The following is a 57,671-nucleotide window of genomic DNA, read 5'->3' as shown; positions in this document are numbered from 1 at the left end:
TAACCCGGCAGCGTAGTAGGCATTGGGGTAGTTAGAATTAGCCTCTGCTGCCTTGCGAAAGGCAGCGAGAGCTTCGTCTAGTTTTCCCTGATTCATCAAGATGGAACCGAGGTTATAGTGGGCTTCTGGATATTTAGGGCTGATTTGAATGGCTTGTTGAAATGCCTTTTTCGCTTCATCCAGGTTGTTTTGTTGTAGATAAGCGAGTCCCAAATGATAAGCAGGTTCTGGGGCTTTGGGACTCAGCTGCATCGCTTGTTTAAAAGACGCGATCGCTCGCTCCTCATCTCCCTGCTGTTCCCTTACCAAACCTAGATTGTAATGAGCAACCCCCAACTTTGGGTCGAGTTCCAGCGCCCGTGACAAATAATCACCTGCCTGCTCAAGATTATTACCCTCTAGTAGCGCTGCACCCAAATTGGCATAGGCGAGAGCAAAGTTAGGATCGGCTTGGACTGCTTGGTAAAAGGCATCCGCTGCTGGCTGCAATTGCCCCACCTGGCGCAATGCTAGCCCCAGATTGTAATGCGCGGGTGCAAGTTTGGGGTCGAGTTGGGCTGCTTGTCGAAAAGAGGCGATCGCTTCTTGTGTTTTTGCTTGACCGATCAGCTGAAGTCCCTGATTCATCAAGTCCACCGCCGATTGAGCTTGAGCAATTTGTACTGGCGTCGCGGCTGTCCCAGCCACCGCTGGCGTCATCCTCCCACCCAGTAACAGTATTAACCCTCCAGCTATCCATCTCATCTGCTGGTACGTTCTCATTCTCCGTGTCACCTCTTTACAATTGTTACGTTTGTCGCCCACCCATTTAGATTTTCTTCTAACAAATTTGTGGTTATTTGTTGCATATATTCATAAAATTTATAGCTAATTAATACTGATTCATTCAACTTAAGTTTTTGCTGGGTTTGCTTTAAAAGAAATTGCAATTTCTCAGTCATTGCCCCTAGAACGCGCTAACCTCACATTCAGGGATAGAAAATTCCATCTAACTGTTACATCTAACTGTTAACAGTAATCGCCATCGGCACGGGAGGGCAAAAATCCTCCAGGAGTTGCTAATGGCATCGGTACCGCATACCCATGCGATAGCTCACATCTCTACATCTTTTTTATTTTGTTGGGGGTGAATTATGAACGAAAAAGTCATGTCTGGGGTACGCAATGTTGCAATTGTTGGCCCCTACTTAAGTGGCAAAACTACGTTACTAGAAAGTTTACTCTTCGTCACGGGTGCGATTTCCCGCAAAGGTCGCACTTCAGACGGTAACACGGTGGGAGATAGTTCCCAAGAGGCACGCGACCGCCACATGAGCGTGGAAGTATCAACGGCTAGCACCGAGTACGACAGTGTCCGCTTCACCTTTGTCGATTGTCCCGGATCGGTTGAATTTGCTCAAGAAACCTACAATGCTCTAATTGGCGTCGATGCGGCAATTGTCGTGTGTGAACCCGTGAGCGATCGCGTCCTCACTCTCGCACCTCTATTTAAATTCCTTGACGACTGGGAAATCCCGCACCTAGTCTTCATCAACAAAATGGATCGGGCGAACAACAACTTCATGGACGTGCTGCACTCCCTGAAAACCGTCTCCAGTCGCCCCGTCATCCCACACCAGTATCCCATCGGTCAAGGCGAACAACTGAGCGGCTTTATCGACTTAGTGAGCGAACAAGCTTATCACTACCATCCCGGTGCCGCCGCCGACCCGGTGCCGATGCCAGATGGTCTCAAAGAGCAGGAACAAGCCGCCCGTGCAGAAATGCTGGAGGAATTGGCAAATTTTGACGACCACCTGTTAGAAGAACTGCTAGAGGAAATTAACCCACCCCAAGAAGAAATTCTCCAAGACTTGAAGATGGAATTAGGGGCAGATTTAATCGTGCCTGTATTCCTGGGCGTTGCCGAGCAAGATTATGGAGTGCGACCGCTGTTGGAAGCATTGTTGCGAGAAGCACCCGACCCATCCACCACTGCCGAACGACGGGGAATTGTTCTCCATGCCGATGCCCCCCTGGCGCAAGTCATTAAAACTTATTACACCCCTCAAGGTGGGAAAATCTCCCTCGTGCGGGTGTGGCAAGGTACGTTAACCGATGGAATTGTCCTTAATGGCGTTCGGACGGGTGGCTTGTACCGTCTGATGGGTCAGCAACAACAGCCGATGACTTTAGCCGAAGCCGGTGAGATTGTTGTCTTGGGACGCTTAGAGGGAATTAAAACTGGCGATACCTTGACCGCTTCCGGCGACCCACTGGCGACCGAACTCCCCAAAGCCGAGCAAATGGCACCCGTTTTTGCATTAGCGATTACGCCCGAAAAACGCAACGATGAAGTTAAACTCAGCAGCGCCATCACCAAGCTGCTAGAAGAAGACCCCTCCCTGGCTTGGGAACAACACGGCGATACTCACGAAGTCATCCTTTGGGGTCAAGGTGAAATTCATCTGCAAGTTGCCCTCGACCGACTGCGGCGCAAGTACAACCTGCCTATGACCACTCACCTGCCGCGAGTTCCTTACAAAGAAACCATTCGCAAACCCGCATCCTCGATTCACGGGCGCTACAAGCACCAAAGTGGCGGTCACGGTCAGTTTGGCGATGTTTATCTCGATATCAAGCCGCTGTCGCGTGGCGAAGGCATTAACTTCAGTCAAACAATTGTCGGTGGCGTCGTACCGAGACAGTATATCCCTGGGGTTGAGACGGGTGTTCGGGAGTATTTGGTACATGGCCCCTTGGGCTTCCCCGTGGTCGATGTAGCGGTGACGCTGACGAATGGTTCTTACCACTCCGTCGATAGTTCCGAACAAGCGTTTAAACAGGCAGCCCGGATTGCGATGCAGGAAGGAATGCCTAAGTGCGAACCAACGCTGCTAGAACCAATTACCGCGATTCAGGCGTGTGCCCCAGCCGAGTTTACCTCTAAGGTACTGCAACTGGTAAGCGGACGCCGGGGACAAATTCTCGGCTACGAAGGGAAGTCGGATTGGCCTGGTTGGGATTGCGTTTCTGCTTACTTACCCCAAGCAGAGATGCACAACTTTATCGTGGAGTTGCGATCGCTCACAATGGGCGTCGGCTTCTTTCATTGGAAGTACGACCATCTCCAAGAAGTCCCAGACAAGCTGGCTGAACGAGTGATAGCCACTAACGGCTAAAAAAGAGAAAAGGAAAAAGGCAAAAAGAAGAGAAAAGACCAAACTAGACACAAAAACAGAAAGGTAAGTCATCTTATTCCCCCTCTTTTTCCTTTTTCCTTACCGTAGAATTTGTTTTAACCTTGGCAATTAATTACTCTTCAAATCTCAGTCGTTTAAAAACAAATACAATAAATAGTCCCAATTAGCTTTTTGCTGTTTAATTACCTAACCTTAACCAGCAGGATGTATCGTCAAATTAAGTTATAAAACTCTTTTAGAGCTGATGGAGGGAAATTTATGTCTTTTATGACTTCGCTCCTGATCACGTTAATTTCTATCCTCGTTTTCTTCAATGCTGGTAAAGTTAAGAATGAACGCTCGCGCTTGGCGGTACAGGCGATCGCTTCGCTAGTTGGAGCAATTGCAGTGCTTTCTACCGTCTTCCGCAGTTTATTGATTATCCCCGCTGGAAATATCGGCGTTGTAGAGTCCTTGGGAAGGGTTTCCGAACGCACCCTTAATCCTGGTGTCCATTTAGTCAATCCCTTTACCGAAGTCGAGATATTTTCCACTCGGCTGAAAGATGTGAAGGAAACGATAGAGGCTACATCCCAGGAAGGTTTAGCTTTCAATATTGATGTCAGTCTTCAATACAAACTAGATCCGCAAAAAGCGGCAGAAGTTTATAAAAATATTGGCACTGAAGAGGCAAATATTATTAGTTCCCGATTTCGCTCCCTTGTCCGCGAAATCACTGCTAATTACCCGGCTGTGGCAATTTACTCGACTAAACGCCAAGAAGTTGCTAATCAGCTTCGCCAACGGCTAAGCGAGCAGTTATTACCTCTTGGTTTTGTAGTTGAAGAAGCTCTATTGAGAGAAGTTAAACTTCCCGATACGCTCCAAGCAGCAATTGAGCAAAAACTCCAAGTTGAGCAGCAAAGCCAGCAGATGAAATTTACTCTGGAAAAAGAGCGTCAAGAGGCTGAGCGTAAACGCATTGAAGCTAGAGGTATTTCTGATTCTCAAAAAATAATTGCTCAAGGTCTGACCGACCGAATGCTGCAATTAAAGGCAATTGAAGCTACTGAAAAACTAGCTCAATCCCCAAATTCTAAAATTGTAGTGATGGGTGGTCAAGGACAAGGCGGTTTGCCAATCCTATTACAGCCAGAAATAGGAACTTCAAGCAATACAGCAGCTCCAAAACCTTAGCAGTCTCTCTTTGTTGAATTAATTTTTATTTAAGATGACAAATTCCCAAACTTGGTATATTGTCAAGCGCCAAGAAGGTAAATGTGAAATCCTCCCTAGCGAACAAGTCGCAGGGGAGGATAAATCAGCTTTCGTGGAAAGCTGGGGACCATTTGATTCTCAACAGGAAGCGATCGCTCGTCGCGTCGGCTTAATTCGCGCTGGAAAGTGCCAACCTCAATAAGTTATGAGTGTTGAGTGTTCAGTTTTTAATTTCAACTCAACACTCAACACTCAACACTCATAACTATTTCTGCGCCTGATTTCCTCGTTGGGCGGCAATCTTCTGATTCAGCACCTCCAACGCTTTGGCATATTGAGGATCGTCCGCGCTGCCGATTTTATTGCGATCGGTTTGCAATGCCTTGCGCTGAGCTTCCGTCATTTCCAGCACCACATCCGGCTTGATCCCCTCTTTATTAATATTGCGCCCGTTGGGAGTGTAATACTTAGCGATCGTCACCGCCAGCCCCGAACCATCTCCCAGGCCCCGCACCGATTGCACCAAGCCTTTACCAAAGGTTTTTGTGCCCACTAAAACAGCCCGTTTATTATCTTGCAATGCCCCTGAGAGGATTTCGCTGGCACTTGCCGATCCGCCATCCACCAGCACCACTAATGGTTTATCTGTGAGGGGGCGATTATTCGCTTTCTCTCGTTCCCTTTCGCCCTGACGATCCACCGTTGAGACGATGGTGCCGTCTTTTAACCACATCTGAGCAATTTCAATACTAGCGTAGAGTAATCCGCCTGGATTAGAACGCAGATCCAAAATGTAGCCATTTACCTTCTGCCGTTCTAAATCCTTAATCGCATCCCCCATTTCCTTAGCAGCATTGGCGCTAAACTGATTGAGGCGAATGTAGCCTATTTCACCCATAGAACTATTCTGCTTGCTAGAGCGCACCGGATGGATTTCAATCCGTGCCCGTTTCAGGGGAAATACTAATTCCTTATCGCCCCGCTGAATAGTCAACGTCACTTGTGTTCCCGGTTGTCCTCGGATCAGGCGCACAGCATCATTGACATCCATCCCCTCGGTACTCTTGCCATCAATTTTCTTGATGGTATCCTTTGCCAGAACACCAGCCTTAGAAGCCGGTGTATCTTCAATTGGCGCAATCACCGTTAGCTTTTTCGTTTCCTCATCTTGAGCGAGTTGAATGCCAACGCCCGTTAATTCCCCAGAAGTATCAATCTGCATACTCTTGAACTCTTCTGGGTCCATGAACCGGGTATACGGGTCATTCAGTTTCTTCAGCATTTCCCGGATCGCCTCATAGGCTTCCTTCTTGCTGGGGTAAGACCGATTTAGGTAGTCTTTACGAACTGACCGCCAATTGACTTTATTAAAGGTGCCATCTACGTAACTGCGGTCAATAATTTGCCACACTTCATCTACAAGTTCCTTGGGACTTTCACGAAAAAAAGCCTGACCTTGAGACAGATGAATACCAGCGCCCGTAACAGCAACAGTCGATAAAACCAGTGCTGTCGCACCGAGAACGAGGCCGCGTTTTGTAATTACCATGATCCTTTCTGAGCCGGGGGGAAACTACTGCCAAGGAATTACGCTAACTCTAGCACAGCCCATATCTGGAAGCCTGAGAGCGCAATTATTTATCCAGCTGCACTGGGTGTCAGTCCGGAAGTCGAGAGTTTTGAGTTTTGAGTTGTAGAAACACGATTTACCGCGCCTGAGTTTTAAATTAATGTTTTCCTCAAAACTCATTTTGTGAGTTTTGAATTAACTTTTCTCAACACTCACCACTCAGCACTTACTTAAGGATCGACCCAACGTCCGTCTGCCTTAATTAAATTAATCAACTCTTCAACTCCTTGAGACTCCGGTACCTTTTTGATTTCTTCTCTGCCACGATACAGAGAGATGAAACCAGGCTGTTTACCAACATAACCATAGTCGGCATCCGCCATTTCTCCGGGGCCATTGACAATACATCCCATGACTGCTATGTCCAGACCTGTAAGATGTTTGGTGGCTTCCCGCACCTCGTGCAGCACTTCTTCTAGATTAAACAATGTCCGCCCACATGAGGGGCAGGCGACATATTCCACCATCGTTTTCCGCAATCCCAGTGCTTGGAGAATGCTGTAGCACACGGGAATCTCTTTTTCTGGTGCTTCGGTGATTGAGACTCGAATCGTATCGCCAATCCCATCAGCTAGTAGAGGCGCAATGCCTGCGGTAGATTTAATGCGTCCGTATTCGCCATCACCTGCTTCAGTGACGCCCAAATGCAAGGGATAATCCATCCCCAGCTCATCCATCCGCTGTGCCATCAGACGATAAGCGGCTAACATCACTGGCACCCGCGAGGCTTTTAGAGAAATTACCAGGTTGCGGAAGTTGAGAGATTCACAAATTTTGATAAATTCTAAGGCAGATTCCACCATGCCTTCTGGAGTATCGCCGTAGGTAAACAGCATCCGTTCGGCAAGAGAACCGTGGTTGACACCGATTCGCATTGCCTTACCTTGATCGCGCAAGGAAACTACCAAGGGTTCTAAAGTTTCGCGGATCTTTTCGCCAATTTCGTCAAATTCAGCTTGGGTATATTCGCTTCTATCCGACTTTGGCTTTTCAAACACATACAACCCCGGATTAATTCGCACCTTATCAACGTGCTTAGCAACTTCCAGGGCAATCTTCATGCCGTTGTGATGCACATCAGCGACCAGCGGCACTGGTTGATAGGTTTGAGCTAATTTATGCTTGATTTCCGCTAAAGCTTTCGCATGACCGATACTTGGCACGGTAACGCGGACAATTTCGCAGCCAATCTCGTGCAGGCGGCGAATTCCGGCAACCGACCCATCAATATCAAGGGTGTCTTCATTAATCATCGACTGCACTACCACTGGGTAGTTGCCGCCAATCGTGACATTCCCCACTTTGACGGGACGAGTTTTGCGCCGCTTGATAGTGGTGTCAAAGGAGGGTTGACTGGAAGATGCACTGGTAGTGCTTGGATTGGGCAGGGTTTGCATAACCTTTTCTTTAATTTTGGCTTTCCTCTCTGTTTCTCAGATTGCCACAGAAAGGGGCAAGTTTGGCTAAGTCCGCTTTTATCTGTGTAGTAGTAAGGAGGGATATTGTCAGCAACAAGCCAACCGTTTTCACCGTCTCGATATCAGTGCTAAAATATCCAACCTATACCCGTCATTATATTGAATCTAAAAACCAAGACTTACATTAACAAATAATCCAATTCCTTGGTATTCCGCATTCCTAATCATGGATCAGAAGGAGTGTTGAAAGTCTCTGGTTTAGTTAACATTGAAATCTATTTTTGCTTATTCACAAAAAGGAGTTAACTCAAGCTTAAGCCGACTCCTTTTGCTGCGAACTACGGAAATGGGACGCCGATCCAGATACTTTGTAGGGATATACTTTGTAGGGCTTAAACTGAATTCGCCCACTTGTTCGCCCACTCTAAGGTGTGATGAACTTGCTTCAGCGTTGGCGCTTCGCAGTACAACCGCAAAACGGGTTCGGTTCCGCTGAAGCGAATCATCAACCAACTATCATCTGCTAAGCGGAACTTATAACCATCAATCGTTAGGCAATCAATCACCGACCGACCGGCAATCTCGGTTAAAGGCGTATTTTGTAATTGTTCTAGCAGGCGCGATCGCACTTCCATACTCGCTAATGGTAGGTCAATGCGATCGTAGGCAGAATGAAAGCCGGTTTTTTCTTGCAAACGCTGGTAAAGATCGCTGAGATCCATTCCTGATTGCGCGATCGCTTCCAGCAGATACAGCGCTGACAACAGCCCATCCCGTTCTGGAATATGATTGCCGTAGCCAATCCCTCCGGACTCTTCACCACCGACTAACACCTGAGTTGTTAGCATCCGGTCGGCGATGTACTTGTAGCCAATTGGCGTCTCATACACCGGCAGATTGTACAGGGCCGCGACGCGGGGAAACAAGTCGGAACCACTCACTGTTTTCACGACTTCGCCCGTCAATCCCCGCCGAGATGCCATGTGTTCGATCAAAATTGGGATGAGGATTTGGGAACTGAGGAAATTTCCCTGTCCATCGACAGCCGCAATGCGATCGCTATCTCCATCAAACACGAACCCCACTGTTAACCCATCACCGTTGCGGCGTCGGTGAGTCCGCATCTGCCGAAACATCTGGGAAAGGTAACGCGGCAAAGGTTCCGGCGCACCGCCACCAAATAAAGGGTCGCGGGAACTATTAATTTCCTGAATTGGCATTTGCAGCAGTTGTTCCAGTCCAGTTGCAGCCGCACCGTGCATCACATCAGCAAAAACAGTGAGCTTATTTTGGGCGATCGCATCCTGAATGCAAGCAATATCGACTTTCGCCCGTAGTGCTTCGCAGTAATTGGGCCACGGGTCGAACATCTCCAAGCTGCCCGCCATCGTCGAGTCAGGTGACGGTTCCTTCTCTAACAACGCTTCAATCTGCTGAGTAATTTCCGGAGGTACCGATCCTCCAAATGCACCCTTGACTTTTAACCCTAAATATGATCCGGGATTATGACTAGCGGTTATCACCAAAGCTCCCAAAGCTCTCCGTTGATAAGCCGCCCAGCTAAATGCCGGTGTGGGGGCATAACTACTGCTCAGCAGCACCTCAAATCCGGCTGCTTGCACGACTTGGGCCGCTTTACGGGCGAACGTTTCCGCCATAAAGCGCCGGTCATAACCCACAATAATTGTGCGGCTACCCGTCGTCTCGCCATAGACATTTGCCAGGACTTGTGCCGCCAACGGTGCTACCAAAGCCACCCGCTCAAACGTAAATTCTGCGGCGATGATGCCTCGCCAGCCATCTGTACCAAACTTAATCGGATTAACAGCAACCGGCATAAATTAAGCAGGGGGTTAGTGTTCAGAGATTGCATTAATAACTGGAGGATCTTAGCATTTGTTGTACTCTATAGCCCAATAAAGATTGACAACTTCACACGCCTAGAGCCACGCCAGTGAAAGAGTTTTGCCTTCAACCGTGTAACTTCAACCAGGCTGAGGTGGGTGAGTTTCTGACTCCAGTGGTAGAGGGTGTGAAGAATTGGGCGATTCTGCGGCTGAGAGCTTTTCCAACAGCGATCGCAGCTTCATGCGCTCAATGTAGGGCCAGCCGCCCCCTTCTTCCATATCCTTCAGCAGAGCGTATAGAGCTTGACGATTATCCGGCAAAGACTCCTGAAACACGCCATCTCGAATCTCACGATGCCAACTTTCTAACGCCCGCAGCAACGCCAATAGAGCCAGAGTATCCCCCTGGCAAGTCTGTGCTAAAGCGCGAACAGAAGTAGCGATCGCTTGCAGTTCCGGCTTCAGAAGCCCCAATTCTAAATTCTGATCGCTGTTCACGCCATCCCCTTTACTCCGTTTGATCAACTCAACTTTAACCGAGTCTTTCACTGACTGGAATGGTCAATTTACACTGAGCTTCCGGATAAAGGCAACACAAAGCCTTGTAAAATTCACTGTAGAGATTCTGAGCCGAACCATTCCGAGCCTAATTAAGAATTTCACTTTTGTCTGTTGTAACTTAAGCCCAATCCCAGATTCTACTGGTAGGGATTCCTAGATTAAATATTTGAGGTTGACCATGAGGTATCGCGCTTTCATTGTTGCCTTCCTAGCTTTGTGCTTGGGAGTATTAACTGCTTGTAGTGAAGGTCCAGCATCTGCGACCAGCGTTCCCACTCCACTCACTTACGACCAAATTCGAGGTACAGGGCTTGCGAATAACTGTCCGCAACTGTCAGAAACGACACGCGGAGCCATTCCTATTCAGCCTGGTCAGTCTTATTCTTTGACGAACCTGTGCTTGCAGCCAACCAGCTTCTTTGTCAAAGAAGAATCGACTAACAAACGGCAATCCGCCCAATTCGTTCAGGGTAAGTTGTTGACCCGATATACTTCTAGCATCGATCAGGTGCTGGGTAAATTGCAAGTTGACGAAGATCGTCGTTTGACCTTTATTGAACAAGATGGTCTCGACTTCCAAGCCATTACCGTCCAGCTACCCGGTGGTGAGCGAGTACCCTTCCTATTCACGATCAAAAATCTGGTTGCCAAAAGCCAGCCAGGAATGGACAGTATTAACACCTCAACTGACTTTGAAGGCGAATTTAACGTTCCCTCCTATCGGGGAGCGGCTTTCCTCGATCCCAAGGGTCGCGGTGTTGTCACTGGCTATGATAATGCAGTGGCACTCCCCAGCCAAGCCGATCAGGAAGCATTGACACGTGCCAATGTGAAGCGTGCCGAAACCCTTAAGGGCGAAATTTCTCTCCAAGTTGCTAAAGTAGATAACCTTACTGGTGAAATTGCCGGTACGTTTGAGAGCGAGCAGCCATCCGATACCGATCTAGGCGCTGGCGAAGCCAAAGAAGTGAAAATTCGCGGCATCTTCTATGCTCGGATTTCACCAGAATAGGCTTCAATCTGCTCATTAGCAGCGAACCACGCGGCTTGGCTTTGCGTGCGGGTGAGGAAAAGGGGTTTGGAAGCCCCTTTTTTCTTTCTTTTCGCCAGGTCAGCATTTGCTGCTTCGTGGTTCTGTTTACACTCCGCAATCATGTGAGTGATTACCTCAAGCGAGTCTCTCGGTGAAAATGCTGTTGTAATTGATCAGGGTCAGAGAATAAACTGAATTTTGAAGCGAGGAAAAGAAAGCAACCTATCGCAATTTGGGGAAAATGCTACAGTCCTAGGCGTTTCCCCAACTGCATTTGTTAGCGTTCCGGCTTAAAGTTTGGTTATTGAAACCGATGTTTAGCATCACAGCACCCACTTCAAAAACAGAATATAACAACAGAAACAAACGTTTTTAACCGGGCCACTCTACCAACTGAACTTCGTATATGTATAGCACTGCCACTCCGGAACTGAAGCTTGAAAGCCTAAGGCTGTTACGAGAGTACCAGCAAAATCGCTCAGATACTGTTCGCAATCAGCTGGTAAAACTGAATTTTGGATTGGTCAGAAAAGAAGCACATCACTGGACGAATCAGTGTACGGAAAGCTACGAAGACTTACTTCAGGTCGGCTGTTTAGGCTTAATTCGAGCGATTGAGCGCTTTGACTTGTCCAAGGGTCATGCCTTCAGTTCTTTTGCCATCCCCTACATTCGCGGAGAAATTCAGCACTATTTACGGGATAAAGGTGGCTCATTCCGCATTCCTCGGCGTTGGGAAGCGCTACACTATCAGGCAGTTTCTTTGACCCGGTCTTTCCAGCAAAAGTACAACCGACCCCCTACCGATTCAGAGGTGGTAGCAAAGCTAGAAATTTCACAGACAGAATGGCAGGAAATCAAGTTAGCCTTTCAAAACCGTGAACTTGTCAGCTTAGATGTACCCCTAGGGGATGGTTCGGAAGGTGAAACTTGCTTAGGTGAAATCGTCCCAGACCCCCAATATCGGAGTTTTCAGTTAGCACAAGAAGACCAGCTTCGCCTGCAACAAGCTTTGGTTCAGCTAGAAAATCGAACCCGCGAAATCTTGGAATTTGTTTTTTTACACGACTTAACGCAAAAAGAAGTTGCAGAACGCTTAGACATCAGTGTAGTGACAGTTTCTCGGCGAGTCAAAAAGGGACTGGATTCTCTGAAAAAGTTAATGGCAGGGACTGACGATTGACACTTTCAACAACCGGGGAAACGGAGATTCCCGGTTCAGTGAAGAAAGTAACACAAATGCGATAGTTTGATCTCAGTCCATTAAAATGGTATATAAGTGGGTGTTTTTGCACACATTTAATCAAATAAATTATCCGCATATATATTAGAACTGTTGAAAGCAAACAGGGAATTTCTATTGGCGGATGCAGGTAAAGCACTGGGGGACTGGTCATGCGTCAACATTCATGGATTGCGTTTTTGGGGATACTGGCTCTGGCAGTGGGTGGCTGTTCTCAGGGAGAGGATACGGCTGTAGCTCCTAGCCCTAGCATTGCTCCAGTTCCCGCTCCGTCTGCTGTACCAACTGCTTCACCAACAGCTCCATCAACTCCCGTAGGTAAGTCAACTTTTTCCAATCCGACAGTTGCCCAAAAACCAGCAAGCGTTCCTGGTCTTTCCGGCTTAATTCCCTCCACTAATTCGGATGCGCGGATACGAGAGATTCAGAAAGGGCGGCAAGATCCGTTTGCACTTGTTCCCCTAACGCCAATTGTAGAAGTAACACCCAACGAGACGGGTTCGGGTGCGCCTCCCCCTCCGTTTCCGGCTCCTGGTCTAGCGCCTCCTCAAGGTTTGGCTCCTACTAGGCGTTCCGTTCCCGTACCGCCCCCCCTACCCGGTATCAGACCTTCCAGAACGCCTGGAGGCAGTCGGGGGAGTGCTGGTGCAAGGACGACGGTACGACCCGCTAACACTCCTGGTGCCCGAAATGGGGCGACTGCGGGTAGGAGAAACGTAACACCTCCGGGAACCAGAAACGGCGTAACTCCAGGTAGTCGGATTGCTACGGCTCCTCGGATTCCTGCTCCCGCGCCACTGCTACCGAAACTGCCGCCGCTACCAGAACCCAACCTGGCAAGAAGTGTAGAAGTCACAGGTGTGGTTCAGGTGGGTGGTCAACCTCAGGCAATTGTGAAGGTACCAAACGAGCCAAGTCGCTACGTCGGAGTGGGACAGCGTTTATCCAATGGACAGGTGCTAGTCAAGCGGATTGAAGTCAATAATGGTGCCAGTCCGGTGGTAATTCTGGAGCAATACGGAAGAGAAGTTGCTCGACGAGTTGGAGAAAAACCAATTGCAACGCCTGATCAACCCGGTACCCCGACGGCTGTTGCTCCTGCGAACAAACCAGCGATTAATGGCTAATGGCTCTACTCAAGCTTAAACAAGTACCACGATCGATTCAGTTGTTTTAGGAGTTGAAAGGGTGCAGACTGCTGGAGGAGAACGGCTGCGGTATCAAATTCGCTTCCCTGAGTTGCCCTTAGCGGTATATCGGGAAATTGCTGCCCATTTGCGTCAGGTAGAAGGGGTAGACATAGGTCTGGTTCCCCAGCCTTCGGGGCAATCGTTCGACTATCATCAAAGCCAAGTTGGCGGCTTATGGATTCAATATGCAGAAGATACGGATTCATTGAGTCGCCAACGGGTCAAGCAGATTTTGGACTACTATGGTCAGCGCTATCGACCTTGGGAGGAAAACCAATAAATTTTGGATTTTAGATGAGATTGAATCTAAAATCTAAAATCTTCAGTGTCATGAAGTTATCGTCATTGCAATGACCTAACCTCCTACCCTTCCCTAGCCTACAGCCTACGATGTATGCACATCTTTTCATTAATTGGCAAAACGTTGATTGATCCCCCTAAATCCCCCTTAAAAAGGGGGACTTTGACTTAATTGCCCCCCTTTTTAAGGGGGGTTGGGGGGATCAAAACGGGACTTGCAAGTTCAAGAAGACTTGTGTATACACGGTAGCCTTCCCTAGCAGGGAAGGGGGTAAAGTTAAAATCCAGGGGGTGAAAAACTTATGACACGCACTAAAATCAAAAATCTAAACAATGGGAAGCATTCAAGCTATACGGGGAACGCGGGATATTCTGCCCGAAGAAGTCGGGTACTGGCAATGGGTAGAATCGGTCGCCCGGGATATTCTAAGCAGAGCAGCTTATCAAGAAATTCGCACTCCGATTTTTGAGCTGACGGCGCTATTTGAGCGCGGGATTGGCGAAGCCACAGACGTGGTCGGGAAGGAAATGTACACCTTCAAGAGTCGGGGGGAAAATCCTTATTCCATGACCCTGCGACCAGAGGGAACGGCTGGGGTCGTGCGCTCTTATATTGAAAACGCGCTTGATGTCAAAAGTGGGATTCAGCGCCTCTGGTATTTGGGACCGATGTTTCGTTACGAAGCTCCCCAGAAGGGACGACAGCGGCAATTTCACCAGCTGGGTGTAGAGGTGTTGGGGACTGCCGATTCGAGGGCAGATGCAGAGGCGATCGCGATCGCTACCGATATTCTGCAAACCCTCGGTCTAAAAAATCTCCGCATGGATATTAACTCGGTAGGAAGTCCTGAAGATCGACAGCGTTACCGGCAAGCATTGGTAGATTACTTAACTCCCTACAAAGAAGAGTTAGACCCGGATTCGCAGGTACGGCTGAGTCGCAATCCCTTGCGGATACTCGATAGTAAGGATCGGGGGACGCAAGCAATTGTTCAAGAGGCTCCCAGTATCTTAGATTATCTGAGTGCAGATTCTTGTCGCTACTTTGAGCAAATCCAAGCACGTCTGGCTGATTTGGGGATTGCCTACCAGCTCAATCCGCGTCTGGTGCGCGGTCTGGATTACTACACTCATATTGCCTTTGAAATTATCTCGGACGACCTGGGAGCGCAAGCAACTGTCTGTGGTGGCGGACGCTACGATGGGCTGGTAGCAGAACTAGGGGGACCCAAGACACCCGCAGTGGGTTGGGCAATGGGCTTGGAACGGTTGATCATCCTGCTGCAACAGCTGCAAGAGGCACCCGCCCCGACGTTGGATTTTTACGTGGTTTCTAGAGGCGAGAAAGCCGAATCCCAAGCTTTACAATTAGCTCAAAAATTACGTCAAGCTGGGTTTAGCGTGGATCTAGACCTGAGTGGAAGTGCTTTTAAAAAGCAGTTCGCTAGGGCTGACCGTAGCGGTGCTGTCGCTTGCTTGGTTTTGGGAGAAGAAGAAGCAGAAAACCAAACCGTCAAGCTGAAGTGGATGGCATCGAAAGAGCAGAGTGCGATCGCTCAAACTGAATTGTTAGGAATGATCGAGGAACTGCGGCAGCAGATTAAAGTAAAAAGGTAATCGGAATTATGAAGTGTGAAGTGTGAAGTTTGGCGTGTAATAATACGTCACACTGTCTTTCAGCCGCGCCTCTAACTCTAACTTCATCCTAAACTTCATCCTTTATGCTTGCTGCTTGCCTCCTATGGAATACTGGCAATTTCTGATACAACAAGAGGGCGATTCCTCCTGGCTCTCCTTAGAGACACCAAGTGTGGAAATCCAAGAAGGTCGGTATCGGGTGGTTGCTCACTCCAGCCGTCCCAATACCGAAGTGGAAATTCGCATCACCTATGACAGCACGGAGGAAGTTCCCCCCAAGCGGCGGTTTCAGAAGCGATCGCGCCGCACCAACGCCGAAGGGTTGATGGTGGTCATTCCCTTCACCTACCTCAAGTCAGGGCGATGGGAGTTGCGCTGCTCTGGCGATATCATGTCAGATTTCCTCGGCAACACTTGGCAGCAGGCGATTCAATTCCAGGTTTTGCCAACCTCCCCAGCAGATGCAGATGTCGTCGTTGGACAAATGCGGCCCGTTTGGAGTGCCCAGGCAGGGGTCGCCAGCGAAACTGTCCTAGAAACATCCGCAGGTTCTGCCGCTGACTTGCCCGTTAACCCTGCTCCGACAACCACCGAAACGCTCACTGCTGACGTAGACCTTCCGAATCCAGATTTGCCCCCTTCCAGTACCCCTTCCCCAGGGGACGAATCGACGGCAGAGGCGATGACAGATGCTGGGTGGGAAGAAGACGAGGATGAGGCAGTCAATGACTTATTCCTCTCCTTCGAGGCATCGGAGTCACAAAGGTGGGAGACGGCACTCAACCGCAACCCTCCGAAGGCAGCAGTGCCCGTCAGCCGCCTCGTAGAACACTCGCTACAAATGGTGGACGAAATCTTACACGAAGTCGTCGATCCGGTCTGGCAAGCGTTTGAGCCGACATCTACTACTCGTGGAGCAATACCGCAGAGTCAGTTGTCGCGCGATTCCTTAACGTCCCCCCCTGGCAATGCCTCGTCGGAGCTTTCCTTTTCTGCTGACGGAAGGGGTTACTCAGCAGAAACTGAGCCGCCTGAAATTGATGAAGCACCGATCCGACTGACCCTCGATCGGGAAACGCTGGTAGTGCGTCGGGGAGAACTGATTACCTTCAGCGGACAAGTGGAGATCCCAGACAATTTTAGAGATTTGCATCTTTTGCAGCCAGACATCCTGCGAATTGAAATGCGCGATCCGCAAAACTCACAAATTTTGGTAGATGTCCAGCAGCTGATACCCGAACAGGTGCCGAGTTTTTCTTTTAGCTGTAATTTAGAGCTGCCCGAAAATTGCCAAACCCGTTTGATTTTAGGAGAAGTCACGTTAATCGATGAGCTTCAGACAGTCTTGGTGACTCACGCCTTTACCGTGACTGCCGATTTGGAAGACTTGCTCGACGCGATCGCTCACGATAAACAGCACGCAAATTTATTGAACCCGCCGTTAGACTCTCTTTTAGGAGAGACACCCCCGATTGATTCCTCTTTCCTCGATCTGGTGGAAACGGCAAAAGATACTCCGCCGCTGCATTTAGAACCTTTGCCCAATAAACCGCTACCGGAACAGATTGCTAAACCCGATCCGGCGATCGCAGCGCTTAAACCCCCGGAACTTCCAGCAATTGCTTCCGATACTGAGGTAACAGCGAACCGCGAAGCAACCAATGAAGCAACCAATAGGGATGAGCCTGAGGACATCGCTTTGGGCGATCGCAATGCATCAGTGACTTCTGAACCTCCATCCGTGGTATCTCTCCCCCCGCAACTTTATCGACCCGATCCTGCCAGTCCAGTCAATCGATCGCTGAAACTTCCGGTAATTTCTGATGCGATGCCTACAATCGAGCGCATCGAGAATGCCGACACGCCTATCGCTGAAGCGGAAGATTTATCTTCTGCCCTTCCTCCGGAACCTGAGGCAGATTTATCTTCTGACCTTCCTGCCAAACCTGTTGATGCCACCACTCCACAGGGGACTGCACCTGATGTAGAGCAGTTATTTGATAATTTATTGAATCACTTAGCCCAGACTTGGCAGCGTCCGGAGGAACCCGATGGAACAGATGCTAGCGCCGATGGGGATACAGATTTCAATAGCCACCAGGACGTGGCGGTTGAAAATACTTCTGATACCGAGGGGGTAGAAAACTCCGCTGAACACGCCGCTGAATCAAGAGAAACCCCACCGTCCGCTGACTCCCAGACATCGCCCCTAGATACGGCTTTTGCGACCCTCAAGCTGCAAGATCGTTTTCTGTCGCGGTTGAACAACCTGGCAACTGATGAGGAATCTTCAGCATGGCTGCAACCGGAGGAGGTACTTTCGACGGAGGAGGAGTCTGCGGAGGAAGTAGAGCCTTCAGCAGACCTGACAGAGGGCAGCAAAGACGAGGGCAGTAAAGACCAGCGCAGCAAAGACACTGACGTTGCAGATGGCACCGAAGCCACCGCCGCCGAGCCGCAGGGGGAAACTGACTCCGACCGCTTGTCAGAGCCAATGCCCACCGACTGGGAACTCGTAGCACTATTATTAGACCAACAACCTCCTCTCCCAGAGTTGGAGGAAGAATTGAGTGATGGTGCCGGTATTGCTAGCGATGCAACGAACAATCCCCAAGAGGTAGGAGCAGCCTCTGGTCAACTGCCAGAAACTCCGCAGAACCCGGTTGAGATGGCTAAGAATGTTTTATCGATGGCAGAGTCTGCTGCTAACTGGGCAGAGCGAGAGATTGTGGTAGATGATGACCCCTCGGAACTCCCTCCCAGCACCAGTAGGCGAGACGGCTATGGCTCGCGAGAAGCCTCTGCTAGGGGGATACAACCAGGGCGATCGCGTTTTGCTAATGCGGGGCGGGGGTTTCCCCCAGAACCGCAGCCATCATCGCTAGACGAGGAACCCGTGCCAGAGCCTGAGCTAGTTTTACCCGAAGGCGAACTGGTTGCTGGGCAACCGCTGGGTGTTCGCCTGACATTGCAATCTGAGTCCCCCCGCTTCTATGTCAAGCTGTGGGTGCATGACCGCCAAACGCGATCGCTACTGGATGGTCCCCGGTGGCTAGTCGATTTTTTCCCGACTGGTTTAGAATCCCTGGAAGCAACAACTCAGCTAACCGTGCCGTTTGGGAGTGTAGAAATCCGTTTTGAGGCAGTCACGGTTGATACGTATACCCAACGGGAGAGCCATAAAGTAACTGTTGACCGTATAGTTATTCCCCCCGATTTGCCTAACTGGTCGCTAGATGAGTTTGCGGATTAAGCGCTTGTTAAAAATTTTTATGATTCGGTTTTTGGCTACCAATTCACTGTAAATTCAATTACGAAAGCTGTTTCATTAAAATAGGAAATTTAAAGATGGGAGCTTCATTCTTACCTTCAATTCTGGTGCCTCTAACTGGCTTGATCTTCCCGGCTGTAGCGATGGCTTTCCTGTTTCTTTATATTGAGCGCGAAGACGCAACGGGAATTTAACGTTAGCTGGGCATTCGCTGGGAAATGGAAAAAACCGCCTATTTTAGTCAGATAGGCGGTTTTTCTTTAGTAACTTGGATGAGAATTCTCTCAAATCTGGTTGATTAGCCAGCTTTTCTCTACAAAGAGGAGCCTAGACCCGCGTAGGCACCATAGAAGAAAACACCCAGCACAGCGATCGCGCCCAGACCAGCGACGGTAGCTACAATCCACAACGGAATTCTTCCACTTCCAGACACAGCGTTTTCCTCCTAATTCAACTTAAAAATGATGCAGTCAAACCCAGTTAGTTAAAGAAATAACTGGAAAACAAGATACCAAGGACAAAAACCAGTAGCAAGCCCAAGTAAAGAGAAGTTCGGTTTAACTCAACTGGCTGATTATTGGGATTTGGACTCCGTTCTGGCATAATTAGGTTTCTCCTATCGTTGAATAAATTGCATAGAAGCGATCGCGCCCAAGAAAAAGATTGTTGGGACAGCTAACGTATGAACCGCTAGCCATCTAACGGTAAAAATGGGATATGAAACTGGCTGATTAGGCGTATTAGTAGTCATGTTTTGCCACCTCTTTTAAACGACTTACTTGTTGACACTCCCCATTTTTTTGATGGAAATGGGACTTTTCGTACCGTAACGGGAAGGCTGTTCCTGCAAACAGGGATTCGTAAACCTAATATTGAGGATACTGAACCTTTGAAGCCTCCTCCAACAAGCCAGAGATGATTCTTTTCTCAAGCACTTCCGTATACCTACGGTACTTCACTACCGATGTATCTAACTAGATTCCCGTTCGCTCCTTAGAGCGCATTGACACGGTACTTTTCATCCCAGTTTTGCATCGAATCCAGCCGAAATTGCCCCGGCAGTCTTAACACAAATAGGTGCTTTTATTTTTACACCCGGTTATGTCTAGAGATTGCCGCGCTTATTTTATAAATTCCTCGATTTGTTGCTTGGATTCAAAGCGATCCTGAACAATCGGCACTTCCTGCCGAGTTTGGGTGAAATACTCGTTGGGGCGGGGTGTCCCAAAGGCATCGTATGCAAGACCTGTGCTAACAAATAGCCAGCCTGCAATAAATAATGCCGGGATGGTGATGCTGTGAATTACCCAGTAACGAACGCTTGTAATAATATCCGAAAATGGACGTTCTCCAGTTGTACCAGCCATTCAGATTCCTCCTCTGACAACAATTAAAAGCTAACTTAATTATGATACGAAACTCGGTAGAGAGTCACAAGCAAAGCATTCGTTGTATGACAACAATCTAGCTTTCCTCTTTAAGCTGCTTGCGACGCACCTTCGTATTTCAACAAAACACCTCGCTGACCTATGATAAATCCTTGCTGGGGTGTTAGAAACATAATCCTGTAAAGATTGGAAGGGATATCCTCGATCTCACGAGCTTTTTGCCAAGTTTTGCCGCCATCCAGACTCCGGAGCAAATTTCCACTGCCACCTGTTACCCAAACTTCTTCAGGTGTCCGATATGCTAAATCGAGTAAACCCCAACTGGTGGATACCTCTGGATATTGTGCTTCTTCCCACTCCTCTGGATTTTCCAGACTGCTAAATTGTAGCTGACCGCCCCGCGCCAGCATCCACAGCCGACCATCTTGGGCAAACCCCATATTCTCCACCCTTCGGGAGCTATTGCGATTATGGGGCACCCAGGCATCTAGACCAGGCTCCCAAGTGGAATAGAAGTTACCTTTGGCAGACACCGCAACATATTTGCCATCGGCAGAGCGAGACATATTACGGACAACACCCACCGCTTCTTGGACCATCGCTTTCCAAGTCTGTCCGGCGTCTTGAGTGCGATAAATAGCCCCTACGTTGGTGCTCATCTCAGCGGAGTTCGGACCGAGCGCCACAATTCTGTTTGGTGCCCCTGGTAACTTGTTACTCAGGGCGATGCGAGTCCAAGATTTTCCCCCATCCGTTGTATGGAGCAAGATCGAGGGTTCTCCTGTAATCCATCCTTCTTGATCGGCAAAACTCACGCCGGTAAAGCGGTATTGCCGATCTCCCAGTTCCAGGTTTCTAGACTCCCAAGTCTTGCCGCCATCGGTTGTCTCTAAAAGTGTGGAATCACTCCCCACAACCCAGCCATGATTGGGGTCGCCTGTAAAAGCGAGATCCTGCAAGTTTGCCTGCGTTGGTAGAGAAATGGCGTGCCAAGGGCTGTCGCTCACCGAAGGAACTTGACTGCAACTGGCGCAAAAGAGGACAACCGCCAATAATATTGCAATTTGTTTCAGTTTTCTCACAAATAAATTCATACTGTCCAGAACTGGTGCGTGCAAATCTTCTGCTATACGATTGATAATCCAGCGAATTCGGCGGGGATTCGCTTCGTCTATGGCAAACTGAGGCTGGTTTTATTGCAAACCATAGAGACTGATAAAGAACAAGAAGCCTAAGGCTAATGCCCCAAAAATGAGCAGATTCTTCTGTCCTGGGGTTAAACGGTTAACACCCAGACCATAGCCTAGATTTTCCTTGAATCCAGAGGGGGAGCCTACAACGCCAACGTTTTGGAACTGTGTTTTCCGCACTCCACAAATGGGACAACGCCAGTCTATTGGCAATTGTTCAAAAGGTGTCCCTGAAGGAACATCGCTCTTACTGTCGCCCTTAGTCGGCTCATAAATATAGCCACAGGCGCGACATTCGTAGCGATCTAGTGGTTGGGCTTCGACGGCTGGATTGCTCATGGCTCAAGATAAAATTGAGAAGCCAATCTTAAAATGTATGTTAAAAATTATGCCATAAGTAGGGGATTTTCTTAATATTGTTTAGCTTGCCTCTGCCTTAAGGAGAGGACTTCGCGGTTGTCCCTCGATACCAGTAACCCTTGTCTGCTTCGGTAGGAGCCTTGACTAGAAAAGCCGAACGGGTCACATCGGGTTACATCAGAATCCAGGATTGATGACCGACATTGGCCGCCTCGCCAGCAGCAACTTTGGCAGAGGCAGGCACTTTATAATGTATAAATGTGAAGAAGTAATAACAGCCGTCCTTTCATCTGAGTGGTAGTACAAGATCGTGTTTGTCCTCAGTGGGTATGAGTATTTTTTAGGCTTCTTGCTAGCTTCCAGTCTGGTGCCGATTTTGGCGCTGACTGCCTCCAAGCTCCTGCGGCCCAGTGGTAGTAGTCCGGAGCGGCGCACCACTTACGAATCTGGCATGGAACCGATTGGGGGAGCCTGGATTCAGTTCAACATCCGCTATTACATGTTTGCGCTGGTTTTCGTCATTTTTGATGTTGAAACTGTTTTCCTGTATCCGTGGGCCGTTGCCTTCAATCGCCTAGGTGTACTGGCGTTTATTGAAGCTTTGGTCTTTATTGCAATTCTTGTAGTTGCTCTTGTTTATGCGTGGCGCAAAGGAGCCTTAGAATGGTCATGAAATCTAACGGTAACGCCGATATTGCTGCCCTGAAGGCGCAGCAGAAAGAGAAGATCCTTAACCCGATTGAGCGACCTACTGTTACTCAAGAACTGTCTGAAAATGTCATCCTGACAACGGTTGACGACCTCTACAACTGGTCGCGGCTTTCCAGCCTGTGGCCTCTGTTGTTTGGAACCGCCTGCTGCTTCATTGAAGTGGCAGCGATGATTGGCTCCCGGTTTGATTTTGACAGATTTGGTCTGGTTCCCCGTTCTAGCCCTCGGCAAGCTGATTTAATTATTACTGCTGGCACGATTAACATGAAGATGGCACCGGCTCTGGTGCGCCTTTATGAGCAGATGCCAGATCCCAAGTACGTGATTGCAATGGGAGCCTGCACGATTACTGGCGGGATGTTCAGCGCTGATTCCCCGACTGCGGTGCGGGGTGTGGATAAGCTGATTCCTGTCGATGTCTATTTGCCTGGATGTCCCCCACGTCCGGAAGCGATCATGGATGCGATCATTAAACTGCGAAAGAAAATCGGGAATGATTCTATCCAAGAGCGGGATCAGTTTCAGCAAGTCCATCGCTATTACAGCACTACTCACAAGATGCAAGCTGTAGACACCATCCACGATGGCAAGTATTTACAGTTAGCAACTCGCCAAACTCCGCCGCAGGAGTTGGCGGCAGCGATGGGTATGCCTGTAGCACCCGCACTGTTAACACCAGAAAAACAGGAGGAAGGTCGTGGCTGAAGCAGAATCCCCAGCAGAATCTTCAGGGGAACCCCAAGCAGAATCCCAAATCGTGGAAGCGGGTAAGGTTTCTCTTTGGCTGAAGGAAAATGGTTTTGAGCATCAGGAACTAGAACGCGATCGCAGTAACGTTGAGATTATCAAAGTTGAGCGAGACTTCTTGATTCCGATTGCGACAGCCCTCTACGCTTACGGGTTTAATTACCTCCAGTGTCAAGGTGGCTATGATGCGGGGCCGGGAGAGGAGTTGGTCAGCTTCTATCATTTAATCCAGGTGAGCGACAATGCTGACAGACCGGAGGAACTGCGGCTGAAGGTGTTTTTGCCACGAGATGATGCTAGACTCCCTTCGGTGTATTGGATTTGGAAGACGGCAGACTGGCAAGAGCGGGAAGCTTTTGATATGTACGGCATTGTCTATGAAGGACACCCGAACCTAAAGCGGATTTTGATGCCGGAAGATTGGGTGGGCTATCCGTTACGCAAGGATTATGTGTCGCCTGATTTCTATGAGTTGCAGGATGCTTATTGATTCAGGCAAAAGGCAACTAGTAAAAGAAGGACTTTTTCCGGGTTGACTTGTGGAAAGCACTCACTTTTTATTTGAAGTGGGTGCTTATTTTTTTAGCGAAGTGTCTCTACTTGAAATGAGGAACCTAAGCGAGACCGTATCAAATATTACTTAATCTTATCTGCGTATTGACATATACTTTAAAAATGGGAATCTGTGCGCTCAGGTAAATGTTTTTTAAGTTAAGTAAGCAACGATTTTGCTGTAGTGAATACTTAAGTTCGCTGGGTAGATAAATGCTAGGTAGATAAATAGCGATCGCACCCGATTACTCCCCTAAACCCATAAAATAAATCAACAGCTTGAATGGCAGGGGTACTGGCGCGTGAAGTTGTCATCAAAGGGTGTTTATCAAGTCGAAAGTCAGGCAAAAGAGCAATCTGATCCCGTAGCTTCGCCGGTACAGTACGACCTGCAACCGATTAACAGACTTTTAGCAGTTGCTGCTTCTAAGGGAACCTACCATCTGCATCCCTCAGAAGGGCATGAAATACCCCTAGGATGCCCCAGAATACCAGCGTCTTTACAACTGCGACAGTATCAGCAGGAAGCGGTTGCTAGCTGGTTTGCCAATCAAGGCAGAGGAACGCTGAAGATGGCGACGGGGAGTGGAAAGACGATTACGGCGCTAGCGATCGCTACCTCACTCTATCAACAGATTGGTTTGCAAGTGTTGCTGGTCGTGTGTCCCTACCGACATCTGGTGACACAGTGGGCGCGAGAATGCGAGAAATTTGGACTACAGCCAGTTTTAGCTTTTGAGAATGTACGTAACTGGCAGAGTCAGCTATCAACGCACCTATACAATCTGCGTTCTGGCAATCAACGGTTTCTCACGCTTATTACAACAAATGCCACCTTAATGAGTGAGGGATTGCAATCTCAACTCAAGTATTTTCCAGATAAAACGCTAATTGTAGGAGATGAAGCGCATAACCTCGGTGCAAGGCAGTTGGAGAAAAGTCTGCCTTCTAGAGTGGGATTAAGACTAGCGCTATCTGCAACACCAGAACGATATTTTGATGATGAAGGTACGCAATCTTTATTTGACTATTTTGGCAGAGTTTTAGAGCCGGAATTTACGCTGAAAGATGCAATTCAACAGGGGGCGTTGGTGCATTATTTGTACTACCCTATCCTGGTAGAACTAACAGAGGCAGAAGCCCGTGCTTATGTAAAATTAACCGCTAGGATTGGCAGGGCGCTGTTGTTCCAGGAACGCGAGAACGGTGCTAGCAAAAGCAATTGGGAAGACCGTGAAGAACTCAAGCCATTGTTGATGCAACGGGCGAGATTAATTGGTGCTGCTAGCAACAAGTTAACTGCTTTGCGCGAGTTAATGAGTAGACGCTTGGAGACGACGCACACTTTATTTTATTGCGGAGATGGTTCTGTAGAAAGCACGCGCCAATTGAAAGCCGTTGCTAAAATTTTGGGAGATGGATTGGGATACCGAATCAACACCTACACTGCCCAAACTCCATTATCAGAAAGAGAAAATTTGCGGTGTCAATTTGAGTCGGGAGATTTACAAGGTTTGGTGGCGATTCGGTGTCTAGATGAGGGTGTCGATATTCCAGCAATTCAGAATGCTGTAATTTTAGCTAGTAGCAGCAATCCGCGCCAATTTATTCAGCGTCGAGGACGAATTTTGCGCCCTCACCCAGGCAAGCAACGCGCCACTTTATTTGACATGATTGTAGTGCCACCAGAGCTAGATCGGGAAACTTTGGAAGTAGAACGCAATTTGTTAAGAAAGGAATTGCGGCGATTTGTAGAGTTTGCTGACTTAGCGGATAATTCGGTCGAAGCTAGAGTTAAATTACTGGATTTACAGAGAAACTACGAGTTGATGGATATGTAATGCTTCGGCTGAATCTAGTATTCCTTAATGGGTTGTAAAAGCAAATATACCTGGCGATTAGAAATCGCGGCTACACAAACAAAGTCCGCCTACGCGGACTTCTGAAACCCGCGTAGGCGGGTTTAGTTGAATAAATGCGAAGCAACTTCTGCCCCCCTTCTTCCGAAGGGGGGTAAGGGGGGTTGGCGTAGATGCGAATTCTATTCGCCCTCTTTACTCACATAGAATTGTGAGATCACCAGAAATAACCGGGTACTACGGTTGTCTGCCGATCGCTTGTGTCATACTTCAGCAGATACTCGTGAGCGATCGCATCCAATTCTCGCAACCTTTCGGCTTCAGTTTTGCCAACCTCAGTATCGGTGGATAATAGAATCACCTGATGACTGGCAGAGGGAAAATATCGCTCAACTAAATTCTGTCGGTGGGAAGAATCTAGTCGCCCCAGGGGTGTATCGATTGCTACAGGTAAATGGTGTCCGGCAACCCGTGCTAATCCCCATAAGAAAGCGATCGCAAGTAATTGCTTTTCTCCGGCTGAGAGGCGATGCTTTGGTACGGGTTGTCCCTGCGGATCGTAGATAGAAAGGCTGAAGGTTTGAGTGTCAATGGCTACGCGATGCACTAAGTCAGATTTGTGCAGCAGATAGCGGAAACACTCGGTTACTTCTATTTCTAATTTATTCAGTTTTTTCAGGGTTAATTTTTCCCGAAATAGCTTTAGGGTCGCTTGAACTTTGGCAACGGAGGCGATAATGTGCTGATTATTTTTTAGCTTGATATTGTCTTCGCTATAGTCTGCTAATTCTTTTTTGGTTTTAGCGATCGCTCTATTTAATTCTTCGCAACGGCGGCTAGCCATTTCATGAGCAACTTGAGCTTTCGCGACTGCATTATTCGCTTCTCTAACAGCGTCTTGTAGTTGTTGATACGCTTCTGGAGAAGCAGCAGTGGCTATCTGTCTATCGAGAGCATCTATCTCAATTTCTAGGTTTTCTAGTTCTTCTAGTTTTTCTTTGGCTCTAAATTTAGCAGTATTGATGCCAAAATTTAAGAAGTTATCCAGTTCCTTAATTTCTTCTAATTCTGCTAATAACCAGGGACTTTCATTGTTCGCAATTTCTTCCTCAAGTTGTTGATTTTCTTGGTTCAGGAAAAATTTGATTTTGTCAAGTTGCTCGGAAACTAATGACAATTCGGAAATATAATTTAAGAGGCGATAGTCTCGTTCTATCAAAACATCCCGTGCGATTTTTTTCTGTTGTTGACGGCTTTCCTTTTCGGCTTGGGATTTAGCTTGTTCAAGCAGGGGAGAAATTAAAGTGAGGGGAAAGGTACCAGCAGCTAATTCTCGCAGCGCCTCCCGCGCCTTTTCTGCTTGGGTTGTGAAATGGTCTTTTTGTTTTTCTAGACGGTTGCGATCGCTCGCAATTTTCCCGCCTTCGTACAGAAATTTTTCAGAGGCTTCACGCTGCTTTTCTTCAGCCCTATCTAAGTTATTTCGCAGAGAACCTACTTCTTGGGTTGCAGCTTCTAATTCATCTTTTTGTACATTAAGTCTTTGTTCAATTTCTTCTAAGGTAGCGAGTTCTTTAGCGCTAGCAATTTCTTTGCGCTTACGGCTAACGAGGATATCTAAATCCGCGGATAGACGTTCTGAGAGTTCTAAGCCTAATAGCGATTGAATTGCCCCTACAACTAAAGGGGGTGGAGTATCTAATTCGGCAAGTTCTTTTACCTGTTCGCCGTCAAACAAAAATAGATTAGAAATTCCCAGCGGTAGCAGGTTCTCAATGTATTCGTCCCAGGTGTTGGCAAGAGCTTTATCGGGCCATTCTTCATCTACTAGAATACCGAGAGTATCTTTTCCGTCTTTGGGTTCCTTTTCCCAATATCGGACAACTCTTAAAATAGTTGGTTTGTCGTCTTGAATGACTTCAAAAGCTAATTCAATTCGGGCTTTTTCTGTGGGTGGGGTGTTGCGGTTGACTGACTGGGTAAGAAAGTCGTTGTAGCTTAAGTTTCCGCGTGTAGAACATTGGGCGCGAGAACCGTATAAGGCAAGGCGAATGGCGTCCATCAGGGTCGTTTTACCGCCGCCATTCATGCCGCCAATTAAGATAATCGGGCGAGTATTTTCATCAGTTTCGGGGCGGAGGTTGATGACTTGTCGCCCCAGATAAGGGCCGAAATTTTGCAGGACGAGTTCGAGAAATATCACAGTTTATTGAGAATAGGTAATCGGTAACGGCTAATGGGTAATCGGGAATAAACAGCACTTAGTCATTAGCGTCATCTGCTTTTGGCGATGGAAATTTCATGCTTGCCCAAGTTAGCTGTTTCACTTTGTCAATATCTTCTTCTAAATAAGTTAGCTGTTTCACTTTATCAATATCTTCTTCTACAACAGCATTTTTTAAGTCGCGCTTATCGCGGGCATCTTGAATTGCGTCTTCTTTAGAGCGAGAACTGCTTTCAAAGCATTTATCCAATTTTTCGTAGACGCCGCGCCGAGATTTGACATGAAATTGGCGTTCTGTATCTAACAGTTTCGCCATCAGTTCTAGATGCATCCCGTCGTCATTGCAAATTTCTTGTAACACTTCCCATTCATCACTGCCTAGGAGTTTCCTCTCGGCACCAGGACGGATATCTTGGAACGATTCGCCTGTGACTTCTTCATAAATACGCGGCAAACTGTCATCAAATTCGTGTTTTTTTTCTAACCAAATGCGGCGAATTTCGCTTAATTCATCCTGGGTAATTAAGGTGATGTCGCGCATTTCCAGAGGTGCAGTGCGACGAATTTGGGTTTGTGCTTCTAAGACTCGCCTTAACCAATGTTCCCGCCAGTATTTTGTATAGGGACCAGGGATTGGTTCAACTGAGGTTTCGTCGTCAACATTACGTTCAAACAGCTGGACAGCTCCCCAGATGCGACGGAAGTCTCTTTTGTCGCGATCGTCCCTTTCATCTAATTCATTACGAATATCGAGTAGAGGCTGCATCCATTCTTTTTCATCATCATTCTGGATCATCGCCTCCATCGATTTATCCTTGCTTACCAACGTGCAAACCCAACAGCCAAAGCGAGAATCCCCACAGCTAGGGGTAGAAGTATCTATAACTAAGGGGCATTCGTTGTCTGCTGTCGCCCCTCGATACATGGTTAATAAATCTTTATTGCTATATCCCCAAGGGTTTTGCGACTGATTCAAGTAGATCCATACTTCATCATTACGCCAATCTTCAATAGGGCTATAAATCAAGGAGTTAGGTAGGCTGGCATTAGGACTGAGGCGATCGCGCACTCTACGTGCTTGATGCTTCTCCATTGTGGCAGCACGTTTAGCACTTTCAGCCTTACGAGTACCCAAAACAAGAATTGTTTCACCACTAACTCGCACTACCTTACGTATGAAGTGGTTAGCAGGATGGATTTTTAGGCGTTCAGTACACCAACGAAATTGATTGCGGGGTGCTGGGTAGCCCTTGCCGATTAAGTTTACCCAGAAAGTTTCCTTTACTTTTGGGTGGAGTAGATGAGGTTCTATCGGCATTCCTTGGTTTTGTGCAGCCGCCTTCATCTGTGCTAAAGAGTTGCGTACCCAGGTAGAGACTATGGGGTTCTCGACTAGGGTGTCTGTTGAGATAACATGGATTGGCTTGGTTCGCTGTTCTGGTGGGAGGGATGAGATCGCATTCCAGACAAGCTGTAAAACAGCTGTTGAGTCTTTGCCACCGGAATAGCCGACTACCCAGGGAATAGAATCTGAGCAATACAGCATTTGGATTTCAGCGGTGAGATGTTGGATATCTTCCACAAGTTCTGCAATAATGCGCTGAGTTTGCCCTTTATTTTCTGGCTCTTGTGCTGTAGTCATTTCTCTCTACCTGGGGAACATTGGTGTTTGCTAGACGTTTCTTCTCAAGTGTTAGCCTAAGAGATTTTTGAGATTTATTGATCCTCCCTAGCTTATTGGGAACACTAGGAACAGAAACACTAGCTCTACCTCGCTCTACTATGATGCTACGTTTAGGCCTTAAAGGAGTCTGCTGTGATATGGCTACAGGGAAATGAAGCTGTTCAGCAGCTAAGCGAGAATGTTCTTTTGTATGATTTGGCGCAGATGCGCGGAAATAGCGCTCTTCTTAGCCGCATCCCCGAAAATGTCGGTGGTGTATACGCCTGGTATCGTCGCTTCGAGCTTAAACCTACTGCCATACATGATCCTGAAGTTTTCACTGCATCTATTCTCGATGAACTTTCTAAAGATCATTGCGCTTCTAGAGAGGCACGACTTCCCCCATCACATAGGATAAGCCTTCAGCCTGAGACTTCATTCACTAAAGAAGGTGACTTGAGAGCGTTCGCTGCTGATCCATCCTTCCGCCAATTGCTCTTTATGCTTTTGGACAATTCCCTCATTTTTCAGCAGCCATTATATATAGGTAAGGCAAGTAATCTACATTCCAGGATTTGTAGCCACCTTCGTGAAGAAAGCATTCTACGTGAACGGCTTAAAGCTGCTGGTCATAATATTAATCGGTGCAGGCTTCTATTGATTCATACCTCATTCACTATGCCAACCTTTGTCTCAGATGGTGCTGATGAGGAGGATGACGTTGATAATCAAGCCTCTGAAGATTGTGAACTCTCCGATTTAGCGTCAGAGGGCTTAGTTGAGGACATTTTATCCAGGCTGTTTCTTCCATCATTTACTCTTAGGTACGGATAACACAAAATGCTGATAATTCCAAAGACTGAAGGAAAGGCAAGATTCAATAAGCCTCTCTATGGTATGACAGGAACTTACACTTTATCTGAAGGAATAGCACTACCCTACTTCCTTTCATTAGTAGAAATTAACCGAGCTATTGATGAGCTTAAGATTGCCGAACAGATTCCCGCATCGTTAGACACACAATGGTCACTAAAAGAACTATTCCAACGAGAAATAGATGATAAGCGGGTAGAGGACGATATTGTTAAGGGCTACCTCCTCGATCCTAAGAAGTTAAAGTTTTTTAATGCTATTACTATCGTATTGATGCCGAAAGGTGCCGATGGTAAAATCCAGGATACATTCGATAGCTCTACAAGTATTGAGCCTCCACCTATTCCTTGGGATGGTACTGATCCTGATGACACACAATGGAATCATGCAGAAGCTAATGTTGCTAACTTTAGCGGCGTTCAATTTATCTCCATTGGACTCTCTGCACGACTTCGCTGGGATGAAGATCGGGTACTTGCAGTAGCTGTAGATGGACAACACCGTCTTTGGGCACTGCGTACCTTCCGTGAAGATCAAAACTTTCGGGGCGGTACTCTTCGCACCGTTGAGGAACGAACTAAGGTTCCAGTTCTCTTCGTTTTGCTACATCCGAGTGCTGGTTTTCAGAATGCTTTGGGTGAAGGTGACTACTCCATTCGGGGAATTTCCCGTGAGTTATTCACTGATTTGAATAAGAATGCTAAGACTGTAGACAAGGCTAGAGAACTTATCCTCGATGATAAGAGTATCAACGCGCAATGTGTTAGAACGTTGCTAACTGAGAGAACAGGTGAGGATTCCAAAGAGCGACTTCCTCTTTCTCTAGTACGTTGGCAAGACGATTCAAACCGATTTGATAGTTCCTACTACCTGAATTCGCTAGTTCATCTGGATCTGTTAGTTTCGGCAACATTGGATCTGAAACTGCCACGCGATCCGATGGACAAAAAGCAAGTCAATGAGTTCATCAAAAGCATAAATTCTGCACTTGGCATAAATGAGCAGGAGGTTGAATACCAAGGACGCTTACTTTCCCAATACTATTCAGAAGATTACTGCGACGAAGACGGAGAACCTGATACACCCTTTGCACGCTTGCCAGAGAATTACCTTGACTCAGCAGTAAAAGGGTTCCAAGTGAACTTTCGTCCCTGGTTACTGAAACTTTTACTTGAGTTTAAGCCATACCGTAACTTACTCAAGTATTCTCGTGAGCATAACTTAATTGAGGGGACTTTTGGTAAGTTTCAAGCTCAAACTAATAAACACAGAGGAATTATCAAAGAACAGGAAATTGCCAAGGATAGTGATTGGCATAATCGAGAAATACTTGCACCTCAAGCAGCTATTGCTAGTATGAAAGACAATCAATGGGCTTTCAAAGCAATATTCCAAAAAGCTATGGTTCGCCTGGGTAAAATGGTGGATTTTGAGTATAAGGGAAAAGACAAAAACCTAGGCAATATAGATGATGTTCTAAACTTCTTAGACCGACTCTATGACAAAGGTGTTCTTAGGGTAGATGCTATTCTGACAGATTATCCATTCCGTTTATGGACGTTTATAGCTATAAATCCTGGGAATGATAAAATTAAAGTTGCCAAAGCTGTAGAAGATAGAATATTTTCTTTATTATGCTTGTGGTACTATGGCTCACGTAAAATAGAACTTGATGCAGCTAATGGTGAGCGTATCTTGTCTAACCGAAAGCTTTTAAATTTCTTTAAGGCAGAAGCCAATAAAGCTCAATGGCCTAGTTGTACTGAGGTATACACATTACTGTATAAAGGTTTTAACACAAATGCCTTTTACGGAAGAGATCACGATCAGTTGAGTGAAGATAGAAAAAAAGGTATGGTACTTGAGAGATTTTCTGCAATACTTGCTGATGGATTACCGCAAATTGATATTTCATCATCAAACTATTCATTCGCTGATGAAGTTGATGAGGAACTTGGATTAGAGCAAGAGTCTTAAGATGTAAGAAAATATTAGTATTGCAAGCGTTCCTCCTCCGGTGTCAGCGGCAAATTCAGGCGCTTTTTAATATAAGCACTCATCTGACTGACACTGGTGCGGGATTTAGAAATCCCACCACTAGACATAATTATCCCTTCCCAATCGGGGTTATAGCGCGACCAGTCAATTTGTTGCAAACCTTCTAGATGTGAGTCCCAGTTTTCCGGGTAAAGCGACAGCAAACTTGCTCCAACAGCGCCTAAACTAGCGATCGCGATCGCGTGACTATGCACGTAATCCCGCCGGATTTCGCCTGCGCTAACCTTCCCATGTAGAACTTGCTCCCAAGCTGGGATATAGCGACTAACTGCATTCCAGTAACGGACTGCTCGTTCAATCTGCTGTTCAGTCTCCTGGCGATCCGTTAGCAGGGCAAGAGTAGCATTATAGATGCTGTTGAGAGTAAATAGCTTGCCGGAGCGAGTAGGCAGCGTACTGCGTTCCATATCTGTCAGGTTTCTAAAAACCTGGACTTGCTTGACTACTGACCGCACCCAGTTTGTTTTCTCGTCCCGATGATCGTAAAGAATGTTTAGCGACGGATCGGGAGCGACTGCATAGCGGTTTAAATCAATAAACATCTGCTGCGATCGCTTTAGACCAATATCCAAAAAGAAGATAACCGCGATCGTTTCATACCCCAGTTCGGGATTTTCCTTCAGCGCCATTTCCAACGCCGCCCGTCGATGTTGCCCGTCATGGATGGCAAACCGCGCATCCATCGGCACTTTCAAGCGTCCAATCTTCCGCGCTTCTGTCTCTGTACCTATCGGTTCAAAAGTGATATCTGCGTCAATCGATGCCGTAATTGCCGAGAAAATGTAGTTAGTCGGATTGTTCAAAATATATCGGGCAATTTCTGGCACGCGGGTGCGGTTGAGCGATCGCGTTGTCCTCATTTCCGGCGGCATTTCCCCATCGTCCAACGGGAACAGCTTTGGGATAAATCGTACCGGACACATCGAAACGTAGTATTCTCGCCCTGCCTGAATTCCCCGAATCACAGGCAAAACGTACTCAAAGGAGGGGGTAAGCATAAATACCCAGCCTATTTAGTTTCAGACACAATCTCAGTATACATAAAGTTTTTAAAAACTATGTTTGACATAACAAGTTTTGACTGATAGTTTTTAAAAATTAATTAAATTCCCCGCTAAATCTGCCTATGAACAGCCCCAGCAACCCTACAACCGACCTTGCCACCCAGATTTTGGAACGGGAAAACCAAGAAAAACAAGCGATCGCACTCCTTCTAGATAGATATCTGGCGCGGAACGACCAATTTTTAGTTCAGAAGATAGAAATGGGCGGCACGGAGGCTTATATCGGTTCGGCAACCCTGGAGTGGTTTGCCAGTCGCGTTCGGTTTGCGTCTCGCCTGCCGCTTTTCCGGCAAAAATTCGACCCAGAGAAAGACAATGTGGAAATCGACGCCGAGAGCATAGAAGAAATTCAGCAACGACCTCTAGATTGGTCGCGTCAAGCGCCATTGACGCAGTATTTAGCAGCCCGAACCACTCATAAATTCCCCCCAGTATTAGTAGTTGTCAATCAACCTTGGGTAGACAATCCTAATGCTGCCGAATGGGATGCAGACGGACGGGCGATTAAATCCGCGGCTGATTTTATGGCACTCGATAAAGACGGCAAAGTAGGGTTATTGAACGTTTCCCCAGATGTCACGATTTTTGCCTTAGATGGTCAACATCGACTGATGGGAGTGCAAGGTTTAATGGAATTACTTCAAACGGGAAAACTCCCACGATATAAAAAAGATAAAAAGCCTTCAGGTGCTGTTATTACAATTGACGATCTCAGGCAGAGCTATCAGATAGACCCGGCTTATTTGCAAAACTTAGCCAAAGAAAAGATAGGCATTGAATTTATTTCAGCAGTCGTAACTGGAGAGACGCGGGAACAGGCACGACGACGAGTGAGATCCATCTTTGTTCATGTCAATCTCATGGCTGTACCTTTAAGTAAAGGTCAGATGGCACAGCTAGATGAAGATGATGCATTTTCAATTGTTGCCCGAAAAGTTGCTGTCACCCATCCTCTACTAAAAGATATTGACGGGCGCAATCCTCGTGTCAATTGGGATAGTGCAACAGTTGCCGCTAAGTCAACCGTTTTAACTACCCTGCAAGCGCTCAAAGAAATGTCTGAGCGCTACTTAGAATACAAATTCCCCAAATGGAAACCTGTGGGCAAAAAGGGTTTAATTCCCATGCGTCCTGAGGATGGAGAACTTGAAGAGGGTATTGAGGAATTTAAGCAACTTTTCGATTATTTAACAACTCTGCTCAGCTTTCAAAGGCTAGAAAATGGTGCAGAAACCCCGGAAATGCGCCGCTTCAATTTTGAGAAAGGTGGGGGGGAAGGAAATATACTTTTCCGCCCAGTTGGGCAAGTTGCCTTAGCTCAAGCTTTAGGAATTTTGGTTTTTAAAAAGGGATTTTCGCTAAAAACTATTTTTGAAAAACTTCAGAAATACGATGCGGATGATGGCTTCAGCGGCATGGAGTCTCCTGATTCTCTTTGGTATGGCGTTTTGTACGACCCGAATAAAAAGCGGGTTTCAGTTGCCGGAAAAGACTTAGCCGCAAGATTAATTGTTTACTTGCTGGGTGGTGTTGATGATGACATGGAACGTGCAGAAATTCGCCGCGCGGTAGCTGAAGGAAGAACAATCGAAGATAAAGCAATGGGATTTAATGGCAAGTTTGTAGAGCCAAGGCAGGTAGGATTACCGCCAATTCTATCTTGAGCCTTTCATTATGGATACGGTCTTCGTGTGGCTGAATGAGTTGATAAGTAGAGACGCGATTATAGCGGTTTTCACTTTGTTGCAATACACTCGGAACCTCACCCCCAACCCCTCTCCGCATGCGGAGAGGGGAGCAGTATTGAACCCCTTCCTGTGAACGGGAAGGGGTAGGGGTGGGGTTAAACGGTACTGCATCCAAACGAGAATTGCTATAATCGCGTCTCTACAAACCATCACAGAGAGCCTCCCGATACCTGCAAAGATACTGCCGCGAGAATCTTCGTTTTTTGACAATTAAAAATACCAATAATGGCAAGATTAATATTTAGTACGAACCGCGAAGACGCTAAGTACACGAAGGGAAGAAAGGAAGAAAGAAATAATTTAATTATTAAGGTAGGCTGGCTAGATAGACTTTTCGAACGTAATGGATAGAAGCTAACTCAAGTGAGAAACCTGCTGAGGTCGAATTCTCCTTCTACTTGTTCTTCCTTGTTGCGTTCAGAACTAAGGAGTAATAAAAGTGTGGTTGAATAGTCTACTATTCCCCGCAACTCCTCTTGTAAAATTTCTAGCCCCCCGTTGGCATACTCTTCAAAAATACGGATGCGTTGTTCTTCAGAATTTTCATCAGTCGGGGAGAGAATTTTGATGTCTTTAGTTTCAGCGATCGCTAATAACTGGATCACCCGGTCGGTGCCTCTAGATACAAAAACCTCTAGGGCGATCGCACCCGGTTCCCTTTTGGAGATTTCCCCTAAAGGCGATCGCTTTTTCCGCTTTGCCCCCAATGCTGCCGCAAACGCGATCGCATCAGCGTAGGTTTGGAAAGGGCCAGTTGTGCTATCAGATGCGACTAAGGCTTGCACCAAATCAGCTTTATCTTTCGCAATCCTGATCCTGTTTGCACCCATTATTGTAATATCTGGTATTTTAATTGGTAACTAAACGATTAAAGTAGCGATCGCTCTGTTCATCTTCTAAATTAAGATGCTCATTTTTTGCCTTGCAACCGTTTCAACCTTTGCTCCAGATATATTTTTCCCAAGCTAACCAACTCCTTGCCAAGCCTAAAAAGCGTTACCCCAAGCTCAAGAAAACCTTTCGGTTTTTTGAATTCGGTTTCTTGAGGCAAATCCACTTTTTCTTTTTTCTTGGGCTGACGAGGCGCTGGGTCAAATCCTTTAGGCTTTTGGCTCATAGTCTGATTAGGAAATAAGACTTTGCACAATGAACTTTCTTTATATTATCTGCCGAACCCATGCAGAGCGAGCCTTAGATTGGGAAAACAAATGATGGGATGTTGCCAGAAGCGAAGCGATCGCATACTCCATATTTAACGCGATCCGGCAGTTCTCACCGTCAGTACTTGCGGCGGTGTGGAATCTGGGGGATAGAGAAAATCTACCTGTACAACTCTCTTGTCGCCTGACGGCATCTTCAGCGTTACCAATGGTTCTCCCGGTTGTCCGCGTCGCTGTACCAGATGCACGTAGCGCGTCTTTTCTACTCCATTATCATCGTTGTAACGCAGCCTGACTGTACCCCGAAAAAACACTTGCTTCGCGAGGGGATTTAAGAACAAAAGTCTATCTGTACCTCCCTCATCTTTCAGGGGTGTTTGCACGGATACAGTAACAGTTTGGGTTTGATTGGTAGAGTTTTTTAGCGGCAAAGTGAGATTGTATTCCACCCCGTAGTTGCTGTGGGCAAAATACGCTGTATCAGGATAGCGAACTAGCATCGGCGCACTTTGAATTTGCTTTGTGCCGAGGGTAATGAGATGCAGAGTGCCTAATACATAAGAAAACGCCTTCCCCGGCTGAGGAATCGTTAAATCTGAGGAATTAGAACCATCGGTCATTTGTGCTTGCCATTGTGCCCCTTGGGACACACCCGCCACGCGACTAAAAACTGTAGGTTCTCTGGGAGGATCTAATGGTGTGGGAATTGGATCGCGCTTTCCTGCCAAACCGCCTGTATTCAGCAGCTTTTGCCATTCAGCCAAAGTAGGTGTCCTCTCGCTGCCAGTGCCATTGCGGGGGGCATTCATGGCTAAATTGGCAACATAAATTGGGCGATCGCTCGACAACCGCATCATCGTGGTGCGACCATTCGAGGAGGGAGCCTTCACCGGAATTGGCTGATTCATCAGCATTTGGCTTTGCCCCGGTGGAATCGTCAGCTTTTGAGAGAATTTTTCCTGCCTAATTCCTCGCAGCACATCATTCATTGTCCGACTGCCAGGGCCAGCGTAGACGGTGCCGTTAGGATTATCCTGAATATCCGGCAAGGAAATAAACGGCGCATCGGGCGTGGAAAGGTAACTGGCTGCTTGCAGCACTTCGACAGTGGCAGGTTGATCGCCGGGATTGTGCAAAATCACGCCTTGGTACAGGGTGCGCGTTTGCGAGGAATTTTCTGCCCTGGCGATGTGGTGAGAAAATAAATCAAATCGCCCCTGGAAGGGGAAATTTAAATGTGCTTCCGGCACCTGTTTGCCTGCTGGGGGGAAGGTGGACAGCAGAATGCCTTCAGTTGTCACGAGTTCGGGACTGTTGCTGTTAAAGGTGGGAACTGCATCCAGTTTTCCCGGTAAAGCCCGCACCTCCATCGGTTGCACTTCCACCCCGGCTATATACTGCGGCGGAATCGTATAAATGTTTAACGCCCGACACATCGACGCTGCCACTTCGCCTCTGGTGGCGCTGCGATTGGGGTTGAGTTGTTTGACGTTGGGATAATTGACGACAAGGGTGCCCACGGCGGCGGAAGCGATCGCATTCTGGGCATAACTTGGAATCTGCGCCGCATCGTTAAAATACTGCCCCAGCGTCTGACTTACATTTTCCGGGATGGGGTAATTCACCGCACCTGCCACGACGCCTATCATTTGCACTCTGGGAATGGCTTGATTCGGTTGAAAAATCCCGCCAGGATAACCCGAAAAAAAGCCTTTTTGATAAGCGGTAGCGATCGCTTTATTTGCCCAGTGACTACCAGGCACATCTTTAAAAGCTGTGCTGCTGCGCTTTACTGGTGCATTCGGGAAGGCATTCAACATCAGCACCGCCGCCTCAGCGCGTGTCACCGTTGCTTCTGGGCGAAAGCTACCATCCGGGTAGCCCGTCACTAACTTTCTTTGGGCTAACTGAGTAATGCAATCTTTCGCCCAATGGCTTTGAATGTCAGAAAAAGCGGCAGTACTGGGCGTTGATAAACCCAATAGAGACACAAAAAGAACGGAAGTAACGGCAGGATTTGTCAGGAATTTGAGAGTTTTAACCATTAAAAGGCTTGAATGTCAACGAAAGTCTTTGAAGTATTTTTAGACAAATTTGTTGCCAGCGGATAGCGATGCGCGATCGCCCTGTATCTACAAAGCTGATTCAGTAATCCAAGGGAGAACCTCTTTCCTGCTATAGGAAGGTAGTAATTTTCCCCCGTTCCTTGTAGGGAAGAGGGTTGGGGGCTAGGTTTTTGATTACTGAATCGACGCTTCAGCAGCATTGCAGTAGGGATGCGCCGACCAATCTTATTTATTTATAAACCACGCAGCCATACATAAAAACCGGCTCGCTAGCCTCAATCGGTTTTGCCGATAAGTCAGCCTGCCACGCCTCAACTGGCAGGATACCATGCTCGGTTAATTGCCAGCGTCCCAGCAGCGATCGGATCGTTTCGGGATTACGCATATAAACATGCGCCCCCATCGAGTCCAATAGTTCTAGAATTTCCGGATACACGATCCCCGCTTCACCATCAAAATCCAGCGCCAAGAAACTACCTGCCGGTGCCCAATCATAAAGTTGATCGAGCATCTGGGTCATTATTTCATCAGGGATAAAGGCTGGAACACCGACAAAAACAATACCTAGACGCCGAATTGACCCCAACACTTGTGAAACAATCGCTCGATCGAGCGTATCAAGGTTTGTTGCATCGCAGAAGGTGTAGTCAGCGTTCGAGTTCTCAGCTAAAATCTCCTGACCCAATTTAATATTAGGTTTATCAATATCGGTATAAAGAACCTTTGCTTGCGGTACAATTTCATGCACATTCCCACAAGTTGGTAATCCGGAACCGAAAACCATAAATTGGTCAATTCCCTGGGATTCGATATAGCGAGATACCTGACCAATGTAGTTTCGTAACGTGCGAAAAACGATTGGGAAATCAGGGTATACCCCGGCAAAAACCTTGGCTGCTTCCACATCAATTGGGAAGTAATGAGAACCGCCAAGCCAATAATCAATCATCCGGGCTGTGTTGGGGGAAACTTCCATTCCTACTCCTTTCGCGGATAAATTTTAAAAAGAGCGATCGCTCTTTTTATCCTCTTTCTTTTGACTGCATTTTTAGCTAAATGATTGTAGCAGCCAGCGAGTAATTGCCCCATCATCTTCAGATTGGCTGCGTTGTAGTGCTTCTTCAACGAGGGAAAGCGTCAATCCTGGTAATACCAACGACTCTTGGATTTCGCCACTCCGCCCATCGGAAATCGAGAATGCGATCGCATCCCCAGTTTCTACATCAACAACCCAATATTCAGACATTCCTAACCGTTCGTAGAGTAAACGTTTTCGCCCTAAATCATCATTAAGTGTTGTTGCCGCAATTTCCACTACCAATGTTGGGGGTTCAAATTCATTCAAGTCAATTGGAGCATTTGAACGCGGTGGAAATACAAATTCTGAGCCAATGTAGAAAGCAGAATCAGGTTGACATTCGCCTGCCCCTGATTTCCTGAAACTGGTATTAACTAGTTCCTTAATCCGAATATTCCTGACTGCTGCATAAAGACTCACTACCTTAGACATGATAGAATTATCCTGCCCGTGACTAGAACCAATTGGCATTGTTTCAATCCTCATGTAGCCCCGATCGTAATAAAACCTACCATTTTCATAAGCAGGATTATCAGCTAGTGCAATAAATTCTTCCCAAGGTGCTTTTACCCAGGTATCTGTTACTAAATCCTGTTGTACAGTTGATGAACTAGAAATCATAATCCACCTCTACAATCTCCGTATATTCAAACTCATTGGGGCTTTGTCTAACTAAATCGTAACTGTTTCCATTTAGCTCAATTGCATCTTTTTCACATTCCGGCTTAGAAGAGTAATAAGTTAGTACATATTGCCTACCAATTCGAGTAGCGATTTCTGCTGCTACTTCACCGCGCCATTGAGTTTTAGTCACTAAAACTACCAATTGATTCGCTAATCTGGGAATCGTCTTCGCAATTTGCCGCCGATAAATTTCATCCAAACTCCCGAATGGAGAATCCATCACGATTGGAAAGGTGCTGCTATCTGGAACCATCAGCATTTCCTTATGACTCCAATCGCGCACCCTATCGATAATGCTACCGATAAACGATAAGCTGAGAATTTGATTTTCTCCCGTAGAAGCGGCGACGGGTGACTCTGAACCGGCAGTATTTTCTACTAATGTTAGCTCGTACTTTTCACTAAGCTTTGGGATATAAGGGGTAAAGGAAATCTCACTAAATATTTCTTGTACCCGCTTTTCTAGCTGCACGCGAAACTGTTGATCGAGACGCGATCGCACTTCAGTTAATCGCTCAATTGCATCCTGCGCTGCGGCAATTCGTCGCTGGGCTAGAGCTTGCTTTGCCTCATTCATCTCATGTTTAGCAATTTGCTTCCCTAAGCTTTCAACTTCAGTTTTAATATCGGCAATTTTTTGGCGATTTTCCCCTTCTTCTAGAGTTAAATCTCGAATTTTTGCTTCAATTTCATCTAACCGCTTTTGGAAGTTGCGAATTTCCTCACTGGGATCTTTTCTTAACTTATCCCGAATTTCATCTAGTTGCGTTTCTATTTGAGAAATGGTTTGTCTGCACTGAGTAATATTTGCTTGCTCTGTATCCACCTCTTCCCAAAATGCCGGTGCTTGCTTATCAATTTCATCTACTTGGGCACTCATGCGAATCGCAGTTTCCTCAACAGCCGCAATTCCTGCTTTATCCAACCAGCTTTCAACACTTTCATAAGCAGCCGTTCCCTCAGGCAATTCCGTACCACAAATACAGCGTTGTTGATATAATAAATTCGTGACAAATTGCCGATCGATTCCAGATGGTAACTCGCCTCGCTGTCGCAAATTATCAATAATTGCTCGGAAGGCTGCTGTTGCCTCGGATAATAAAACTGTGTAGCCTTGAGTTGAAATAGCCTGTTTTAATGCTTCTTGGCTTCTTTTGAGATTTTGTTGATTTACGGCTTTCTGTTCTTCCAGATATTTTCGTTCTTCTTCTAACCTTTTAGCTGCATCAAGTTCCCGTAACTGGTTGCTAATTTCTTTTTTGAGTGTCTGTTGAGCGGCTAACTCTTCCCCAATTTCAGTTTGACGATTAGATAAGCGATCGCTTTCTTTTTCTCTCTGTTCTTTCTTCTTTAAAAACTGCTGAGTTTGAGAGTCGCCAATCGCTTTTAACTCAGATTCTAGAGTTTTTCTTGCCTCCCCCAGATGCTTGATAGCACGATTTAAAACTTCCACCCCCAAAAGCTTTTTCGTTGCTTCGGCAATTTCCTCTTTTTTTTCGGAGCGAACAATTTGTTCAATTCGCTCTCCATCAAAAAAGAAATACTGATGCAAACTTTCGGGTAATATTCGCCCAATAATATCTTCTGGATGTTGAGTAGGTAATCTCCAAATCCCATCATCTCCGGCGATTTGCATATACAACTTGCTTTCGCCTTTTTCAATAGTTGTACCCTTATAAGCGCGACACTCGCGTTTTGCTCGGTAGCGTTTATCGTTATGCTCCCAAGTGACTTCTACCCAGCATTCTACTGGAAAACCTGGTTTGGCTTCTGCAAGCGATCGCTTATTCACCAGCTGCTCTTGTGAAGCAAAAGCAGCACTAAATTTCTCATACAATACCCACGTAAATGCATTTAACAGGGTTGTTTTTCCCGCACCATTATTGCCGTGGATAATCGTAGTATTTTCTTCCTCTCCACAGGACAGCAAAATTTCTGGAGTTTTGCCATAAAATTGCCGAAAATTGCATAATTTAATGGAAGTTAGCTTCATCGCACGACTTCCTTCACGATTGTCAAAATATCATCATTGATATTGCGCGGTTGTTTCATGTAGAGCTTATCTTTCTCAGCCTGTAAGACCCGCTCAATGATTTGATAAACTTCTGGTGGAGCTGTCGTAATTGGCTCCTGCACATCATTTAAATAGGGGTCTTTCGTCATTTGGCTTACCACCCTGCAAATAAACTCTATTTTATTTCTAAACCCAAAGGTATGCAAAGGTTAACTTTAAAAGATATTTAATTAGAAAATTTTTACTGAATTACAGTTTAATGTAAAGAATTAGAGGGCGCTCCGTGCCTAGCACTCCTTGGAGGCGATCGCTTTCGGGCGAGTAAGCCTCACGTTTTATCGTTCAAGGCTCTATTTAAAGACTGATGGAACCACCCATTGACCGCATTCGCCTTTCTCAAACAGCTAAAGATCAACTAAGTAAGCTCAAGCGCAACACCAAAATTGATCAGTGGAATATTCTTTGCCGCTGGGCATTTTGTCGCTCTCTGGCAGAGCCAACAATCCCTTCGCCGGTGCCAATTCCAGCAGATAGTAATGTCGAAATGACTTGGCGCGTCTTTGGGGGAGAATTGTCTGATATTCTATTAATTGCCTTAAAACAGCGCTGCTACAACGATAGATTAGGAACCGATCGGGAGACTTTGGCGACTCAATTTCGCCTGCATTTACATCGCGGAATTGGTTATTTAGCAGGCGATCCAAATATCAAGAAAATTGAAAATTTAATTGAAGTTGCTGAAACAATTAAAAATGAAAAAGCAAATTTTTAATTGTTTTATGGCATCGTCAAACCTTTGAGCTTTAGCTTTCTCTCTTCCTCTCTTAGCCCTTTGCACTGCACCAGTACGCCAAAACCACCTAATCCCGTTGGATCGATGAGCTGGTGTAGGGCGTCACGACGGCGCAGTACATCCATAATGCTTTGCTGCTCGATTTGCGTCCCGATAATCGGGCGATCGCTATTGGAAAGGGCAGCAATGCGATCGCCTAATCCCAGCGCCATCAGAAACAACGCCTGCTTTGTAAAACCGACCAATGCTAAGCCGCAGCGATCGCCCCAACGCTCCAAGGCGGTAAAATCTACATGAGCGGTGATATCCTGTTGCCCAATCTGCACGTAAGGATCGTTATGGTGCCGATGCTGGTAATAACACTGAAGCGTTCCCTGGCTCCGCTGGGGATTGTAATATCGAGCCGCTGGGTAGCCGTAGTCAATCGTTAACAAATATCCGCGCTTCAGCTTGTCAGCAACTGTACTCAGCCAACTCTGAGCGGCTAGATTAATCTCGCTGCGATAGCCATCTGCATAGGCAGCAGAGGGCAACTTAATCCCCACTAAATCAAAATACTCAGCCAGTTGAGGCGTTGAAAGTTCGCCGATTACTTCCTCAAAATGGGTTCCATCTGGCATTGTGACATAGATTTCTCGGAGCTTCCCTTGCGCGATCGCAAACTGATGCACCGGCAATGCATCCACCAACTCATTAGAAAAAAAGCAGCCGGTGATGGAAGCGCTAGGTATCTCCTCCAGAGAACACCACCTGACGGGTGTAGCGCCTTGCGTTTGGGCGAATATTGGGGCTAATTTCTGCAACACCTGCTGCTGTTGGGAAATTAGCCCCGCTGCCTTTTCAACAATCAGGTACTCTAAGGCATTAAAGAATGCTGGATGATGCTGGTGTAAATGCAGCAGGATATCTGCTGCTAGGAGTCCTTGTCCCGCCCCCATTTCCACAAGCGTAAATCGCCCCGGACGCCCCAAAATATCCCACATTTGGACAAATTGCTCAGCCAGCAGTTCGCCAAAGTCGGCACCCAGATTGGGAGCGGTAAAAAAATCACCTTCCGGCCCAATGTTAACGGCGTTGGTGGCATAGTAGCCGTAGTCCGGCTCGTACAGCACCCACTCCATATACTGAGCAAAGGTAATCCGCTGGTTGGGACTGTTGGCAATTCGCTGTGCAATCAAGCTCAAGAGCGATTCAGACTCGTGCATCAACGATTCTTTCAACCTTCAACATTTACCGTTTTGAGGAAGTCTTCCACTTCAGCCGCCGTTGGCTGTGCAGCGATCGCTCCCGGCTTCATTGCGGTGATTCCGCCCACCGCATTTGCATAAGTCACCACCTGCTTTGCCATTTCGGCATCAGCGAGATGTTGAATACCATGCTTGCACAACTGATCAATGAACCCGGCAAGGAACCCATCCCCCGCACCCGTGGTATCGACCACCTTGACGGAAAAAGCTGGCACCTTGTCTTCATTCCCGCCCAAGCAGTAAGCACAGCCTTTTTCACCGCCGGTCACTAAAACGCCCTCGACGGAATCCAGACGGTAAGCGATCGCACCAGCATCAGTGGTTTCAAATAACCATTCAGCTTCTTCGTCAGTGATTTTCAGGAAATCGACGTGCTTGATCAGTTCCTGAATCATCGGCTTGGAATCGCTGGGATCGGGCCAAAACATATCGCGCCGATTCACATCTAGCACAATTTTGACATTGTACCGATCTGCCAGTTCCAGGGCTTTCGTAATTGCCGCTCGCGCATCAGGATAAGCTAACTCCAGACTTCCCAGGACGAGAAAATCAGCGTTTTCAAACAAAGCTTCTGGCAATGCAGACGCTTGTAGGTGCGTATCGGCAAATTCTGTCGTGTCACGAGTTTCTTTTGCAGAAGTGGAACTAACGCCAAATGCGGCAAATTCTCGTTCGCCCGATAGCGATCGCACTACATAAACTTGCCGCGTCGGTGCGGTGTCATGGCGCTGCACGCCTGTACTATCCACACCCACTTCCTGCAACAACTGCACCAACTGATCTCCCGGCTGATCCTTACCGACACAGCCGATAAATCCAGAGGGGGTTCCCAATTTCACCAAAGCACACGCCACATTTGCGGGTGCGCCACCCGGATAAGGCGTCCAAGATTCGACATCTTCAAGCGATCGCCCCAGTTGATCGGCTAGACAATCAAACAAAATCTCTCCGAGGCAGAGAACGCGGGGATGGGTCACAACTGCACTCCTTGTCAACATGAACTCAGCCTACCAGAGCCTCTACCCCCTAGATCCGGATATTCACAGAAGCTGAAGATGATCCCAGCCTTTTTCCCGACTCCCAGAGGTGGGTGATATTGCCTCAATCCCAGTCACAAGCGGGCTTACCCCCAAAGGATCTTCTAAAATTAAAGAGATAGTAAGTAGATATAACTAAGGAAAAAATACTTATGGCTAGTAGCGAGACTTTTACCCCCGCGACGCTTTCCGAGCGAGAGCTGCAAATCATTGAGCTAGTGGCTTCTGGCTTAACGAATCAAGAAATTGCCCAAAAGCTGGAAATCAGTAAACGAACTGTGGATAACCACATCAGCAATGTATTGACCAAAACCAAGACTGACAATCGGGTAGCGCTGCTACGCTGGGCTTTGCAATGGGGCAAGGTTTGTATCAATGAAGTCAACTGCTGTACCTTGCCAACACCGGCGGATGAAGTGATTTCCTAAGCGAGCAACTGGGAAACCCTGCGAAAAAAGACAATCGTCATTCGTCATTGGTCATGGGTTATTGGTTATGGATTGTTGGTCAGTCAATCATTGGGAATTGTGCAAATAGCGAATTAATAGCGAATTGTCAATATCTTTTCAATTCGTCAATGGCTGATTCGCTAGCAAACGAATCACTGAGGATCGCGGATTAAATAACCTACATCCCTTCACCTCGTAGATTGGGTTAAGCGATCGCGTTACCCAACGCTACATTCAGTACTCTGGTTGGGTAGGTTTCGTAATATCAAACGCCACATCGAAAGGGCGGGGAGAATCTCCGCCCTTTTGACGTAGTTCCCCCACCAGACTGAAGTTATTTAATATCTATCCCGAAAAACTAATGACAAATGACTAAATACAAGCGTTATCTGCCAGTTCTAGCAGTTGGTTTATTCGCCGTATTGAGTGGATGTCGCGATCGCGGCTTGCTCACTCCGCCTCCGCAACTGCTGGGAGCCTCCCTCAACAGCTTAGCCGCCGAACAAGAACCCCGCTTTTCTTACGATGGTCGCTACCTCGTCTTTACCTCAAATCGCCAAGCCCGTCGCGGCGTCTATCTTTACGACGTTCAGCGCCGTCGTCTTATCCCTCTCCCCGGACTCAACCAAGCGGGGGTTATCCACGAACAGCCAGATATTAGCGCCGATGGTCGCTACATCGTCTACATCTCCGAGGAACGGGGCAAACCAGATGTCTTTGTTTATGACCGCCAAAGCCTGCAATCTGAGGTCATTACCGACAATATTCTCGGTGAAGTCCGCCGTCCCACCATTAGCGGAAACGGTCGATTTATTGCCTTTGAATCCAATCGTTCTGGGCAGTGGGACATTGAAATTTACGATCGTGGTCCCAGTGTCGAATTATCCTTACCCACCAGCCGTTCGGCACCTCTAAACAGCCCTGAAGCCCCCGCCTCACCAGCGGCTCCCAATTGATGGACGCATCCGACTAAAGTTAAATAGGAGGGGTTGACCTGCTGTAGACACATGAATAACCGCGAGTCTTCTGCAACCCTTCTAAATTTGGCTGACCCAGTAACTTTACGCTTTGTTTGTCACAAATAAACTGATGCTCTAAAGTATTTTTGTATCAACGACTACATTCTGCCTGAACACTGGCGGATTCCTGTAGGCAGAGGTCTGAAAAAGCGATCGCGATCGCGGACGATTTTTAACAATCAGAATACTTATTAAAAATAATTCATTATAAAAATTATTTTATTTAATCAATTTAAGTATAAAAGACAAGCCAACTTTCAACGTAACTAGGAATTTCTTTTATAAAAAAGTGAAATATTCTCGTTTATGAATGTTCGCAATGCTTAAAGAGACAGAATTAACTTCATCTTTGGAACAGCCTTTAACAGTTTTGCTCGTTGACGATCAGGCTCTGGTCGGTGTAGCAATACGTCGGATGCTTGCCACTGAAGAAGATATCATCTTTCACTATTGTAGTGAGCCGACTCAAGCGATTCAGATGGCGACGGAAATTTCTCCAACAGTCATCTTACAAGATTTGGTAATGCCCGAAATTAATGGGTTGTTATTAGTGCGGTTTTTCCGGGCTAATTCTGCAACGCGAGATGTGCCGATTATTGTGCTTTCAGCGAAAGAAGATCCAGCGCTCAAAGCGGAAGCCTTTGCTCTGGATGTTAATGACTATTTGGTAAAACTGCCAGACAAAATTGAGCTGATTGCTCGTATCCGCTACCACTCCAAAGCTTACATTAACTTGCTAAAACAGGCTCATTTGCACGCCCAGGTAGAAGCACAAGTCGAGATGCTCAGCGAGAAATCTCAACAACTGACTGAAGCCTTAACACAACTACAAAATACTCAGGCTCGGTTGATTCAGTCGGAAAGAATGGCGAGTTTGGGTCAACTGGTTGCCGGTGTTGTCCACGCCATTAACAACCCGGTTAATTTTATCTACGGAAACCTCACTTATTTAGATGAATATACTCAAGCTTTATTGGATCTGCTATTAGTTTATCAGCAAGAATATCCTCAGCCGTCCTTGAAAATTCAGGAACGTTCAGAAGAAATCGATCTAAATTTTCTGATTGAAGACTTGCCCAGAATGTTATCTTCCATGAAAGTAGGCGCTGACAGAATTTGCCAAATTGTTTCGAGTTTGCGGAACTTCTCGCGCTTAGATGAATCAGCGATGAAGCCGGTCAATATTCATGAAGGAATTGAGAGTACCTTACTAATATTGCAGCATCGATTGAAAGCCAAGACAGAACATTCGGGAATTCAGATCCTCAAAGAGTATGGGGATTTACCCCCGGTAGAGTGTTATGCCGGACAACTCAATCAGGTGTTTTTGAACATTCTCAGCAATGCCATTGATGCCTTGACTAATTACGACAAAGAGCGATCGCCTGATGAAATCCGAAGCCATCCCAGCCGAATCGTCATCCAAACCTCAATTGTCAGCACTCAAGAACAACACACAGCAGACAATCAACAAGACGCACACGGCACATCTGTGCCCCGAGTCGCTGACAAAGTAGCGATTCGGATTATCGATAATGGGCCGGGTATCGCTTCCGAAGTCAAGTCACGCATTTTTAATTCTTTTTTCACCAATAAAAATGTCCAAAGAGAGACCGAGCTGGGATTAGCCATCAGCTATCAAATTGTCGTTGAGAAGCATGGAGGAAGGTTGCAATGCTTCTCAGAGCCAGGAAAAGGCACAGCATTCGCGATCGAAATTCCCATTCAGCAGCCTGCTCGTCAATCTGCCTTGCTAGAGTAGCCTTTGGAGCAATAACACCGACAAAATACTACCGACAAAATACTACCGACAGAATACTAAGGTGACATCCTTCCGAGCGCGAGTAGCACTCATGCCACTCGTGCCACTCTCTCAAAAATTTGCAACAACTCAAAGGCGTAAACGCTAGAGTTGAAAAACATCCCAGTTAATCCATCTGCTTTTGGAGTAGTTCTACGTCTATGACTACTGCTTCTACTTCTTCCCAGACTGGCAACTTCTGGAGCTTTGACTGGAGCTTTGACTCCCCGGCTCCTCAACCGACACAAGATGCCGATCTCCTCAGAACCCTGAACTTTGTTCCTGGGCTAAAAGAAATCCTGATGCTGCGTCAGGTTCACGCCTTAGAACACGCTACTGTTTGGGTCTTGAGCGACACCTCTAGCTCCCCAAATGCCAGACCGATATCAACCGCCAGCCAACTCGATAACAACACCCTAGGGGGGCTTTCCACCGACCAAGGATTTTACCTCTACGGTCAAGTCAACAGTGCTGATTTGCATCGTGCCGTTCATACTGCCCTCCGGCGGATTACCCGTGGAGAATGGAACCTTGCCGTGCATCCGCGTTGCGGCACAAATTTGTCAGTCGGGATGCTTGTCACTGCTGGACTCGCCTTGGGTATCCATCTCGTCCTGCCTCGTGGCCCCATCGAGCAACTTTTGGGTTTGGGCATCGCTACCACCGCTGCTGCCCAATTAACCCCCGACCTGGGCGGTCTCGCCCAACAGTACATTACAACGTCCATTCCCTTTAATTTGGCGATAGAAGACATTTCAGTCGCACCTGACATCTGGGGTCGTCCTGCCCACTTCGTCCGATTGCGTTGGATCGAACAGTAATAAAACTTAAAGACTAGGAGGCTCAGCAGCTCCCGATCGAGTAGTACGCTGTACCTTAATGACGTAAGGGATAAAAACACTTATGGTTCAACGTGGTTCAAAAGTTCAGATTCTCCGTAAAGAATCTTTCTGGTTTCAGGATACTGGGACAGTCGCTTCCATAGACCAGAGCGGCATCAAATACTCAGTAATCGTCCGCTTTAATAATCCCAACTACGCTGGCGTTAATACCAACAACTTTGCCGAGAACGAAGTGCTAGAGGTTGAAGCACCGAAGGCAGGGAAGAAACCCGCTACTGCCGCTTCCGGTGGCAAACAAACCACCATCGACGAGCGGACTCGCAGAACAGGTCAGGGCAACCGAGTTGTTGATGGGAAGGCCACTGCTGCACCAGAGTCTGGAGAAGGTAGCTCAGTTGTACAAGGCGCTCCCAATCAGGGCACTGACACACGTTAAGTTGTGCCAGAACTGCCTGAAGTTGAAACAGTTCGCCGGGGTCTAAATCAACTGACCCTGGATCGGGAAATTTGGGGTGGCGATGTGTTGCTAGCACGCACAATTGCCCACCCCCCTTCCTCTGTAGATTTTTTGGCTGGGCTTGCCGGTTCAGTCATTATTCAGTGGCACCGGCGTGGTAAATACCTGCTGGCAGAACTCTCCTCATCTGCCTGGTTGGGCGTTCACCTGCGGATGACGGGTCAGCTGCTGTGGATTGACCCGCAGGAATCACTCCAGAAACATACGCGAGTGCGGCTGTTTTTTACCAGTGAGGAGACCAGTGAGAAGGAGTTGCGCTTTGTTGACCAGCGAACCTTTGGCAAGATGTGGTGGGTACCGCCAGGAACGCCACCAGAGAGCATCATCACTGGTTTACAGATTTTAGGCCCCGATCCCTTTTCCGCAGCGTTTTCCGTGGATTATCTGGCGCTGGCACTGCAAAATCGCCGCCGTCCCATCAAAACTGCCCTGCTTGATCAATCGTTGGTGGCTGGAGTCGGCAATATCTATGCTGATGAAGCGTTGTTTCTCAGTGGTGTACCACCCAAAACCCTTTGTGCCGATCTGAAATTAGGGCAAATTGAGCGTTTGAGAGGGGCAATTATTCAAGTTTTGCAAGCAAGTATTGAGGTTGGGGGAACGACTTTTAGTAACTTTCTCAACGTGCAGGGCGTTAATGGCAACTACGGCGGCGTCGCCTGGGTTTATAACCGCACGGGTGCCCCTTGTCGAGTCTGTAACACTCCGATTGAGCGGATTAGATTAGCCGGACGCTCCACTCATTTTTGTCCCCAGTGCCAGGGCTAGAAAATGCAGATGGGCAGGGGTGCCGAGGAGCCGGAGCTATCAATTAGCCATTGGCGATTAAACAATTGACTTCAGGTTTAGGGCTGCTTCGTTGAGGTTTTGGGTGCCTGCTTTGGTTTGCCCGATCCCACTCGCCGTTTCTTTTGCTCCCTGGTTGAGGACGTTCATGGCATCAACAACTTGTTGAATCGCGATCGCTTGTTGTTGGGCACTCAAGGCAATTTGTTGGCTGTTCGTAACTACATGGTTGATGGCGCTCGTCATCCCCTTGAAGGCGTCCGCCGTCTGATGAGAAAACTGTACCCCTTCTTCTACCGTCTTCGTGCCCTCATCTGTCACTTTCACGGTTGAATTAATCGCGCTTTGGATATCAACGACGAGGGTGTTGATTTTCTCGGCTGATCTCTTGCTTTGATCGGCAAGTTTCCGAATTTCCCCCGCCACCACAGCAAATCCCTTGCCATGTTCTCCAGCCCGAACTGCCTCTACAGCAGCATTCAGCGCTAGCATATTTGTCTGGTTCGCGAGATCGCTGACCAAGTTTGTAATGTTGCTGATTTGCTGAGTTTGTTGGCTCAATTGCAGAATTTGAGCTGCGATCGCTTCTACCTTGTCGCTGAGCATCGCCATCCCTCCCAAGGTTTGCTGCACGGCTTGGGTTCCCCCTTCGGCTAACATGAGAGCCTGACGCGCCCCCGCAGAGGCTGCTTCGGCTTGCTGAGCCGATTGCTGGGAAGAAGTTCCTAACTCATCCATCGTTGTAGTAGTTTGATTTACCGAACTGGCTTGCGAGGTGGCGATGCGTTCTTGCTGTTCAACAGTACTTGCGATCGCACTGGAAGAGTGAGCGATCGCATCGACGATCTCATTAATCTGCTGGCTGATGCGCGAAGCGATTAACGAACCAATTCCCAAAGCAAATATTGCAGATAATATGGCACCGAGCCAAACTACAATCGTGAGCCAATACATTGCGGCATCTTGTTGTTTAGCTTGTGCTACCAACTGATTATTTGCATGCCTAAGCATATCCTCACGCCACTCGTTAATTTCCAGCATCCGTACAGCTTTCGTTAACTCAACAGCCTCGGCAATTTTACCGCTATCGAGCAAGTCAAATATTTTTCTAGACTTCTCATCAATGTCCTGACCAGTCTCCACAACTTTAGTCAAAATTTCTCGCTGCTGAGGGTCTTGAATCCGTTTATCTAAAAATGTGGATGCCTCTCGAAATAACTCAACTCCTTCTTCGTAGGTTTTCTCGTAGCTTTTATCTTTGGGAAAAACTACATGACCTCTGGTATTCCGTAGCATTACGGATATCCCAAGAATCATTTCATCTATTTGGATAATATCGTTTTGTATCGACTTGACTTCTTCCGCAACTTTAGCGACTTTGTGAATGTTGTAATGCACCACTCCAGCCACGCCCATTGCCAATAAAATTGGAACAGAATATCCTAGCAAAATGCGGGACTTCAGTTTTAATGGCTTATTCACCGAGTTACTCCTTTCCTGGCTGCTGGCTGCTACTTGACTGTTTGAGCGTTATTGATTAGTGAGATAATCCAAGATAGCTTGGTTCGGTTTAAAATAAAATAATTAGTTAGAAAAATTTTCAATCTTGTAAAACCAAATGCGTTTCTATATTTAGCATCAGTATATTTATCAATTCGGCTCATTTTATCCTCGATAAGTACAGCAATTTTAAATAATTCATGAAACTATCTTCGGGTTGTTATTGAACCACAAAGCCGCAAATAACATATAGGCGTCCGCCTTCGTGAACCGGCTCTGAAAGAGCGAGCGTTTAAAGGATGTTTGAAAAGTATCAAAAGTTGTTTTATCCCCCTATCTCCCCTTAGAAAGGGGAGAATTCAGCTCAAAGTCCCTCCTTTCAAGGGGGATCTCTCCCATCTAAGCCTCTCAATTGTGACTTTTTCAGGCATCCTCTAAGTAAATTCGCTTTCAGATGATTCTCCCGCCCTCATAGAACCTAAAATAGTGATGAACTAGACACAAGGGCAGAACAAAAATATGGCAGTCAAAACCGGCGATTTGGTTCGTGCTGTGCGAGAAAAATTAGAAAACAGTGTGGAAGCTCAGGCTAGCGACTCGCGCTTCCCTTCCTACATATTTGAAACCAAGGGTGAAGTTGTACAATTGCGGGGTGACTACGCACTCATCAAATTTGGTCAGGTGCCAGCACCAAATGTCTGGTTGCGTGCGGATCAGCTAGAACCATTTAAGTAAACTCAACGGTTAGCTACTACCTTTTAAGTAGACGCACCATCTAACTAAGGTTTCAGCTTGCGGAGAGCCGATTCCAAATGGGCGGGTTGAAACTGTCCCTATTGACAGCTGACGTGCTGTACGGGCATTTGTCACCCGCCCTTGCCCTCAACGCTAACGGTTGAGCGCTGATGATTACAATAGAGCGATTTGCTACGAGCAACATCGCTTCGCTACCGCGTCCACCAACTTTCGATGAGCGAGAACAACTCTTCAGTAAATTCTCGTTCGGGAGACGCTAAAGTTTTTTGATCGTCCGAATTTTTACGGATTTCAGTAAAGCTCTAGAGGGCTATGATGTACCGCATAGTACGCTCTACTCTAAATCGTTTATTTAAGCACTTTTAGAAGCGAACTATTGGGGAAAAGGATATTGGTTTACTTTGCTTTTTGCCTAAGTTTTTAACACGCAATTAATCTAGCTACAACCTAAAATTTATTTGAATGATTCAAATATCATATTCTATTTTTACCATGAATTATCTAAACAAGAATATTCGTTTGCTTGCAAAGTTATTTTTAATTTTTACGACAATATTATGCCTAGTCTTGATAAGTAGCAAAGTAAACTTACCTGGTTCAGCTTCTGCACAAGACTCAAAAGTTTACTATGTATCGACTTCTGGAGCAGATTCTAATTCGGGAACTTTATCTAAACCCTTTCAAAATATCCAAAAGTGTGCCAGTGTAGCGACTGCTGGATATACTTGTTTGATTAAAGGCGGGATTTACCGAGAAACTGTTATTCCCGCTAACTCTGGAACTGCTGGAAAGCCCATTATTTTTAAAGCTTATCAAAATGAACAAGTAACAATTAGCGGTGCAGACCCAATTTCTAATTGGACTCTGCACAATCACCCTAGCGGACAAGTCTACACAGCAACGATGAACTGGGATTTAGGTGAAGGGAATAACCAGGTCTTTGTAAATGATGAAATGATGGTTGAGGCAAGATGGCCTAATATTAACAAAAACCCAGCACAAATTACCAGTAAGGACAAAGCGATCGCGGATGGCGGTTCAATTAGCGATCCAAATGCTGCTGACAATTCACGAGTCAGCGGCACAATTTTAGATGAAGCTTTAAGTGACTTTCCTACTGGCTTTTGGAATAACGCCAAAGTCAATCATGTTCCGGGTCCCAACTGGGTACCCCATACCAGCACCATTACCAGTCATACGCCTAAAACTATTAACTTTAGCGATTATCAATATTATGCAAACTCTCTAGGCTATGCTCCAAAAGCAGGAAATTATTACTATATTTGGGGTAAGTATGAAGCTTTAGATGCACCGAAAGAATGGTTTAGAGACGCCTCGGGAAATTTATATTTATGGACGATAGACGGAAGTAATCCGGCAAGCAACCGTGTAGAAGTCAAAAAAAGACAATGGGCGTTTGATATTAACAATAAATCTAATATAATCCTAGAAAATATCAATATCTTTGCATCTGGTATTCACTCAAACAATAGCTCAAATATTTCGATTAACAAAATAAAGCTTTTGTATGGTTCTAACTTCGCAGTGATTCCCCATCTTTGGTACGACCAAGGAACCCCCGCTATTTTACTTGGAGGAAATAACAACGAAGTAAAAAATAGCGAAATTAGGTATGCGGCAGGAGCGGGAATTAGAATCGAAGGCAATTCGAGTAAGATTACCAATTCAATTATCCACGATACAAATTACTCCGGGACTAGCAGCGCCATCCATATTAAAGGCGCAGGCAATGCAATTATGTACAATACCCTATTTGATTTAGGAACTCCGGGCGCAATCAATATTAATGAATTGACGCAGGGCAAGGTGATGTACAACGAAGTATTTAATATGGGGCGGCAAAATAGCGACGGAGGTACGGTGCAGGCATGGGGACACGATGGCAAAGGGACTGAGATTGCTTATAACAAAATTCACGATAGCCAAGCAGAATACAACCCCAGTTTGCATTATTTTGGCAGCATGGGAATTTATTTAGACGGCAACAGTTCTAACTATGTAGTGCATCACAATGTTTTGTGGAATATTCCCAAACATGGGATTGCAATAAACAGTCACGGCACTGCCTGTTTAAATACAAATAGGCAAGTGTATAACAACACTGTAGATGGAGAGATTTGGTGGGAACCGTCTCGCTCTAATATGAAAGGCACCATCCTCAAAAATAATATTGCAAAAGAATTTAAAGATACCCAGTCCGCAGCGGGAATGACAGTGGAAAACAATATTGTCATGGAAAGAAATTCAGCAGGTCAAATCACTGTTCCCGATGTACAGTTTGTCAATAGAAGCAATCACGACTATCAACTCACTGCTACTTCTCCGGCTGTAGATAAAGGTGCGATCGCTTCTCCTTACACCAATGGGTTTGTCGGCAAGCAACCAGATATTGGCGCTTTTGAATACAATAAAAAACCGTGGACGGCTGGTGCCTTGATCGCTCAAGAAGATTTGTCTGCCTTAAATTAACACTCTCTGCACTGATAGGGCGGATATTCTTCGTTCAATGATTCGGTTTGCCAATCTCCTGTTCGCGAAGCGGCGCGTCAGCGCGAGTATTCGGATCTAAAATCCATCGGAACCTCACCCCCAGCCCCTCGACCTCAACGGAGAGGGGAGAATAGAATATTGAACCCATCCACGAAGAGCGGGAAGGGGCAGGGGTAGGGTTAGGTCGTATTCTTTGTCCAGTCTTCTCAACCAAGAACCCCCTCGATCCTCTCTGACTAAGGGGAACAAGGGGGTTACTGCTAATTACTTGTATCGTCTCGTTCAGGATCTGTTGAGAAAACCCTGAATTTGTTTCAGAGCATACGGAAGAATATTAAACCCTGCCCAGCCTGCTGCTGCGATAATTGGCAGCAAAACGATTAACACGCGCCAGTCAAACTCCATTGAAGTTTCCTCTCTTATTGCTTAAAGATTTTTGAACAATTCTCATATTTTATTTTTAGGCATCGGGGGACAGTTTGATACATCCCTTGACTTATCCGGACTCCCCAACTTTCCCAGACATCAATGAGGCGTCGTAAATCCCAGATCCGTCCCCTTGCCTGCATGAACCAAAGCCAACTTCTCGTAGCGCTTCGCGTGTTCGATGAGTTCTGCCGTCTCAGTCTCAGAAAGTTCGCGCACCCGCTTGGCAGGCATCCCCACCATCAGCGACAAAGGGGGCACGTCCTTCGTCACCACACAGCCAGCACCGATAAGACTCCCAGCACCCACGCGCACGCCATCTAGCACGACTGCGCCAATGCCAATCAGGCAACCGCGTTCAATATGAGCCGAATGAATTACAGCGCGATGCCCGATGGTTACATGATCTTCCACAATTGTTGGCTTGCCCGGATCGCCGTGCAAAATCGCACCATCCTGAATATTTGTCCGTTCTCCAATTTCAATGCGTTCCACATCTCCTCGCACCACAGCCCCGAACCAGATGCTGACCCCTGCACCAATCTTTACCCAACCCATGACAACGGCATTTGGGGCGACAAAGGCAGCTAAGGAGAGATCGGGGCTAGGCCAATAGGAATTATCGGCACCGAAGGACGGGTTTAAATTACTCACAAGATGCGCTCAGTGACTCCACAAAATAACCACACTCTTTATGGTGAGGGCGAAGCTTCACCTACACAGATATAATAAAGCCACTGGCACCGTTGGACAGAGAATAGAATGCCGATACACACTCCATGATGAATCCAGGCTTACAGTACCCGATCTTTGGGCCGGAGATTCACTGCCCCCATTGCCGCCAAACGATTCCGGCCTTGACGCTGACGGATACTTATCTGTGTCCGCGTCATGGTGCCTTTGAGGCAGATCCGAAGACTGGTGAACTGATTCATTTACAGTCTGGGCGTCACTGGCGTCGGTGGAGTGATGAATGGTACCGGCAACACACCCATCCGGATGGGATTCGGTTTGAGATTCACGAAGCCCTAGACCGGCTGTATACTCAAGGCTACCGAGCGACGCGAGTCATTATTGCCAGTCGCTATCGGGAGTTAATTAGTGCTTATCTGGAACGCAGCACCCCTTGGCGGGGGCAGTCAGATCCGCCGAAACCCAGGCTGTACGGATTGCCGGTAGAGTTTAGCCCAGAACCGGAAGAAGAACCCTGCTGGGAAGTGATTAATTTTGATTTGGAAAAAGAACCGGGTATCCCTGTGAGATATCCTTATTTTCGGTTGTTTGAATAATTTCGTTCGTGATTAGTCATTTGTTGATTAGTCATTGGTCATTTGTGATTAGTTATTGTCAATCGGCTAAGGACTGGCACGCTATCACTAAGGACTAAACACTAAGAGCTAAAGACTGATCGCAAAGGACAAAAATCATGCATCATGTTTCGATCCGCACGGCAAATATTCATCGCGCGATCGCTTTCTACGAACATCTGGGATTTGCTGTCTGCGAACGCTTCACCGCCGGGATCACCCTCGCCTGCTGGATGAAGGGTAGTCTCGGACGCATTGAATTAATCCAGATTCCGCAACCAAAACCCGCCCCCGATGCTTTTGGAGATGAGCATTACGTCGGGTACTACCATTTGTCTTTTGATATCACTGATACGGCATCTGATTTGCCGAGTTGGTTAAATTCTTTAAAAGAACGCTTTGATGAGGCAGCACAGACTTCTCCAGAGCAGTTTTCCCCCCTGAAGGTACTTTTAGAGCCAACGCAGCAAATGATCGGCTCAAGCGTCTACGAAGTTGCTTTCATTGCCGATACCGACGGCTTACCCCTGGAATTTATCCGTGTTTTGAGTAGCAAAGACTCGCCAAGTTAAGCGTAAGTAATTGGGGAAATGATGTTGTAGGGTAGCCCCTGCAACATTATTTGGCGTTGCTGAATGGGGGTATGAATCAAGCTGGAACAGGCACATCCCAAAACTTCAGGTAGTGAAGTAACAAGCGAATTGAGTGTCTCAGCATTTCCTCGCTCTTGG

At 46.9% G+C, this 57,671-nt stretch carries 54 protein-coding genes and 1 pseudogene (1 of these 55 running past the window's edge); 28 read left to right on the top strand and 27 right to left on the bottom strand.

The features are described 5' to 3' along the window. Positions 1-699, bottom strand: the 5' portion of a protein-coding gene (locus H6H02_RS22150; protein WP_347342637.1) for a tetratricopeptide repeat protein. The gene continues 135 nt to the left of window position 1, outside the view; only the first 699 of its 834 coding nucleotides appear in the window; the start codon lies at positions 697-699; its stop codon lies beyond the left edge, outside the window. Positions 700-1,133: 434 nt separating this feature from the next. On the opposite strand from H6H02_RS22150, the gene H6H02_RS22145 reads away from it, so the two are divergent. The 3 genes from H6H02_RS22145 to H6H02_RS22135 all read left to right on the top strand — a co-directional run bounded on the left by H6H02_RS22145 (position 1,134) and on the right by H6H02_RS22135 (position 4,581). Further along, entirely contained in the window at positions 1,134-3,161 is a 2,028-nt protein-coding gene (locus H6H02_RS22145) for an elongation factor G (RefSeq protein WP_190821809.1), read from the top strand. Between the two features lie 279 nt (positions 3,162-3,440). Further along, positions 3,441-4,358, top strand: a complete 918-nt coding sequence (locus H6H02_RS22140) for a prohibitin family protein (protein WP_190821807.1) — start codon at positions 3,441-3,443, stop codon at positions 4,356-4,358. 34 nt (positions 4,359-4,392) lie between these two features. Further along, complete coding sequence (locus tag H6H02_RS22135; protein WP_190821805.1) at positions 4,393-4,581, top strand: transposase; 189 nt, start codon at positions 4,393-4,395, stop codon at positions 4,579-4,581. A 63-nt stretch (positions 4,582-4,644) separates the two neighbouring features. Here H6H02_RS22135 and ctpC read toward each other — a convergent pair whose 3' ends face one another. The 4 genes from ctpC to H6H02_RS22115 form a co-directional block, all read right to left on the bottom strand. Then, a complete protein-coding gene (ctpC, locus tag H6H02_RS22130; protein ID WP_190821803.1) occupies positions 4,645-5,928 on the bottom strand; it encodes a carboxyl-terminal processing protease CtpC in 1,284 nt (427 codons plus the stop codon). 251 nt (positions 5,929-6,179) lie between these two features. Beyond that, positions 6,180-7,406: a (E)-4-hydroxy-3-methylbut-2-enyl-diphosphate synthase gene (gene ispG / locus H6H02_RS22125; protein WP_190821801.1), complete on the bottom strand. Its 1,227-nt coding sequence runs from the start codon at positions 7,404-7,406 to the stop codon at positions 6,180-6,182. Positions 7,407-7,819: 413 nt separating this feature from the next. Beyond that, entirely contained in the window at positions 7,820-9,265 is a 1,446-nt protein-coding gene (locus tag H6H02_RS22120) for a phosphoglucomutase/phosphomannomutase family protein (RefSeq protein WP_190821799.1), read from the bottom strand. 147 nt (positions 9,266-9,412) lie between these two features. After that, positions 9,413-9,772 (bottom strand): hypothetical protein, encoded by a 360-nt coding sequence (locus tag H6H02_RS22115; protein ID WP_190821797.1) that lies wholly within the window; start codon positions 9,770-9,772, stop codon positions 9,413-9,415. A gap of 241 nt (positions 9,773-10,013) precedes the next feature. Here H6H02_RS22115 and H6H02_RS22110 point away from each other — a divergent pair, with 241 nt between their 5' ends. The 7 genes from H6H02_RS22110 to psaI all read left to right on the top strand — a co-directional run bounded on the left by H6H02_RS22110 (position 10,014) and on the right by psaI (position 18,704). Then, the gene (locus H6H02_RS22110; RefSeq protein ID WP_190821795.1) at positions 10,014-10,847 is read left to right on the top strand and encodes a photosystem II manganese-stabilizing polypeptide; all 834 of its coding nucleotides are present in this window, start codon (positions 10,014-10,016) and stop codon (positions 10,845-10,847) included. 427 nt (positions 10,848-11,274) lie between these two features. Beyond that, positions 11,275-12,051, top strand: a complete 777-nt coding sequence (locus tag H6H02_RS22105; protein WP_190821793.1) for an RNA polymerase sigma factor SigF — start codon at positions 11,275-11,277, stop codon at positions 12,049-12,051. Positions 12,052-12,263: 212 nt separating this feature from the next. After that, a complete protein-coding gene (locus H6H02_RS22100; RefSeq protein ID WP_190821791.1) occupies positions 12,264-13,238 on the top strand; it encodes a hypothetical protein in 975 nt (324 codons plus the stop codon). Positions 13,239-13,299: 61 nt separating this feature from the next. Beyond that, positions 13,300-13,581, top strand: a complete 282-nt coding sequence (locus tag H6H02_RS22095; RefSeq protein WP_190821789.1) for a hypothetical protein — start codon at positions 13,300-13,302, stop codon at positions 13,579-13,581. Between the two features lie 353 nt (positions 13,582-13,934). Further along, positions 13,935-15,218, top strand: a complete 1,284-nt coding sequence (gene hisS, locus H6H02_RS22090) for a histidine--tRNA ligase (protein WP_190821787.1) — start codon at positions 13,935-13,937, stop codon at positions 15,216-15,218. Positions 15,219-15,342: 124 nt separating this feature from the next. Next, complete coding sequence (locus H6H02_RS22085; RefSeq protein ID WP_190821784.1) at positions 15,343-18,492, top strand: hypothetical protein; 3,150 nt, start codon at positions 15,343-15,345, stop codon at positions 18,490-18,492. 95 nt (positions 18,493-18,587) lie between these two features. Beyond that, on the top strand, positions 18,588-18,704 hold the full coding sequence (psaI, locus tag H6H02_RS22080) for a photosystem I reaction center subunit VIII (protein WP_190821782.1): 117 nt from the start codon (positions 18,588-18,590) through the stop codon (positions 18,702-18,704). A 119-nt stretch (positions 18,705-18,823) separates the two neighbouring features. On the opposite strand, the gene H6H02_RS22075 is transcribed toward psaI, so the two are convergent. From H6H02_RS22075 to H6H02_RS22050, 6 genes are all read right to left on the bottom strand, one after another. Next, a complete protein-coding gene (locus H6H02_RS22075; protein WP_190410994.1) occupies positions 18,824-18,943 on the bottom strand; it encodes a photosystem II reaction center protein J in 120 nt (39 codons plus the stop codon). 47 nt (positions 18,944-18,990) lie between these two features. Next, positions 18,991-19,113, bottom strand: a complete 123-nt coding sequence (locus tag H6H02_RS22070; protein ID WP_190410995.1) for a photosystem II reaction center protein L — start codon at positions 19,111-19,113, stop codon at positions 18,991-18,993. A gap of 13 nt (positions 19,114-19,126) precedes the next feature. Beyond that, positions 19,127-19,261: a cytochrome b559 subunit beta gene (psbF, locus tag H6H02_RS22065; RefSeq protein ID WP_190410996.1), complete on the bottom strand. Its 135-nt coding sequence runs from the start codon at positions 19,259-19,261 to the stop codon at positions 19,127-19,129. Positions 19,262-19,631: 370 nt separating this feature from the next. Next, positions 19,632-19,877: a cytochrome b559 subunit alpha gene (gene psbE, locus H6H02_RS22060; RefSeq protein WP_190821780.1), complete on the bottom strand. Its 246-nt coding sequence runs from the start codon at positions 19,875-19,877 to the stop codon at positions 19,632-19,634. 110 nt (positions 19,878-19,987) lie between these two features. Next, on the bottom strand, positions 19,988-20,992 hold the full coding sequence (locus tag H6H02_RS22055) for a photosynthesis system II assembly factor Ycf48 (RefSeq protein WP_190821819.1): 1,005 nt from the start codon (positions 20,990-20,992) through the stop codon (positions 19,988-19,990). Positions 20,993-21,091: 99 nt separating this feature from the next. Beyond that, positions 21,092-21,427, bottom strand: coding sequence for a rubredoxin (locus H6H02_RS22050; RefSeq protein ID WP_190821778.1), 336 nt, complete (start codon positions 21,425-21,427; stop codon positions 21,092-21,094). 331 nt (positions 21,428-21,758) lie between these two features. Here H6H02_RS22050 and ndhC point away from each other — a divergent pair, with 331 nt between their 5' ends. From ndhC to H6H02_RS22030, 4 genes are all read left to right on the top strand, one after another. Next, entirely contained in the window at positions 21,759-22,121 is a 363-nt protein-coding gene (gene ndhC / locus H6H02_RS22045) for a photosynthetic/respiratory NAD(P)H-quinone oxidoreductase subunit C (RefSeq protein ID WP_190411000.1), read from the top strand. Next, positions 22,118-22,864: a photosynthetic/respiratory NAD(P)H-quinone oxidoreductase subunit K gene (gene ndhK / locus H6H02_RS22040; protein WP_206757308.1), complete on the top strand. Its 747-nt coding sequence runs from the start codon at positions 22,118-22,120 to the stop codon at positions 22,862-22,864. Before ndhC ends, ndhK begins: the two co-directional genes overlap by 4 nt. Next, the gene (locus H6H02_RS22035; RefSeq protein ID WP_190821774.1) at positions 22,857-23,396 is read left to right on the top strand and encodes an NAD(P)H-quinone oxidoreductase subunit J; all 540 of its coding nucleotides are present in this window, start codon (positions 22,857-22,859) and stop codon (positions 23,394-23,396) included. Before ndhK ends, H6H02_RS22035 begins: the two co-directional genes overlap by 8 nt. Before the next feature lie 505 nt (positions 23,397-23,901). Next, complete coding sequence (locus H6H02_RS22030) at positions 23,902-25,299, top strand: DNA phosphorothioation system restriction enzyme (RefSeq protein ID WP_199329455.1); 1,398 nt, start codon at positions 23,902-23,904, stop codon at positions 25,297-25,299. A gap of 235 nt (positions 25,300-25,534) precedes the next feature. On the opposite strand, the gene dndD is transcribed toward H6H02_RS22030, so the two are convergent. Both dndD and dndC read right to left on the bottom strand, forming a co-directional pair. After that, the gene (gene dndD, locus H6H02_RS22025; RefSeq protein WP_190821770.1) at positions 25,535-27,520 is read right to left on the bottom strand and encodes a DNA sulfur modification protein DndD; all 1,986 of its coding nucleotides are present in this window, start codon (positions 27,518-27,520) and stop codon (positions 25,535-25,537) included. A gap of 58 nt (positions 27,521-27,578) precedes the next feature. Next, on the bottom strand, positions 27,579-29,183 hold the full coding sequence (gene dndC / locus H6H02_RS22020) for a DNA phosphorothioation system sulfurtransferase DndC (protein WP_190821768.1): 1,605 nt from the start codon (positions 29,181-29,183) through the stop codon (positions 27,579-27,581). 174 nt (positions 29,184-29,357) lie between these two features. Between dndC and H6H02_RS22015 the strand changes: the two genes are divergently transcribed. Further along, complete coding sequence (locus H6H02_RS22015) at positions 29,358-30,038, top strand: GIY-YIG nuclease family protein (protein ID WP_190821766.1); 681 nt, start codon at positions 29,358-29,360, stop codon at positions 30,036-30,038. 6 nt (positions 30,039-30,044) lie between these two features. Continuing rightward, on the top strand, positions 30,045-32,054 hold the full coding sequence (locus H6H02_RS22010) for a DNA sulfur modification protein DndB (RefSeq protein ID WP_190821764.1): 2,010 nt from the start codon (positions 30,045-30,047) through the stop codon (positions 32,052-32,054). 14 nt (positions 32,055-32,068) lie between these two features. On the opposite strand, the gene dndB is transcribed toward H6H02_RS22010, so the two are convergent. Next, entirely contained in the window at positions 32,069-33,133 is a 1,065-nt protein-coding gene (gene dndB / locus H6H02_RS22005) for a DNA sulfur modification protein DndB (RefSeq protein WP_190821762.1), read from the bottom strand. 128 nt (positions 33,134-33,261) lie between these two features. Between dndB and H6H02_RS22000 the strand changes: the two genes are divergently transcribed. Next, positions 33,262-34,863, top strand: a complete 1,602-nt coding sequence (locus H6H02_RS22000) for a DGQHR domain-containing protein (protein ID WP_190821760.1) — start codon at positions 33,262-33,264, stop codon at positions 34,861-34,863. Positions 34,864-35,306: 443 nt separating this feature from the next. On the opposite strand, the gene H6H02_RS21995 is transcribed toward H6H02_RS22000, so the two are convergent. The 7 genes from H6H02_RS21995 to H6H02_RS21965 all read right to left on the bottom strand — a co-directional run bounded on the left by H6H02_RS21995 (position 35,307) and on the right by H6H02_RS21965 (position 42,098). Next, positions 35,307-35,777 (bottom strand): DNA phosphorothioation-associated protein 4, encoded by a 471-nt coding sequence (locus tag H6H02_RS21995; RefSeq protein ID WP_190821758.1) that lies wholly within the window; start codon positions 35,775-35,777, stop codon positions 35,307-35,309. A gap of 80 nt (positions 35,778-35,857) precedes the next feature. After that, positions 35,858-36,064, bottom strand: a complete 207-nt coding sequence (locus tag H6H02_RS21990) for a hypothetical protein (RefSeq protein WP_190821756.1) — start codon at positions 36,062-36,064, stop codon at positions 35,858-35,860. Positions 36,065-36,199: 135 nt separating this feature from the next. Further along, positions 36,200-38,152 (bottom strand): DUF3370 family protein, encoded by a 1,953-nt coding sequence (locus tag H6H02_RS21985; RefSeq protein WP_190821754.1) that lies wholly within the window; start codon positions 38,150-38,152, stop codon positions 36,200-36,202. A gap of 250 nt (positions 38,153-38,402) precedes the next feature. After that, a complete protein-coding gene (locus tag H6H02_RS21980) occupies positions 38,403-39,149 on the bottom strand; it encodes an SAM-dependent methyltransferase (RefSeq protein WP_190821752.1) in 747 nt (248 codons plus the stop codon). Between the two features lie 72 nt (positions 39,150-39,221). Then, positions 39,222-39,872, bottom strand: coding sequence for a Uma2 family endonuclease (locus H6H02_RS21975; RefSeq protein WP_190821751.1), 651 nt, complete (start codon positions 39,870-39,872; stop codon positions 39,222-39,224). Next, positions 39,862-41,928, bottom strand: coding sequence for an AAA family ATPase (locus tag H6H02_RS21970; protein WP_190821749.1), 2,067 nt, complete (start codon positions 41,926-41,928; stop codon positions 39,862-39,864). Before H6H02_RS21970 ends, H6H02_RS21975 begins: the two co-directional genes overlap by 11 nt. Continuing rightward, positions 41,925-42,098 (bottom strand): hypothetical protein, encoded by a 174-nt coding sequence (locus tag H6H02_RS21965; protein WP_190821747.1) that lies wholly within the window; start codon positions 42,096-42,098, stop codon positions 41,925-41,927. The genes H6H02_RS21970 and H6H02_RS21965 overlap by 4 nt, the downstream gene beginning before the upstream one ends. Positions 42,099-42,313: 215 nt before the next feature. On the opposite strand from H6H02_RS21965, the gene dndE reads away from it, so the two are divergent. After that, the gene (gene dndE, locus H6H02_RS21960) at positions 42,314-42,721 is read left to right on the top strand and encodes a DNA sulfur modification protein DndE (RefSeq protein ID WP_190666860.1); all 408 of its coding nucleotides are present in this window, start codon (positions 42,314-42,316) and stop codon (positions 42,719-42,721) included. 5 nt (positions 42,722-42,726) lie between these two features. Here dndE and H6H02_RS21955 read toward each other — a convergent pair whose 3' ends face one another. Together H6H02_RS21955 and H6H02_RS21950 are read right to left on the bottom strand one after the other, a co-directional pair. After that, entirely contained in the window at positions 42,727-43,947 is a 1,221-nt protein-coding gene (locus tag H6H02_RS21955) for a class I SAM-dependent methyltransferase (RefSeq protein WP_190821745.1), read from the bottom strand. An 11-nt stretch (positions 43,948-43,958) separates the two neighbouring features. Next, positions 43,959-44,966: a PfkB family carbohydrate kinase gene (locus tag H6H02_RS21950; RefSeq protein WP_190821743.1), complete on the bottom strand. Its 1,008-nt coding sequence runs from the start codon at positions 44,964-44,966 to the stop codon at positions 43,959-43,961. A 212-nt stretch (positions 44,967-45,178) separates the two neighbouring features. Between H6H02_RS21950 and H6H02_RS21945 the strand changes: the two genes are divergently transcribed. The 6 genes from H6H02_RS21945 (at position 45,179) to H6H02_RS21920 (ending at position 50,422) form a co-directional block, all read left to right on the top strand. Further along, positions 45,179-45,454, top strand: coding sequence for a LuxR C-terminal-related transcriptional regulator (locus tag H6H02_RS21945; RefSeq protein WP_190821742.1), 276 nt, complete (start codon positions 45,179-45,181; stop codon positions 45,452-45,454). A gap of 389 nt (positions 45,455-45,843) precedes the next feature. After that, the gene (locus H6H02_RS21940; RefSeq protein WP_190821740.1) at positions 45,844-46,431 is read left to right on the top strand and encodes a PD40 domain-containing protein; all 588 of its coding nucleotides are present in this window, start codon (positions 45,844-45,846) and stop codon (positions 46,429-46,431) included. Between the two features lie 382 nt (positions 46,432-46,813). Continuing rightward, positions 46,814-48,256 (top strand): ATP-binding protein, encoded by a 1,443-nt coding sequence (locus H6H02_RS27765; RefSeq protein ID WP_199329445.1) that lies wholly within the window; start codon positions 46,814-46,816, stop codon positions 48,254-48,256. Between the two features lie 200 nt (positions 48,257-48,456). Then, positions 48,457-49,116 carry a DUF6391 domain-containing protein gene (locus H6H02_RS21930; RefSeq protein WP_190821736.1) on the top strand — a complete coding sequence of 220 codons (660 nt, stop codon included), beginning with the start codon at positions 48,457-48,459 and terminating at the stop codon, positions 49,114-49,116. An 82-nt stretch (positions 49,117-49,198) separates the two neighbouring features. Then, positions 49,199-49,573: a photosystem I reaction center subunit IV gene (locus H6H02_RS21925; RefSeq protein WP_190821734.1), complete on the top strand. Its 375-nt coding sequence runs from the start codon at positions 49,199-49,201 to the stop codon at positions 49,571-49,573. Positions 49,574-49,576: 3 nt separating this feature from the next. Beyond that, the gene (locus tag H6H02_RS21920) at positions 49,577-50,422 is read left to right on the top strand and encodes a DNA-formamidopyrimidine glycosylase (protein WP_190821732.1); all 846 of its coding nucleotides are present in this window, start codon (positions 49,577-49,579) and stop codon (positions 50,420-50,422) included. 57 nt (positions 50,423-50,479) lie between these two features. Here H6H02_RS21920 and H6H02_RS21915 read toward each other — a convergent pair whose 3' ends face one another. After that, on the bottom strand, positions 50,480-51,922 hold the full coding sequence (locus H6H02_RS21915; RefSeq protein WP_347342636.1) for a methyl-accepting chemotaxis protein: 1,443 nt from the start codon (positions 51,920-51,922) through the stop codon (positions 50,480-50,482). A 537-nt stretch (positions 51,923-52,459) separates the two neighbouring features. Between H6H02_RS21915 and H6H02_RS21910 the strand changes: the two genes are divergently transcribed. Together H6H02_RS21910 and H6H02_RS21905 are read left to right on the top strand one after the other, a co-directional pair. Next, entirely contained in the window at positions 52,460-52,675 is a 216-nt protein-coding gene (locus tag H6H02_RS21910; RefSeq protein ID WP_190821730.1) for an NAD(P)H-quinone oxidoreductase subunit O, read from the top strand. A 513-nt stretch (positions 52,676-53,188) separates the two neighbouring features. Beyond that, the gene (locus H6H02_RS21905) at positions 53,189-55,186 is read left to right on the top strand and encodes a right-handed parallel beta-helix repeat-containing protein (protein WP_190821728.1); all 1,998 of its coding nucleotides are present in this window, start codon (positions 53,189-53,191) and stop codon (positions 55,184-55,186) included. 303 nt (positions 55,187-55,489) lie between these two features. Here the strand turns inward: H6H02_RS21905 and H6H02_RS21900 are convergent, their stop codons facing one another. Together H6H02_RS21900 and H6H02_RS21895 are read right to left on the bottom strand one after the other, a co-directional pair. Further along, complete coding sequence (locus H6H02_RS21900; protein ID WP_190411030.1) at positions 55,490-55,612, bottom strand: photosystem II protein Y; 123 nt, start codon at positions 55,610-55,612, stop codon at positions 55,490-55,492. Positions 55,613-55,732: 120 nt separating this feature from the next. Next, positions 55,733-56,287, bottom strand: a complete 555-nt coding sequence (locus H6H02_RS21895; protein ID WP_190821726.1) for a gamma carbonic anhydrase family protein — start codon at positions 56,285-56,287, stop codon at positions 55,733-55,735. A gap of 125 nt (positions 56,288-56,412) precedes the next feature. Here H6H02_RS21895 and H6H02_RS21890 point away from each other — a divergent pair, with 125 nt between their 5' ends. Continuing rightward, the gene (locus H6H02_RS21890; protein ID WP_190411032.1) at positions 56,413-56,922 is read left to right on the top strand and encodes a TIGR02652 family protein; all 510 of its coding nucleotides are present in this window, start codon (positions 56,413-56,415) and stop codon (positions 56,920-56,922) included. Between the two features lie 137 nt (positions 56,923-57,059). After that, positions 57,060-57,512, top strand: a complete 453-nt coding sequence (locus H6H02_RS21885; protein ID WP_190821724.1) for a VOC family protein — start codon at positions 57,060-57,062, stop codon at positions 57,510-57,512. 76 nt (positions 57,513-57,588) lie between these two features. On the opposite strand, the pseudogene H6H02_RS21880 reads toward H6H02_RS21885, so the two are convergent. Continuing rightward, positions 57,589-57,671 (bottom strand): annotated as a pseudogene (locus H6H02_RS21880) (IS1 family transposase); the annotation flags it as partial.

It is taken from the genome of Coleofasciculus sp. FACHB-1120, assembly GCF_014698845.1.
GTDB lineage: Bacteria > Cyanobacteriota > Cyanobacteriia > Cyanobacteriales > FACHB-T130 > FACHB-T130.
This window is presented reverse-complemented; position numbering and strand designations above follow the sequence as displayed.

Excerpts from the sequence above, each read along its gene's own strand:
- H6H02_RS22085 (WP_190821784.1), top strand. The coding sequence starts at position 15,343 with ATGGAATACTGGCAATTTCTGATACAACAAGAGGGCGATTCCTCCTGG.
- H6H02_RS21890 (WP_190411032.1), top strand. The coding sequence starts at position 56,413 with ATGATGAATCCAGGCTTACAGTACCCGATCTTTGGGCCGGAGATTCAC.
- H6H02_RS22145 (WP_190821809.1), top strand. The coding sequence starts at position 1,134 with ATGAACGAAAAAGTCATGTCTGGGGTACGCAATGTTGCAATTGTTGGC.
- H6H02_RS22055 (WP_190821819.1), bottom strand. The coding sequence starts at position 20,992 with ATGAATTTATTTGTGAGAAAACTGAAACAAATTGCAATATTATTGGCG.
- H6H02_RS22050 (WP_190821778.1), bottom strand. The coding sequence starts at position 21,427 with ATGAGCAATCCAGCCGTCGAAGCCCAACCACTAGATCGCTACGAATGT.
- H6H02_RS21985 (WP_190821754.1), bottom strand. The coding sequence starts at position 38,152 with ATGGTTAAAACTCTCAAATTCCTGACAAATCCTGCCGTTACTTCCGTT.
- hisS (WP_190821787.1), top strand. The coding sequence starts at position 13,935 with ATGGGAAGCATTCAAGCTATACGGGGAACGCGGGATATTCTGCCCGAA.
- H6H02_RS22105 (WP_190821793.1), top strand. The coding sequence starts at position 11,275 with ATGTATAGCACTGCCACTCCGGAACTGAAGCTTGAAAGCCTAAGGCTG.
- H6H02_RS21970 (WP_190821749.1), bottom strand. The coding sequence starts at position 41,928 with ATGAAGCTAACTTCCATTAAATTATGCAATTTTCGGCAATTTTATGGC.
- psbE (WP_190821780.1), bottom strand. The coding sequence starts at position 19,877 with ATGGCTGGTACAACTGGAGAACGTCCATTTTCGGATATTATTACAAGC.
- ispG (WP_190821801.1), bottom strand. The coding sequence starts at position 7,406 with ATGCAAACCCTGCCCAATCCAAGCACTACCAGTGCATCTTCCAGTCAA.
- H6H02_RS21940 (WP_190821740.1), top strand. The coding sequence starts at position 45,844 with ATGACTAAATACAAGCGTTATCTGCCAGTTCTAGCAGTTGGTTTATTC.
- dndC (WP_190821768.1), bottom strand. The coding sequence starts at position 29,183 with ATGACTACAGCACAAGAGCCAGAAAATAAAGGGCAAACTCAGCGCATT.
- H6H02_RS22010 (WP_190821764.1), top strand. The coding sequence starts at position 30,045 with ATGCTGATAATTCCAAAGACTGAAGGAAAGGCAAGATTCAATAAGCCT.
- dndB (WP_190821762.1), bottom strand. The coding sequence starts at position 33,133 with ATGCTTACCCCCTCCTTTGAGTACGTTTTGCCTGTGATTCGGGGAATT.
- H6H02_RS21965 (WP_190821747.1), bottom strand. The coding sequence starts at position 42,098 with ATGACGAAAGACCCCTATTTAAATGATGTGCAGGAGCCAATTACGACA.
- H6H02_RS27765 (WP_199329445.1), top strand. The coding sequence starts at position 46,814 with ATGCTTAAAGAGACAGAATTAACTTCATCTTTGGAACAGCCTTTAACA.
- H6H02_RS22110 (WP_190821795.1), top strand. The coding sequence starts at position 10,014 with ATGAGGTATCGCGCTTTCATTGTTGCCTTCCTAGCTTTGTGCTTGGGA.
- ndhK (WP_206757308.1), top strand. The coding sequence starts at position 22,118 with ATGAAATCTAACGGTAACGCCGATATTGCTGCCCTGAAGGCGCAGCAG.
- H6H02_RS21980 (WP_190821752.1), bottom strand. The coding sequence starts at position 39,149 with ATGGAAGTTTCCCCCAACACAGCCCGGATGATTGATTATTGGCTTGGC.
- psaI (WP_190821782.1), top strand. The coding sequence starts at position 18,588 with ATGGGAGCTTCATTCTTACCTTCAATTCTGGTGCCTCTAACTGGCTTG.
- H6H02_RS21930 (WP_190821736.1), top strand. The coding sequence starts at position 48,457 with ATGACTACTGCTTCTACTTCTTCCCAGACTGGCAACTTCTGGAGCTTT.
- H6H02_RS21995 (WP_190821758.1), bottom strand. The coding sequence starts at position 35,777 with ATGGGTGCAAACAGGATCAGGATTGCGAAAGATAAAGCTGATTTGGTG.
- H6H02_RS21900 (WP_190411030.1), bottom strand. The coding sequence starts at position 55,612 with ATGGAGTTTGACTGGCGCGTGTTAATCGTTTTGCTGCCAATTATCGCA.
- H6H02_RS21945 (WP_190821742.1), top strand. The coding sequence starts at position 45,179 with ATGGCTAGTAGCGAGACTTTTACCCCCGCGACGCTTTCCGAGCGAGAG.
- H6H02_RS22070 (WP_190410995.1), bottom strand. The coding sequence starts at position 19,113 with ATGCCAGAACGGAGTCCAAATCCCAATAATCAGCCAGTTGAGTTAAAC.
- H6H02_RS22100 (WP_190821791.1), top strand. The coding sequence starts at position 12,264 with ATGCGTCAACATTCATGGATTGCGTTTTTGGGGATACTGGCTCTGGCA.
- psbF (WP_190410996.1), bottom strand. The coding sequence starts at position 19,261 with ATGACTACTAATACGCCTAATCAGCCAGTTTCATATCCCATTTTTACC.
- H6H02_RS21955 (WP_190821745.1), bottom strand. The coding sequence starts at position 43,947 with ATGCACGAGTCTGAATCGCTCTTGAGCTTGATTGCACAGCGAATTGCC.
- H6H02_RS22000 (WP_190821760.1), top strand. The coding sequence starts at position 33,262 with ATGAACAGCCCCAGCAACCCTACAACCGACCTTGCCACCCAGATTTTG.
- dndE (WP_190666860.1), top strand. The coding sequence starts at position 42,314 with ATGGAACCACCCATTGACCGCATTCGCCTTTCTCAAACAGCTAAAGAT.
- H6H02_RS22140 (WP_190821807.1), top strand. The coding sequence starts at position 3,441 with ATGTCTTTTATGACTTCGCTCCTGATCACGTTAATTTCTATCCTCGTT.
- H6H02_RS21975 (WP_190821751.1), bottom strand. The coding sequence starts at position 39,872 with ATGATTTCTAGTTCATCAACTGTACAACAGGATTTAGTAACAGATACC.
- H6H02_RS21905 (WP_190821728.1), top strand. The coding sequence starts at position 53,189 with ATGAATTATCTAAACAAGAATATTCGTTTGCTTGCAAAGTTATTTTTA.
- ctpC (WP_190821803.1), bottom strand. The coding sequence starts at position 5,928 with ATGGTAATTACAAAACGCGGCCTCGTTCTCGGTGCGACAGCACTGGTT.
- H6H02_RS21910 (WP_190821730.1), top strand. The coding sequence starts at position 52,460 with ATGGCAGTCAAAACCGGCGATTTGGTTCGTGCTGTGCGAGAAAAATTA.
- H6H02_RS21990 (WP_190821756.1), bottom strand. The coding sequence starts at position 36,064 with ATGAGCCAAAAGCCTAAAGGATTTGACCCAGCGCCTCGTCAGCCCAAG.
- H6H02_RS22120 (WP_190821799.1), bottom strand. The coding sequence starts at position 9,265 with ATGCCGGTTGCTGTTAATCCGATTAAGTTTGGTACAGATGGCTGGCGA.
- H6H02_RS21885 (WP_190821724.1), top strand. The coding sequence starts at position 57,060 with ATGCATCATGTTTCGATCCGCACGGCAAATATTCATCGCGCGATCGCT.
- H6H02_RS21925 (WP_190821734.1), top strand. The coding sequence starts at position 49,199 with ATGGTTCAACGTGGTTCAAAAGTTCAGATTCTCCGTAAAGAATCTTTC.
- H6H02_RS22135 (WP_190821805.1), top strand. The coding sequence starts at position 4,393 with ATGACAAATTCCCAAACTTGGTATATTGTCAAGCGCCAAGAAGGTAAA.